The sequence below is a fragment of the Janthinobacterium sp. SUN118 genome, assembly GCF_030397695.1.
Taxonomy (GTDB): domain Bacteria; phylum Pseudomonadota; class Gammaproteobacteria; order Burkholderiales; family Burkholderiaceae_D; genus Janthinobacterium.
The window spans coordinates 1-55,847 of sequence record NZ_JAPUBV010000006.1; the positions used below are offsets into that span (position 1 = coordinate 1).

At 63.4% G+C, this 55,847-nt stretch carries 56 protein-coding genes and 1 rRNA gene (1 of these 57 running past the window's edge); 35 read left to right on the forward strand and 22 right to left on the reverse strand.

Translation table 11 applies throughout. The annotated features are described in order from the left end of the window. Positions 1-2 precede the first annotated feature (2 nt). A 5S ribosomal RNA gene (rrf, locus tag O0880_RS25630) occupies positions 3-115 on the forward strand. Positions 116-175: 60 nt separating this feature from the next. Here the strand turns inward: rrf and O0880_RS25635 are convergent. The 4 genes from O0880_RS25635 to O0880_RS25650 form a co-directional block, all read right to left on the reverse strand. Continuing rightward, positions 176-520 (reverse strand): DUF1840 domain-containing protein, encoded by a 345-nt coding sequence (locus tag O0880_RS25635; protein WP_071325465.1) that lies wholly within the window; start codon positions 518-520, stop codon positions 176-178. Positions 521-700: 180 nt separating this feature from the next. Further along, positions 701-1,246, reverse strand: coding sequence for a hypothetical protein (locus O0880_RS25640; RefSeq protein ID WP_289889365.1), 546 nt, complete (start codon positions 1,244-1,246; stop codon positions 701-703). A gap of 77 nt (positions 1,247-1,323) precedes the next feature. Next, entirely contained in the window at positions 1,324-2,844 is a 1,521-nt protein-coding gene (locus O0880_RS25645) for a YifB family Mg chelatase-like AAA ATPase (protein WP_289889366.1), read from the reverse strand. A gap of 111 nt (positions 2,845-2,955) precedes the next feature. Next, complete coding sequence (locus tag O0880_RS25650) at positions 2,956-3,204, reverse strand: accessory factor UbiK family protein (protein ID WP_035824443.1); 249 nt, start codon at positions 3,202-3,204, stop codon at positions 2,956-2,958. Positions 3,205-3,474: 270 nt separating this feature from the next. Between O0880_RS25650 and O0880_RS25655 the strand changes: the two genes are divergently transcribed. The 14 genes from O0880_RS25655 (at position 3,475) to O0880_RS25720 (ending at position 17,173) form a co-directional block, all read left to right on the forward strand. After that, entirely contained in the window at positions 3,475-4,239 is a 765-nt protein-coding gene (locus O0880_RS25655) for a TorF family putative porin (RefSeq protein ID WP_289889367.1), read from the forward strand. A gap of 11 nt (positions 4,240-4,250) precedes the next feature. Further along, positions 4,251-4,589, forward strand: a complete 339-nt coding sequence (locus tag O0880_RS25660; RefSeq protein ID WP_010393464.1) for a P-II family nitrogen regulator — start codon at positions 4,251-4,253, stop codon at positions 4,587-4,589. 11 nt (positions 4,590-4,600) lie between these two features. Next, a complete protein-coding gene (amt, locus tag O0880_RS25665) occupies positions 4,601-6,142 on the forward strand; it encodes an ammonium transporter (RefSeq protein WP_289889368.1) in 1,542 nt (513 codons plus the stop codon). A 334-nt stretch (positions 6,143-6,476) separates the two neighbouring features. After that, positions 6,477-7,775, forward strand: a complete 1,299-nt coding sequence (gene gshA, locus O0880_RS25670) for a glutamate--cysteine ligase (protein ID WP_070222828.1) — start codon at positions 6,477-6,479, stop codon at positions 7,773-7,775. Positions 7,776-7,884: 109 nt separating this feature from the next. Beyond that, positions 7,885-8,841 carry a glutathione synthase gene (gshB, locus tag O0880_RS25675; protein WP_289889369.1) on the forward strand — a complete coding sequence of 319 codons (957 nt, stop codon included), beginning with the start codon at positions 7,885-7,887 and terminating at the stop codon, positions 8,839-8,841. Positions 8,842-8,856: 15 nt separating this feature from the next. Beyond that, positions 8,857-9,261 carry a PTS fructose transporter subunit IIA gene (locus O0880_RS25680; RefSeq protein WP_029496035.1) on the forward strand — a complete coding sequence of 135 codons (405 nt, stop codon included), beginning with the start codon at positions 8,857-8,859 and terminating at the stop codon, positions 9,259-9,261. Positions 9,262-9,353: 92 nt separating this feature from the next. Next, the gene (locus O0880_RS25685; RefSeq protein ID WP_010393142.1) at positions 9,354-9,623 is read left to right on the forward strand and encodes an HPr family phosphocarrier protein; all 270 of its coding nucleotides are present in this window, start codon (positions 9,354-9,356) and stop codon (positions 9,621-9,623) included. Positions 9,624-9,667: 44 nt separating this feature from the next. Further along, the gene (gene ptsP / locus O0880_RS25690; RefSeq protein ID WP_071326719.1) at positions 9,668-11,410 is read left to right on the forward strand and encodes a phosphoenolpyruvate--protein phosphotransferase; all 1,743 of its coding nucleotides are present in this window, start codon (positions 9,668-9,670) and stop codon (positions 11,408-11,410) included. A gap of 134 nt (positions 11,411-11,544) precedes the next feature. After that, entirely contained in the window at positions 11,545-12,747 is a 1,203-nt protein-coding gene (locus tag O0880_RS25695) for a homoserine O-acetyltransferase (RefSeq protein ID WP_289889370.1), read from the forward strand. Continuing rightward, positions 12,744-13,355, forward strand: coding sequence for a methionine biosynthesis protein MetW (metW, locus tag O0880_RS25700; RefSeq protein ID WP_071325458.1), 612 nt, complete (start codon positions 12,744-12,746; stop codon positions 13,353-13,355). The genes O0880_RS25695 and metW overlap by 4 nt, the downstream gene beginning before the upstream one ends. Further along, complete coding sequence (locus O0880_RS25705; protein WP_289889371.1) at positions 13,355-14,614, forward strand: AmpG family muropeptide MFS transporter; 1,260 nt, start codon at positions 13,355-13,357, stop codon at positions 14,612-14,614. Before metW ends, O0880_RS25705 begins: the two co-directional genes overlap by 1 nt. Continuing rightward, a complete protein-coding gene (locus O0880_RS25710) occupies positions 14,595-15,497 on the forward strand; it encodes a M48 family metallopeptidase (protein WP_289889372.1) in 903 nt (300 codons plus the stop codon). The genes O0880_RS25705 and O0880_RS25710 overlap by 20 nt, the downstream gene beginning before the upstream one ends. Before the next feature lies 1 nt (position 15,498). Continuing rightward, positions 15,499-16,443: a pseudouridine synthase gene (locus O0880_RS25715; protein WP_289889373.1), complete on the forward strand. Its 945-nt coding sequence runs from the start codon at positions 15,499-15,501 to the stop codon at positions 16,441-16,443. Beyond that, a complete protein-coding gene (locus O0880_RS25720; protein WP_289889374.1) occupies positions 16,430-17,173 on the forward strand; it encodes a hypothetical protein in 744 nt (247 codons plus the stop codon). Before O0880_RS25715 ends, O0880_RS25720 begins: the two co-directional genes overlap by 14 nt. Here O0880_RS25720 and O0880_RS25725 read toward each other — a convergent pair. After that, positions 17,163-17,939 carry an exodeoxyribonuclease III gene (locus O0880_RS25725; RefSeq protein WP_034784687.1) on the reverse strand — a complete coding sequence of 259 codons (777 nt, stop codon included), beginning with the start codon at positions 17,937-17,939 and terminating at the stop codon, positions 17,163-17,165. The two genes, O0880_RS25720 and O0880_RS25725, sit on opposite strands and share 11 nt — an antisense overlap. Before the next feature lie 132 nt (positions 17,940-18,071). Between O0880_RS25725 and pyrE the strand changes: the two genes are divergently transcribed. Continuing rightward, positions 18,072-18,734: an orotate phosphoribosyltransferase gene (gene pyrE / locus O0880_RS25730; RefSeq protein WP_071325453.1), complete on the forward strand. Its 663-nt coding sequence runs from the start codon at positions 18,072-18,074 to the stop codon at positions 18,732-18,734. On the opposite strand, the gene O0880_RS25735 is transcribed toward pyrE, so the two are convergent. Next, positions 18,731-18,973 carry a GNAT family N-acetyltransferase gene (locus O0880_RS25735; protein WP_289889375.1) on the reverse strand — a complete coding sequence of 81 codons (243 nt, stop codon included), beginning with the start codon at positions 18,971-18,973 and terminating at the stop codon, positions 18,731-18,733. The genes pyrE and O0880_RS25735 overlap by 4 nt on opposite strands. Further along, complete coding sequence (locus O0880_RS25740) at positions 18,973-19,716, reverse strand: sulfite exporter TauE/SafE family protein (RefSeq protein WP_289889376.1); 744 nt, start codon at positions 19,714-19,716, stop codon at positions 18,973-18,975. The genes O0880_RS25735 and O0880_RS25740 overlap by 1 nt, the downstream gene beginning before the upstream one ends. A gap of 127 nt (positions 19,717-19,843) precedes the next feature. On the opposite strand from O0880_RS25740, the gene O0880_RS25745 reads away from it, so the two are divergent. The 5 genes from O0880_RS25745 (at position 19,844) to O0880_RS25765 (ending at position 22,784) form a co-directional block, all read left to right on the forward strand. Next, positions 19,844-20,737, forward strand: a complete 894-nt coding sequence (locus tag O0880_RS25745; RefSeq protein WP_289889377.1) for a LysR substrate-binding domain-containing protein — start codon at positions 19,844-19,846, stop codon at positions 20,735-20,737. A gap of 21 nt (positions 20,738-20,758) precedes the next feature. After that, entirely contained in the window at positions 20,759-21,634 is an 876-nt protein-coding gene (locus tag O0880_RS25750; protein ID WP_289889378.1) for an alpha/beta fold hydrolase, read from the forward strand. Between the two features lie 94 nt (positions 21,635-21,728). Further along, positions 21,729-21,920, forward strand: a complete 192-nt coding sequence (locus O0880_RS25755) for a YqaE/Pmp3 family membrane protein (RefSeq protein WP_010393172.1) — start codon at positions 21,729-21,731, stop codon at positions 21,918-21,920. 70 nt (positions 21,921-21,990) lie between these two features. Then, positions 21,991-22,455: a carboxypeptidase-like regulatory domain-containing protein gene (locus tag O0880_RS25760; RefSeq protein ID WP_071325448.1), complete on the forward strand. Its 465-nt coding sequence runs from the start codon at positions 21,991-21,993 to the stop codon at positions 22,453-22,455. Then, a complete protein-coding gene (locus tag O0880_RS25765; protein ID WP_289889511.1) occupies positions 22,455-22,784 on the forward strand; it encodes a hypothetical protein in 330 nt (109 codons plus the stop codon). The genes O0880_RS25760 and O0880_RS25765 overlap by 1 nt, the downstream gene beginning before the upstream one ends. Positions 22,785-22,790: 6 nt before the next feature. On the opposite strand, the gene O0880_RS25770 is transcribed toward O0880_RS25765, so the two are convergent. The 6 genes from O0880_RS25770 to gatC all read right to left on the reverse strand — a co-directional run bounded on the left by O0880_RS25770 (position 22,791) and on the right by gatC (position 29,221). Beyond that, a complete protein-coding gene (locus O0880_RS25770; RefSeq protein ID WP_289889379.1) occupies positions 22,791-23,828 on the reverse strand; it encodes an oxidoreductase in 1,038 nt (345 codons plus the stop codon). An 85-nt stretch (positions 23,829-23,913) separates the two neighbouring features. After that, a complete protein-coding gene (locus tag O0880_RS25775) occupies positions 23,914-25,161 on the reverse strand; it encodes a M56 family metallopeptidase (RefSeq protein WP_289889380.1) in 1,248 nt (415 codons plus the stop codon). Continuing rightward, positions 25,158-25,541, reverse strand: a complete 384-nt coding sequence (locus tag O0880_RS25780; protein ID WP_289889381.1) for a BlaI/MecI/CopY family transcriptional regulator — start codon at positions 25,539-25,541, stop codon at positions 25,158-25,160. Before O0880_RS25780 ends, O0880_RS25775 begins: the two co-directional genes overlap by 4 nt. 191 nt (positions 25,542-25,732) lie before the next feature. Then, entirely contained in the window at positions 25,733-27,208 is a 1,476-nt protein-coding gene (gene gatB, locus O0880_RS25785) for an Asp-tRNA(Asn)/Glu-tRNA(Gln) amidotransferase subunit GatB (RefSeq protein ID WP_354669910.1), read from the reverse strand. Between the two features lie 47 nt (positions 27,209-27,255). After that, positions 27,256-28,740, reverse strand: a complete 1,485-nt coding sequence (gene gatA, locus O0880_RS25790) for an Asp-tRNA(Asn)/Glu-tRNA(Gln) amidotransferase subunit GatA (RefSeq protein ID WP_071325443.1) — start codon at positions 28,738-28,740, stop codon at positions 27,256-27,258. A 178-nt stretch (positions 28,741-28,918) separates the two neighbouring features. Beyond that, entirely contained in the window at positions 28,919-29,221 is a 303-nt protein-coding gene (gatC, locus tag O0880_RS25795) for an Asp-tRNA(Asn)/Glu-tRNA(Gln) amidotransferase subunit GatC (protein WP_071325442.1), read from the reverse strand. Positions 29,222-29,571: 350 nt separating this feature from the next. Between gatC and O0880_RS25800 the strand changes: the two genes are divergently transcribed. The 6 genes from O0880_RS25800 (at position 29,572) to O0880_RS25825 (ending at position 36,488) form a co-directional block, all read left to right on the forward strand. Then, entirely contained in the window at positions 29,572-30,615 is a 1,044-nt protein-coding gene (locus O0880_RS25800) for a rod shape-determining protein (RefSeq protein ID WP_010393186.1), read from the forward strand. A gap of 105 nt (positions 30,616-30,720) precedes the next feature. Continuing rightward, on the forward strand, positions 30,721-31,776 hold the full coding sequence (gene mreC, locus O0880_RS25805; protein WP_289889383.1) for a rod shape-determining protein MreC: 1,056 nt from the start codon (positions 30,721-30,723) through the stop codon (positions 31,774-31,776). Next, positions 31,773-32,285 (forward strand): rod shape-determining protein MreD, encoded by a 513-nt coding sequence (gene mreD / locus O0880_RS25810; protein ID WP_289889384.1) that lies wholly within the window; start codon positions 31,773-31,775, stop codon positions 32,283-32,285. The genes mreC and mreD overlap by 4 nt, the downstream gene beginning before the upstream one ends. Positions 32,286-32,297: 12 nt before the next feature. Beyond that, on the forward strand, positions 32,298-34,268 hold the full coding sequence (mrdA, locus tag O0880_RS25815) for a penicillin-binding protein 2 (protein WP_289889385.1): 1,971 nt from the start codon (positions 32,298-32,300) through the stop codon (positions 34,266-34,268). 67 nt (positions 34,269-34,335) lie between these two features. After that, complete coding sequence (gene rodA / locus O0880_RS25820) at positions 34,336-35,451, forward strand: rod shape-determining protein RodA (protein ID WP_071325438.1); 1,116 nt, start codon at positions 34,336-34,338, stop codon at positions 35,449-35,451. Then, positions 35,451-36,488 carry a septal ring lytic transglycosylase RlpA family protein gene (locus O0880_RS25825; RefSeq protein ID WP_289889386.1) on the forward strand — a complete coding sequence of 346 codons (1,038 nt, stop codon included), beginning with the start codon at positions 35,451-35,453 and terminating at the stop codon, positions 36,486-36,488. The genes rodA and O0880_RS25825 overlap by 1 nt, the downstream gene beginning before the upstream one ends. A gap of 115 nt (positions 36,489-36,603) precedes the next feature. Here O0880_RS25825 and O0880_RS25830 read toward each other — a convergent pair whose 3' ends face one another. From O0880_RS25830 to argS, 7 genes are read right to left on the reverse strand one after another with little or no spacing between them, the layout of a single operon-like run. Further along, positions 36,604-37,302, reverse strand: a complete 699-nt coding sequence (locus O0880_RS25830; protein WP_071325436.1) for an SPOR domain-containing protein — start codon at positions 37,300-37,302, stop codon at positions 36,604-36,606. Then, a complete protein-coding gene (locus tag O0880_RS25835; protein WP_289889387.1) occupies positions 37,296-38,069 on the reverse strand; it encodes a type III pantothenate kinase in 774 nt (257 codons plus the stop codon). The genes O0880_RS25830 and O0880_RS25835 overlap by 7 nt, the downstream gene beginning before the upstream one ends. Before the next feature lie 4 nt (positions 38,070-38,073). Further along, positions 38,074-38,874, reverse strand: coding sequence for a biotin--[acetyl-CoA-carboxylase] ligase (locus O0880_RS25840; RefSeq protein WP_071325434.1), 801 nt, complete (start codon positions 38,872-38,874; stop codon positions 38,074-38,076). A gap of 15 nt (positions 38,875-38,889) precedes the next feature. Next, on the reverse strand, positions 38,890-39,684 hold the full coding sequence (locus tag O0880_RS25845) for an SDR family oxidoreductase (RefSeq protein WP_289889512.1): 795 nt from the start codon (positions 39,682-39,684) through the stop codon (positions 38,890-38,892). 49 nt (positions 39,685-39,733) lie between these two features. Beyond that, entirely contained in the window at positions 39,734-40,405 is a 672-nt protein-coding gene (locus tag O0880_RS25850; protein ID WP_289889388.1) for a thiol:disulfide interchange protein DsbA/DsbL, read from the reverse strand. Between the two features lie 9 nt (positions 40,406-40,414). Then, entirely contained in the window at positions 40,415-41,125 is a 711-nt protein-coding gene (locus tag O0880_RS25855) for an SPOR domain-containing protein (RefSeq protein ID WP_289889389.1), read from the reverse strand. Between the two features lie 20 nt (positions 41,126-41,145). Then, the gene (argS, locus tag O0880_RS25860; RefSeq protein ID WP_289889390.1) at positions 41,146-42,855 is read right to left on the reverse strand and encodes an arginine--tRNA ligase; all 1,710 of its coding nucleotides are present in this window, start codon (positions 42,853-42,855) and stop codon (positions 41,146-41,148) included. A gap of 377 nt (positions 42,856-43,232) precedes the next feature. Here argS and rsmB point away from each other — a divergent pair, with 377 nt between their 5' ends. The 8 genes from rsmB (at position 43,233) to O0880_RS25900 (ending at position 51,462) form a co-directional block, all read left to right on the forward strand. Next, positions 43,233-44,660: a 16S rRNA (cytosine(967)-C(5))-methyltransferase RsmB gene (gene rsmB, locus O0880_RS25865; protein ID WP_289889391.1), complete on the forward strand. Its 1,428-nt coding sequence runs from the start codon at positions 43,233-43,235 to the stop codon at positions 44,658-44,660. 43 nt (positions 44,661-44,703) lie between these two features. Further along, positions 44,704-45,264, forward strand: a complete 561-nt coding sequence (locus O0880_RS25870; RefSeq protein ID WP_232250981.1) for a DUF4390 domain-containing protein — start codon at positions 44,704-44,706, stop codon at positions 45,262-45,264. Continuing rightward, a complete protein-coding gene (locus O0880_RS25875) occupies positions 45,264-47,561 on the forward strand; it encodes an ATP-binding protein (RefSeq protein ID WP_071325427.1) in 2,298 nt (765 codons plus the stop codon). The genes O0880_RS25870 and O0880_RS25875 overlap by 1 nt, the downstream gene beginning before the upstream one ends. Positions 47,562-47,658: 97 nt before the next feature. Beyond that, positions 47,659-48,378: a response regulator gene (locus tag O0880_RS25880; protein ID WP_071325426.1), complete on the forward strand. Its 720-nt coding sequence runs from the start codon at positions 47,659-47,661 to the stop codon at positions 48,376-48,378. Further along, entirely contained in the window at positions 48,375-48,776 is a 402-nt protein-coding gene (locus tag O0880_RS25885; RefSeq protein ID WP_289889392.1) for a GTPase, read from the forward strand. Before O0880_RS25880 ends, O0880_RS25885 begins: the two co-directional genes overlap by 4 nt. A gap of 142 nt (positions 48,777-48,918) precedes the next feature. Then, on the forward strand, positions 48,919-49,176 hold the full coding sequence (locus tag O0880_RS25890) for a DUF3567 domain-containing protein (RefSeq protein WP_071325424.1): 258 nt from the start codon (positions 48,919-48,921) through the stop codon (positions 49,174-49,176). An 88-nt stretch (positions 49,177-49,264) separates the two neighbouring features. Beyond that, on the forward strand, positions 49,265-50,044 hold the full coding sequence (locus O0880_RS25895; protein WP_289889393.1) for a class II glutamine amidotransferase: 780 nt from the start codon (positions 49,265-49,267) through the stop codon (positions 50,042-50,044). 137 nt (positions 50,045-50,181) lie between these two features. Continuing rightward, entirely contained in the window at positions 50,182-51,462 is a 1,281-nt protein-coding gene (locus tag O0880_RS25900; protein ID WP_071325422.1) for an EAL domain-containing protein, read from the forward strand. Positions 51,463-51,646: 184 nt separating this feature from the next. Here O0880_RS25900 and O0880_RS25905 read toward each other — a convergent pair whose 3' ends face one another. Together O0880_RS25905 and metH are read right to left on the reverse strand one after the other, a co-directional pair. Further along, positions 51,647-52,018 (reverse strand): SPW repeat protein, encoded by a 372-nt coding sequence (locus tag O0880_RS25905; protein ID WP_071325421.1) that lies wholly within the window; start codon positions 52,016-52,018, stop codon positions 51,647-51,649. Between the two features lie 112 nt (positions 52,019-52,130). Beyond that, positions 52,131-55,847, reverse strand: the 3' portion of a protein-coding gene (gene metH, locus O0880_RS25910) for a methionine synthase (RefSeq protein WP_289889394.1). The gene runs 54 nt beyond the window's last position; 3,717 of the gene's 3,771 nt are visible here — the last part of the coding sequence; the start codon falls outside the window, past its right edge; it ends in the stop codon at positions 52,131-52,133.

Below are 55,847 nucleotides of genomic sequence, written 5' to 3' on the forward strand. Positions count from 1 at the left end.
TGCCTGATGACCATAGCAAGTTGGTCCCACCCCTTCCCATCCCGAACAGGACCGTGAAACAACTTTGCGCCGATGATAGTGCTGCAACCAGTGTGAAAGTAGGTTATCGTCAGGCTTGTTATATAAAAAAACCCCGCAGATGCGGGGTTTTTTTTCGTCTGCAGCGGTCATCGGACTAGATGCCCCAGGTGATGCTTTCACCTTCCGCCTTGGCCGAGCGCAGCATTTCCATCAACGGATAGGCGCGCTGCGAAAAATGGACTTTTTGCGCACGCGCATGGGCGCCCGTTTCGCCATCTTCCAGCGTCTCTGGCGTATGCGCATCGTGCTCGATGTCGTTTTCCGGATGCAGTTTGCTTTCCGCGACTTCTTTTTCCAGCAGGGCCAGGGCATCTCCCGCTTCGGCAGGCGTGATCACGCCGCGCGTGGGGTTCTTGTGCAGGATGTCGAGGATACGCTGCGCATGTTCCTGGTACATCAGCACTTCAGGGGAGGATTTGGATTTGAATGAGATCAACATAAGCGCTTTCTGGAACTTGTTGTTAGTGTCGAAACAATATCACGACTTGAAACTTTACACAGGCCGTCCGTTTGCCCGGTTGGCACGATTGCAAACCGGATACTCCCATCTGTTGGACAGCGCACCTATTTACAAGAGCCCAGTTCTCGTGCGGACCGCCATTTAAGCAAGCGTTAAGTCTCAATCGAGCTTCACGGCGTCCATGAAGGTATCGATGGTGTCACGCGATAGCTTGCTTTCTTCGCCGAGGATGATGACCTGGAAGATGCGTTTGTCCTGCGCCACGAAACGCCCGACCAGCAAGACCGGCTTGCCTTGCTGCGTACCGGCCGCCTCGATGCTCAGCGAACTGCGCTGGCGTGTGCCGGCCGGCGAGCTGCTGGCCGCCGATGCCGATTTTTCGCTGCGCACGGTGCCATTGATATTTTTCAATAATGCGGTCCGCATGGCGGGCAAGGCCGCCTGCGCCTGCTCCGCAGTGTCGAGTATGGCGCTGCCGATGGCGAAGGTGCTGCCATCGACTTCGCTGGCGGTCATGGTCAGGCTGAATTTCTTGCCGTCGAGATCCACTTCGCGCGTCAGTACGGCCGGCTTGCCAGGAAACAAGGCCGTGAACTGGGCGTCGGGGCTGCGATAATCGCGCCAGTCGAATTTCGGACTGCAGGCGGCCAGGACGCTGGCAGCGGCAAGCGTCGCCAGAAATAGGGCAAGTGATGTTTTTTTCATCAGCAGATGGTAGCAGCGCCGCCCATCATGTGCAATCGCGCACGTACGGGCGGATTGGGCCACCTTATCTGCCCACCTTATATTTCACGCAGCACGCGCCGGTACTGGATCGCTTCGGCCACATGTGCTTGTCCGATGGCTGGACTGCCTGCCAGGTCGGCGATGCTGCGGGCCACGCGCAGCACCCGGTGATAAGTGCGTGCCGACCAGTGCAGGTGCAACATGGCGCTGTGCAGCAGCCGCTCGCCATGTTGTTCCAGTTGGCAATGCTGTTCGATTTCCACGTTGTTCAGCCGCTGGTTCGATTTGCCCTGGCGCGCCAATTGCAGGGCAGACGCCGCCGCCACGCGCGTGGCGATTTGTTGCGTGCCTTCGCCAGCACCGGCTAGCCTGCCCAGCGACGCCGGCGGCATGGCCGCCACTTCAATCTGCAAGTCGATACGGTCGAGCAGCGGTCCGGACAAGCGGCTGTGGTAGCGCAGCACGGCGTCCGGCGTGCACCGGCAGCGGCCGGATGCGTGGCCCAGATAGCCGCAGGGACACGGGTTCATGGCGGCGATCAGCTGGAAGCGGGCGGGAAAATCGGCTTGGCGGGCCGCGCGCGAAATGGTGATGACGCCCGATTCCATGGGCTGGCGCAGCACGTCGAGCACTTTGCGGTCGAATTCGGCAATTTCATCGAGGAAGAGCACGCCGCAGTGCGCCAGCGAAATTTCGCCGGGCCGCGGAACATTGCCTCCGCCCACCAAGGCCACGCCGGAAGCCGTCTGATGGGGCGCGCGGTAGGGGCGCCGTTTCCAGTGTTCCACTTTAAAATTGCCGCCCAGCGAATGCACGGCGGCCGATTCCAGCGCCTCTTCGTCGCTCATCGGTGGCAGCACGCCGGGAAAACGGCTGGCCAGCATGGTCTTGCCTGCACCAGGCGGACCCACCATCAGGACGTTGTGGCCGCCAGCGGCAGCCACTTCCAGCGCGCGCCGCGCTTGCTGTTGTCCCTGCACATCGGCAAAGTCAGGATACAGGAAAGCGGGTGCAGCCGGCATGGGCTGGTGGCGCTGCAGGGGCGTATGGCTGGCGTGCGCGGCAAAATGCGCGCATACCTCGAGCAGGGTGTGGGCTGGGTAGATGCCGGCATCGCGGACGAGCGCCGCCTCGTCCGCGTTCGCGTGCGGCAAGATGAAGGCGCGCGGCACGCCGGTCTTGTCGCGTTGCATGGCAAACGTCATGGCCAGCGCGCCCCGGATGGGACGTAGCTGTCCTGACAGCGACAGTTCGCCAGCGAATTCATAGTGGTGTAATTGGTCGCCCGGCAATTGGCCGGAGGCGGCCAGAATGCCCAATGCGATGGGCAGGTCGAAACGGCCCGATTCCTTGGGCAGATCCGCCGGGGCCAGGTTGGCCGTGATGCGCCGCGCCGGCATGTCAAAACCACAGTTTTGCAGCGCGGCACGTACGCGGTCGCGCGATTCCTTCACTTCCGTATCCGGCAAGCCGACGATCGTAAAGGACGGCAAGCCATTGGCAAGATGGACTTCGACGCTTACCTCGGGCGCTTCCATGCCGGCCAGGGCACGGCTTTTCAGGACTGCCAGACTCATCAGATCCCCCTGTAGCGCGGGCGCGGGCAGGATCAGTCTAGTCCTTGAAACGGCGTGCGGCTTGCGCTATGCCAGCAAGAACGCCGATTACGGCGCCCTGCGTGCGGCGATTTACGCTTTTGGATCGTTCAGGCGCGTTTCCAGTTCGATCAGGCGCAATTCCAGTGCATCGAGCTTGGCGCGGGTCTTGGCCAGGACCTGGGCCTGGATATCGAATTCCTCGCGCGTGACGAGATCCAGGCGGGCGAAGCCCTGGGTCATCATCGATTTCACGTTCTTCTCGATATCCTTGGCCGGCGAGTTTTCGATGGCTTGATGGATCTTGCCTTGCAAGTCGTTAAAGAAGGTATTCATGTCCATGGTCAGTCCTTTTATGGTGCGGCCTGTGCATCGCACCATTGCGGTGCACAGCGGCGTTAATCTGGTGCGAAACTGGGCAAATTCACAATGCTTTAGCCGCCCCTTCCCGCATGCCCAGGGGCTTGCAGGGTATGTATGGACGGAAACGCACCTGTCAAGGTGGCAATGGAGCTGGCACGTATTCTGCTAAAGCATAGATGAACGCTTTGTGATCTCCAGCCAAGATTTTAAACCTCAACCGCTTTAAAAGTTCAATAAAAGGGAATCGCCATGAAGAATCTGTCCAAGAACATGACTTTAGCAGCAGCGTTGACACTGGCCATGACCGCCTTGTGCGGCAGCGCGATGGCGCAGGAAGCGGCAGCGGCGCCCGCCGCCGAAGCCGTGCCCGACAACGTGGTCAGCTACAACGTGGCGCTGACCAGCGATTACCGTTACCGTGGTCTGTCGCAAAGCCGCCTGAAGCCGGCCGTCAGCGGCGGCGCCGACTATACGCACAATCCGACCGGCCTGTACGTGGGCACCTGGTTGTCGAGCATCAAATGGATCAAGGATGGCGGCGGCGATACGGATCTGGAATGGGATATCTACGGCGGCAAGCGCGGCGAACTCAGCAAGGATTTCACGTATGACGTGGGCGGCCTGTATTACTTCTATCCGTCGAACGGCCTGAGCACGAATGCGAATACCTTCGAACTGTACGGCCAGCTCGGTTATGGTCCGCTATATATCAAGTACTCGCATTCGACGACGAATCTGTTCGGCGTGGCCGACAGCAAGAACAGCGGTTACCTGGACCTGGGCGCCAACGTGGAAGTGCATGATGGCTACATGCTGAACCTGCATGTGGGCCGGCAAAAGGTCGAGCACAACAATTCCCTCAGCTATAGCGATTACAAGATCGGCGTGACCAAGGACTTCGGCATGGCGACCGTGTCGCTGGCTGCCGTGAAAGCCAACATCGCTTCGCTGGCGCCCAATGGCAAGAATCTGGCGAAAACGGGCCTCGTATTGACTGTTTCCAAAACCTTTTAAGCGAGACTGCCATGAAAATGATTACTGCAATCATTAAACCGTTCAAACTGGACGAAGTGCGCGAAGCCTTGTCGGCTATCAATGTGCAAGGGATTACCGTCACCGAAGTGAAGGGGTTTGGCCGTCAGAAAGGCCATACGGAACTGTACCGTGGCGCCGAGTATGTGGTTGATTTCCTGCCAAAAACCAAAATCGAAGCGGCGGTCGACGACGCCATTGTCGACCAGGCCATCGAAGCCATCGAGGGCGCCGCGCGCACCGGTAAAATCGGCGATGGCAAGATTTTTGTGTACAACCTGGAACAGGTTATCCGCATCCGTACCGGTGAAACCGGCAACGAAGCGCTCTAAGGGGAATATTGATGCGTAAAAATATAACAACATTGTTAGCTGGGTTAGCCTGTCTGTGTGCGTTTGGGGTTGCCGCGCCCAGCTTTGCCGATGCCCCGGCCAAGCCGGAAGCCGTGACGGCCGCTGTCGCCACGCCTGCCGTGACGCCGGCGCCCGATGCCGCCGTGCCGGCTGCCGCGCCAGCCGCCGCCGCTCCTGCCCCAGCGGCTGCCGCGCCGGCGCCCGTCGCCAACAAGGGCGACACCAGTTTCATGATGATCTGCACCGTGCTGGTGATCCTGATGACGATCCCAGGTCTGGCCCTGTTCTACGGCGGCCTGGTGCGCTCGAAGAATATGCTGTCGGTGCTGATGCAAGTGTTCATGGTGTTTTCCCTGGTGGTGGTGCTGTGGTGCATTTATGGCTACTCTGTCGCCTTCACGGAGAAAACCGCCTTCTTCGGCGGCTTCGACCGTCTCTTCCTGAATGGCATCTGGGATCCGGCCAAGGGCACGTTTGCCGCCGCCGCCACCTTCAGCAAGGGCGTCGTCATTCCCGAGTTCGTGTTTGTCGCCTTCCAGGGCACGTTTGCCGCGATTACCTGCTCGCTGATCGTCGGTGCCTTTGCCGAACGCGCCAAGTTTTCCGCCGTGCTGGCATTCGTCGTACTGTGGTTCACGTTTGCCTACCTGCCAGCCGCGCACATGGTCTGGTTCTGGACCGGCCCTGACCTGATCACCGATGCGGCGACGGCAGCCACCGAAGCGGCCAAGGCTGGCTGGATCTGGCAAAAAGGCGCGCTGGACTTCGCCGGCGGCACCGTGGTGCACATCAATGCCGCTATCGCCGGCCTGGTGGGCGCCATCATGATCGGCAAGCGCGTCGGCTACGGCCGTGAATCGATGGCGCCGCATTCGCTGACGATGACCATGATCGGCGCGTCCCTGCTGTGGGTGGGCTGGTTCGGTTTCAATGCCGGTTCCTCGATGGAAGCGGGCGACGTGGCGGCTCTGGCCTTCGTCAATACCATGCTGGCCACGGCTGCCGCCACCCTGTCGTGGGTGTTTGGCGAGTGGATTACCAAGGGCAAGCCTTCCATGCTCGGCGGCGCGTCCGGCGCCGTTGCCGGCCTGGTGGCCATCACCCCGGCGGCCGGCTTCGTCGGCCCGATGGGCGGCCTGGTCATCGGCTTGCTCGCCGGTATCGTCTGCCTGTGGGGCGTGAATGGCTTGAAACGCCTGATCGGCGCCGACGATTCGCTCGACGTGTTCGGCGTCCATGGCGTGGGCGGCATCCTCGGTGCCTTGCTGACGGGCGTGTTTGCGGCGCCGCAACTGGGCGGCCAGGGCATTTTCGACTATGTCACCAACAAGATGTCGGCCGACCCGTATTCGATCGGCCACCAGGTGTGGGTACAGGCGCAGGCTGTCGGCACGACCATCATCTGGTCGGCCGTCGTGTCCGTCATCGCCTATAAACTGGTCGACATCGTCATCGGCCTGCGCGTACCGGAAGAGGAAGAGCGCGAAGGCCTCGATATCACCAGCCACGGCGAACAGGCCTACCACGGGTAACGCCAGACCAAACCTGCTGCGCGTCGCGATTTGCGGCCTGCGATGCTCACTGTGCATGCGCACAGCTCCGCTTCTCAGCCGCAACTCGCCTCCGCTCGCTACGGTTTTGTCGGACGGTGTGATTGTTGATTTTCTGGCACTGCGGCGCCCCGGCGCAGCATGCCAGCGTTGTTTTGCTTGAAAAGGCGCCTCATCGAGGCGCCTTTTTTTCGTTATGGGAATGGAAAAGGTCTTTAAAACAAGGCTTTTGCCCCGATTTGGGGTACTTACACGGTAATATAGTCGGCAGTTCTGTGTGCTTTTCGATTACTGCACATAATTTAAGGATGTAACTATGGTTCCCCACCTCGTCACGGCCCTGACCGGACCGCTGCTCGACCTCGAAAAAAAGATTCTGGCCGCGACGCCGGCCATTGAGCGCTGGTTCCGCATGGAGTGGCAAGAGCACACGCCGCCTTTCTATTGCTCGGTTGACTTGCGCAACGCCGGCTACAAGCTGGCCCCCGTCGATACCAATCTCTTCCCTGGCGGTTTCCATAACCTGGCCACGGAAATGCTGCCCCTGTCCGTGCAAGCGGCCATGGCCGCCATCGACAAGTATTGCCCGGATGCCCGCAACCTGCTGATCGTGCCGGAGTTGCACAACACCACGCCGCAGTATCTGCAGAACGTGGCGCGCCTGATGCAGATCTTCCGCCAGACGGGGCTGCACGTGCGCTTCGGCTCCTGGTCGCCCGAAATCACGCAGCCGACACCATTGGCGTTGCCCGATGGAAATATGCTGGTCATCGAGCCCCTCGTGCGCCTGAACAATGGCCGTCGCCTGGGCTTGAAGGATTTCGATCCATGCACGATTTTGCTGAATAACGACTTGTCGGATGGCATTCCCGATATCTTGCAAAATATTCATGAGCAAAGCCTGCTGCCGCCTTTGCACGCGGGCTGGGCCTTGCGCCGCAAGAGCAACCACTACACGGCCTACGATGAAGTGGTGAAAAAATTCGGCAAGATGATCGATGTCGACCCGTGGATGCTCAACCCGTTCCACGCCAAGTGCAGCGACGTCAACTTCCAGGAAGGCGAGGGCGAAGACGCCCTGGCCGCCAGCGTCGACGTGCTGCTGGCGAAGATCCGCAAGAAATACAAGGAATACGGCATCAAGGAAAAGCCCTTCGTCATCGTCAAGCCCGATGCGGGCACGTATGGCACGGGCATCATGACGGTGCGCGACGCCAGCGAAGTGCGCGACCTGTCGCGCAAGCAGCGCGACAAGATGTCCATCGTCAAGGATGGCAAAGTCGTCACCGACGTCATCATCCAGGAAGGCGTGCCGACCTTTGAAAGCATCAAGGATGCCGTGGCCGAGCCCGTCGTCTACATGATCGACCGCTACGTGGTCGGTGGTTTCTACCGCGTGCACGCGGAAAAGGGCGTGGACCAGAACCTGAACGCGCCCGGCTCGCAGTACGTGCCGCTGGCATTTGCCCAGCAGCATGCCGTGCCGGACTTGAAGGCCAAGCCGGGCACGGCCGCGCCGAACCGTTTCTATGTGTATGGCGTGGTGGCGCGCCTGGCCTTGCTGGCCGCGTCGCTGGAAATGGAGCGCACGGATCCGAATCCCGAGGTGTATTGAGCTGGCGCGGGCGCTTGCCGGGCGCGGCGGCTCCCCTCGGGGAACCCCGCCTGGCGATCTCGGCTAGAATCAAGCATTCCTTACCCAAGCACCCCGATTGGACCGTACCATGAAAATCGCATTCCTCGCCGACCCGCTGGCTGGCTTCAAGACTTACAAAGACTCCACCTTCGCCATGATGCGCGAGGCGGCCAGGCGCGGCCATGCCGTCTACGCGTTCGAGCAGAAGGACATGGCGCTGGAAGAGGGCATCGTCACGGCGCGGGTCACGCAGATCGAGCTGACGGGCGACGAACACGACTGGTACAAGGCCGTCTCCACCGAAGAAGTGCGCCTGTCGACCCTGGACGCCATCATCGAGCGCAAGGATCCGCCGTTCGACATGGAATACGTGTATGGCACGTATCTGCTGGAGCTGGCGGAAAAGCAGGGTGCCTTCGTCTTCAACAAGCCATCGGCCATCCGCGACAACAATGAAAAGCTGGCCATCGCGCAGTTTTCCGAATTCACCTCGCCGACGCTGGTCACGTCCAGCGAAGCGCGCCTGCGCGCCTTCCACGCCAAGCACCAGGACGTCATCTTCAAGCCGCTCGACGGCATGGGCGGCACGGGCATCTTCCGCGTCAAGGCCGATGGCCTGAACCTGGGCGCCATCATCGAGACGCTGACGGACAACGGCGCGCAAACCATCATGGCGCAGCGCTTCATCGCCGACATCGTCAAGGGCGACAAGCGCATCCTCGTCATCGGCGGCAAGCCGGTGCCGTTTTCGCTGGCGCGCATTCCGCAGGCCGGCGAAGTGCGCGGCAACCTGGCGGCCGGCGGCACGGGCGTGGCGCAGCCATTGACGGCGCGCGACCTGGAAATCGCTGAAAAGCTTGGCCCCATCCTGGCCGCGCGTGGCCTGATGCTGGTAGGATTGGACGTGATCGGCGACTATCTGACGGAAGTCAATGTCACCAGTCCGACCTGCTTCCAGGAAATCATGCAGCAGACTGGTTTTGACGTGGCCGCCATGTTTGTCGATGCGGTCGAGCAAGGCGTTGCGCAAACGCAGCAACGTTAATAAGGCGAAATGACTATGGTAGGGATCTTGCTCATGACACATGCACCGCTGGGACAGGCGTTCATCGCCGCCTGCGCGCATGTGTTTCGGGGGCCAACGGAACGTTTTGAAGCCATCGACGTGGTCGCTGACCAGGACTTGGCCGAAGTACAGAAGCTGGCGTCGGAAGCCATCTGCCGTCTCGACGACGGCTCCGGCGTGCTGGTGATTACCGACGTGAAGGGCGGCACGCCGTCGAACTGCTGCAACAAGCTGGCCGATGCGGGCAGGGTGGAAGTGATCGCCGGCATCAGCCTGCCGATGTTGCTGCGCGCCATCACGTATCGCCGCGATACGCTCGACGTGGTGGTGGAGATGGCGCTGGCCGGCGCGCAAAGCGGCGCCGTGCGCGTGGATAACCGCATTCGCGTCGGCGAGTAGGGAATGACATGGCCGCCGCCCTGAAGGCGGCGGGTTTTATAGGCAAGGGCTGTCATCAATGCAGTGCATTCAGGGATAGAGACTATACAAAAATGATTCAAAAAGAACTCGAAATCATCAACAAGCTGGGACTGCATGCACGCGCTTCCGCCAAATTTACCCAACTGGCCGCCAAGTTCAAGAGCGACGTCTGGCTGACCCGCAACGCGCGCCGCATCAACGCCAAGTCCATCATGGGCGTGATGATGCTGGCCGCCGGCAAGGGCGCGAAAGTGACCCTGGAAGCAGAGGGCGATGATGAGCAGGCATGCGTCGATGCCCTCACCGCCCTGATCAACGACAGGTTTGGCGAAGGCGAGTAATGCCCGCCGAACGCAGCCGCAGCCGCATTCCGACAGGTCACCCCATGGCATCCTTCACGCTCCACGGCATCCCGGTTTCCCGCGGTATCGCCATTGGCCGCGCGCATTTGCTGGCGCCGGCCGCCCTTGACGTCAAACACTACCTGGTCGCCCAGGAACAGATCGAAGCCGAAGTACAGCGTTTGCAGAACGCCATCGCCACCGTCCACAAGGAGCTGCAAACCCTGTGGAACGATTTGCCCAAGGATGCGCCGACCGAACTGGGCGCCTTCATCGACGTGCACGCGCTGATCCTGTCGGACCCGATGATCGCCGAAGCGCCGCTCGACATCATCCGCTCGCGCCACTACAACGCCGAATGGGCGCTGCTGACGCAAATTGATGAATTATCGGCCCAGTTCGACGAAATCGAAGATCCGTATCTGCGCGAACGCAAGGCCGACATCCAGCAAGTGGCCGAGCGCGTGCTGAAGGTCTTGCTGGGCACCGAACAGCTGCTGCCGAAAGCGGCCGCCGAAGACGAATTGATGGCGCAGATGGTCGTCGTCGCGCACGATATCTCTCCGGCGGACATGCTGCAGTTCCGCGACCGCTCCTTCATCGGCTTCATCACCGATGTCGGCGGGCAGAACTCGCACACGGCCATCGTCGCGCGCAGCCTGGATATCCCGGCCGCCGTCGGTATGTCGCAGGCATCGACCCTGATCGAGCAGGACGACTGGCTGATCATCGACGGCGACGCCGGCGTGGTCATTGCCAACCCCAGCGCGCTGGTGCTGGAACAGTACCGCGAGCGCCAGGTGGCGATGCAGCGCGCGCGCAAAAAGCTGGGCAAGCTGAAAAAGACGCCGGCCGTCACCAGGTGCGGCACGCCCATCACCCTGCTGGCGAATATCGAGCTGCCCGAGGATTGCCCGTTTGCGCTGGAGTCGGGCGCCAGCGGCGTGGGCCTGTTCCGCTCCGAATTCCTGTTCATGGGCCGGGCCCACAAGATCCCCACCGAGGACGAACAGTTCGAGGCCTACCGCAACACGGTGCAATCGATGAAGGGGCGCGTGGTGACCATCCGCACGCTCGACATCGGCGCCGACAAGCCGCTCGACCAGGCCGACCATACGGCCTTGAATCCGGCCCTGGGCTTGCGCGCCATCCGCTATTGCCTGGCCGAGCCGCAGCTGTTCCTGACGCAGCTGCGGGCGATTCTGCGCGCCTCGGCCTTCGGCAAGGTGCGCATCCTGATACCCATGCTCGCGCATGCGTTCGAGATCGACCAGTCGCTGGCCATGATCGCGCAAGCCAAGGCCAGCCTGCGCGAGGAAGGCGTCAAGTTCGACGACGAGGTCGAAGTGGGCGCCATGATCGAAATTCCCGCCGCCGCGCTGGCGCTGCCCATGTTCGTCAAGCGCATGGATTTCCTGTCGATCGGCACGAACGATTTGATCCAGTACACTTTGGCCATCGACCGCGTCGATTACGAGGTGGCGCATTTGTACAATCCGCTGCATCCGGCCGTGCTGCAACTGATCTCGATGACGATCGCCGCCGGCCACAAGGCGGGCATAGACGTGGCCGTCTGCGGCGAGATGGCGGGCGACGTCAAGCTCACGCGCCTGCTGCTGGGCATGGGGCTGCGCGAGTTTTCCATGCATCCAGCGCAACTGTTGGCGGTCAAGCAAGAGATCCTCAACAGCGACCTGGGGCTGATCGCACCACAAATGCGCAAAATTATGCGCTCGATGGAGCCAAATGTGATCGCGGAAGCTGTCCAGCAACTTCAGCTCATGTAAACTGTCACTTCATCAGCATCAGGACACATCGCGCGCGGCATGATGTGTCCTGATGTTAAAGTTGCAAAACCTACCATCGCGGTTTTGCATCGACCATGGCCCGTGGGGCCGCCCCCCTTTATAAACCGACACACATGTCATCCATTGGAATCGTTTCGCCGCAAACCATGTATTTTGCGGAACCCCTGCAGCTGCAAAGCGGAGCATCGCTGCTGGACTATATGTTGATGTATGAAACCTACGGCACCCTGAACGCCGACAAATCGAACGCGGTGCTGGTTTGCCACGCCCTGAACGCCTCGCACCACGTGGCCGGCGTCTACGCGGATGAACCGAAAAGCACGGGCTGGTGGGACAATATGGTGGGCCCCGGCAAGCCGCTCGACACCAACAAATTCTTCGTCATCGGCGTCAACAACCTGGGCTCCTGCTTCGGCTCGACGGGCCCCATGCACACCAATCCCGCCACCGGCAAGCCGTATGGCGCCGCCTTCCCCGTCGTCACGGTGGAAGACTGGGTCAGCGCGCAGGCGCGCCTGGCCGATGAGCTGGGCATCAGCCAGTTCGCCGCCGTGATGGGCGGTTCCCTGGGCGGCATGCAGGCGCTGGCGTGGAGCATCATGTTCCCCGAGCGGCTGCGCCACTGCGTGGTGATCGCTTCGACGGCCAAGCTGTCGGCACAGAACATCGCCTTCAACGACGTGGCGCGCCAGGCCATCCTGTCGGACCCCGATTACCATGGCGGCGACTTCTATGCGCACGGCGTGGTGCCGAAGAACGGCCTGCGCGTGGCACGCATGGTGGGCCACATCACCTACCTGTCGAACGACGACATGGCGGAAAAGTTCGGCCGCAAGCTGCGCGATGCGGCGCAGACGGGCGACTACAAATTCGGCTTCGGCATCGATTTCGAGATCGAATCGTACCTGCGCTACCAGGGCGACAAGTTCTCCGAATACTTCGACGCCAACACGTATTTACTGATCACCAAGGCGCTCGATTATTTCGATCCGGCGCGCGCGCATGGCGGCGACCTGGCCAAGGCCCTGTCGGGCACCAAGGCCAAGTTCTTCCTTGCCTCGTTTTCCACCGACTGGCGCTTCTCGCCCGAGCGCAGCCGCGAGATCGTCGAAGCGCTGGTCTGCAACCGGCGCCAGGTCACGTATGCCGAGATCGATGCGCCGCACGGCCACGACGCCTTCCTGCTGGAAGACCCGCGCTACATGAACATGGTGCGCGCCTACTACGGCCAGGTATGGAACGACATCGCGGCGGGCGTGCCCGCTGCGGCAGCACAGCACACAGACGTCCGCCAGGGCGCGAAGGAGATCGCATGACTTTTGACGAATTGAGCGCGCTGCGCCCCGACCTGGCCTTCATCGCCCACTGGGTGCCGAACAACGCGCACGTGCTGGACGTGGGGTGCGGCGAGGGCGTGATGCTCGAGTACCTGCAAAGCGACAAGGAGTGCAGCGGCTACGGCATCGAGATCGCCGACGACAAGGTACTGGCCAGTACCTTGCGCGGCGTGAATGTGATCCAGCAGGACATGGAAAAGGGCTTGTCCATCTTTGGCGACAACAGCTTCGACACGGTGCTGTGCCTGTCGTCGCTGCAGATGATGAAACAGGTCGAGCCGCTGTTGCGCGACATCGTGCGCGTGGGCGCCGAGGCCATCGTCTCGTTTCCCAACTTCGCCTACTGGCCGCACCGCGTGGCGCTGCTCAAAGGCCGCATGCCCGTGTCGAAATCGCTGCCTTACCAGTGGTACGACACGCCCAACGTGCGCTGCGCTACGATCAACGACTTCCGCGAACTGGCCGAGGAGTGCGGCCTGGAAGTGATCGAGTGCGTGGCCCTGGCCGAAGGCAAGATGGTGTCCGTGCTGCCGAACCTGCGCGGCGACCTGGCCGTCTTCCGCCTGCGTAAAAAAGCGGTGCATTGATGAGCAAAAGCCCGGCGCCAGGCTGGCGTTCCTATGCCAACGGCCGCATGCTGGCCGTGCTGGTGCTGGGCTTCAGTTCCGGCCTGCCCCTGTTCATCCTGCTGTACCTGCTGCAGGCGTGGCTGGCCAAGTCGGGGCTGAACGTGAAGGCGCTGGGGCTGTTCGCCCTGGTGCAGTTCCCGTATATCTGGAAATTCCTGTGGGCCCCCCTGATGGACCGTTACAGCATCCTCGGCCTGGGGCGCCGGCGCGGCTGGATGGCGCTCACGCAGGTGGCGCTGTTCTTTTCCATCGGCGCCATGGGCATGCTCGATCCGCTCACGCAGATCGGCCTGATCGCGGCCGCCGCCGGCGGCGTGGCCTTTTTGTCCGCCAGCCAGGACATCGTCATCGATGCCTACCGCCGTGAAATCCTCAGCGACAACGAGCAGGGCCTGGGCGCGGCCGTCATCGTCAACGCGTATAAGGTGGCGGGCATGGTGCCGGGTGCGCTGTCGCTGATCCTGGCCGACCGCATGCCGTGGCAGCCCGTGTTCTGGATCACGGCCGCCTTCATGCTGCCCGGTTTTGTCTGCACCTTGCTGGTGAAGGAACCGAGCGTGTACGGTTCGCCGCCGAAGACCATGCGCGAAGCGATCATCCTGCCATTCCAGGAATTCATCGCGCGCGATGGCTGGCGCAACGCAATGTGGATCCTCGCCTTCGTATTACTGTATAAAATCGGCGACAGCATGGCGACGGCGCTGGCGACGAAGTTTTACCTGGACCTTGGCTTTAGCATGACGCAGATCGGCCTGGCCGCCAATACCACGGGTTTCTGGGCCAGCCTGGCCGGTGGCGTGGTGGGGGGCGTGTGGATGCTCAAGCTGGGCATCAACCGCGGCCTGTGGGTGTTTGGCGCGCTGCAGGCGATCGCCATCCTCGGTTTTGCCTGGCTGGCGCAAGTGGGGCCGAATACCGTGCTGCTCAGCGCCGTGATCGGCTTCGAGGCGTTTGCCAGCCTGGGGCTGGGCGCCGCCGCCTTTGTTGCGTTCCTGTCGCGCACCACGGATCCGCGCTACACGGCCACGCAATATGCGCTATTTTCCAGCCTGAGCGCCGTGCCGCGCACCCTGATCAACGCCTCTGTCGGTTTCCTCGTCGCCGAGCTGGGCTGGTTCTCGTTTTTCATCGTATGCTTCTTCCTGGCCTTCCCGGCCATGATGATGTTGCCTAAAATTGCTCCATGGAGGTCTGCCAATGGCACCAATATCCCTTAAACGCTGCGCCGTCCTGGCCAGCCTGTGCGCGGTTACCGCGCTGGCGCCCCTGTCCGCCTTCGCCCAGCAGGCAACGGTCCAGGATGGCATCAAGGTGCGTCCCTTGTCGACTTCGCGCATCTTTGCCGGCGGCGCCGATTTCAATGCACAATCGAAGCAGCAATATGCGCAGCTGGTCAACGAAGCGAAGGAAAAAAATGCGCTGGTGCCCGACAGCGATCCGCAGGTCAGGCGCCTGCGCGCCATCGCGCAGCGCATCATCCCGTTCGCCACGCGCTGGAACGAAGCGGCGGCCAACTGGAACTGGCAGATCAACCTGCTCAATTCCGACCAGGTCAACGCCTTTTGCATGCCGGGCGGGCAGATCGCCTTTTACAGCGGGATTATCACCAAGCTGAACCTGACCGACGATGAAGTCGCCGTCGTCATGGGCCATGAAATTTCGCATGCGCTGCGCGAACACTCGCAGGCGCAGGCGGGCAAGGGCAATCTGGCGGCCGTCGGCGCCAAGCTGGCCGGCGCGGGCCTGTCGGCCTGGCTCGGCGTCGATCCGAACCTGACCAGCACCGCCACGAATATGGCGGCCCAAGGCGTGATGCTGAAGTTCTCGCGCGACGATGAACGCGAAGCGGACCTGATCGGCATGGACCTGGCCGCGCGCGCCGGTTTCGACCCGCGCGCCGGCGTCGTGCTGTGGCAGAAAATGGCCGCCGTGAGCAAGGGCGCGCCGCCGGAATTCCTCTCGACGCACCCGTCGGGCAAGGACCGCATCTCGCAGATGAACAGCCACATGGCGCAGGTGCTGCCGCTGTACGCGCGCAGCAAGGGCGTCAGCGTCGACGCCTTGCCGCCATACCGCAGCAACGCGATTGCCGCGCGCTAGGATGTCCGTTCGCGGCAACAAGCCGGCGGCCGCCGTGCCGCTGCCCATGCGCGACGGCGTCGCGCCCAGCTACCTGTGGCTGCCGGAAGGACAGTGGCCCGACATGCTGTCCTTTCTGGTCGAGCGCTATCCGCAGATCAGCGCCGCGCAATGGCTGGACCGCATGGCGCGCGGCGACGTGGTCGATGGCGACGGCGCCGCGCTGGCGCCGGGCAGCGCGTACCGGCGCGGCATGCGCATCTTTTACTACCGCGAGCTGGAACGCGAAACGCCGATCCCGTTCCAGGAAGCGATCCTGTACCAGGACGAGCAGCTGGTGGTGGTCGACAAGCCGCATTTCCTGCCCATGACGCCGGGCGGGCGCTTCGTGCAGGAGACCTTGCTGACGCGCCTGAAGAAAAGCCTCGATTGCGCCGAGCTGACGCCGATCCACCGCCTCGACCGCGAGACGGCCGGCGTGGTGATCTTTTCGCGCCAGCCGTCCAGCCGTGGCGCCTACCAGTCGCTGTTCCAGCGCCGCGAAGTGCGCAAGACCTATGAAGCGCTGGCGCCGCGCCTCGATGGCCGCGATTTTCCATTCACCTACCGCAGTCGGATGGTCGATGGCGACAAGTTTTTCCTCATGCGCGAGGAAGCGGGCGAGCCGAATTCGGAAACCATTATCGACATTATCGAACAGCGCGGCGAGCTGAACCTGTATCGGCTGCAGCCGCACACGGGCCGCAAGCACCAGCTGCGCGTGCACCTGGCGTCGCTGGGCATCCCCATCGTCAACGATGCGTTTTATCCACTGGCCCTGCCGTGCAAGGAGGACGACATGTCGCAGCCGCTGCAGCTGCTGGCGCGCGCCATCGCGTTCACCGATCCGTTGACGGGGCAGGAGCGCCAGTATGCCAGCCGCAGGGTGCTGGCGCTGGAGGGAGAGGAGTGCCATGGCGCAGGATAGGCCAGTCCGCTTGCTGGAAGATGTGCGCTACTTTGAGAGCGCCGAGCCGCCCCAGCGGGGCCAGCGTTTTCCCGCGTATGCGGGCAGCCTGTTCGACGTTCCCGCAGGCGCCACGGCGCTGGGCGAACGCATCGCGCGCCGCTGCGGCCAGCTGGACGTGTCGATCGGCCACGCCAGCCAGCTGTACCTGTGCCTGACGGCGTCGCTGCCTGAAGGCGCCATCGCCCTGTCCGACCGCGCGGCCGAGGCATGGCACCAGGTGGTGCTGCATGGGCTGGACCCCGCCACCTTCAATGCGCTGCCCCAGCCCGAGAAAATGGCGGTGCTGGGCCGCGCCACGTTTGCCGTGCTGCGCGCGCTGGCACCGGCCATGGCGAATGTGCTGGACGAGGTGCAGGCGGAGATCGCGGCGGCGGGCGAGGCCTTCCGCCTCACGCTCAAGAGCAAGACCACGAAGCACTATGCGCTCGCCATCGAGCAAACCATTCCCGCGCATCCGCAGCCAACCGAGGTATTCGTGCGTGCCGTGCATCTGGCGACGGGCGCGGAGCGCGTGCAGAAGCTGGGCGAGGCGCAGTTTCCATCGATGGCGCCCAGCCTGGTCGACCGGCTGGCCGTCACGGGCAAGATCCTGACGGTTCACCCGCGCAAATCGTTCCGCGCGCAATTGGACAATGCGCGCAGCCAGCCGCTGGCGACGGCCGACCTGGAAGCGCTGTTCAGCTCTTGAGCGTGTAGTCGATGATCAGCGGCGCATGGTCGGAAAAGCGTTCGTCCTTGTAGACGCTGACCGTGTGCGCCTGGGCCGCGATGCCGGGCGTGGCGACGTGGTAGTCGATGCGCCAGCCCACGTTCTTCGCGTAGGCTTGCCCGCGGTTGCTCCACCACGTGTACTGGTCTTCGCGCTTGTCCAGGCCGCGGTGCACGTCGACAAAGCCCACTTCGTCGAAGACGCGCGTGAGCCACGCGCGCTCCTCGGGCAGGAAGCCGGAGTTCTTCTTGTTGCCCTTCCAGTTTTTCAGGTCGATTTCATGGTGGGCGATATTCCAGTCGCCGCAGATGACCACTTCGCGGCCCAGCGCCTTCAATGCCAGCAGGTGCGGCAGGAACAGTTCCATGAAGCGGAACTTGGCTTCCTGGCGCTCCGGGCCGGACGAGCCGGACGGGCAGTACACGGAAATGACGGACAGGTTGCCAAAATCACAGCGTACGTAGCGGCCTTCGGCATCGAATTCCGGGCTGCCGAAGCCGATATGCACGGCGTCCGGTTCGACCTTGCTGTACACGCCCGTGCCGGAATAGCCCTTTTTCTCGGCGTAGTGGAAATGGCCATGGTAGCCATGCGGGTTGAGGAATTCCGGCGTCATGTCGGGCAGCTGCGCCTTCAATTCCTGTACGCAGATGAAATCGGCGGTTTGCGTGCCCATCCAGTTGAAAAAGCCTTTTTTGGCGGCGGAACGGATACCGTTCAGGTTGGCGGAGATAATTTTTGGCATGGTCGAAAGGCAGTCTTCAGAGCGAATGTTGAGCAAAACCGGCGCTGGACGGGGCCGGCGGGCATGGCATGGCGATTGTCTCGCCGGTGCGCGCGGATTAAAATACAGGCACTTTTAAAAAATGAGGCTAATGTGAATAATTTACGCCAGCAGTTTATCGCGTTTTCAGTATCCAAGGGAGTCTTGCGGTTCGGCGAGTTCACCACCAAGGCCGGGCGCTCATCGCCGTACTTCTTCAATGCGGGCCTGTTCCATGACGGCGCCACCCTGGCCGAGCTGGCGCAGTTCTACGCGCAGACCCTGCTCGACTCGGGCGTCGAATTCGACATGCTGTTCGGCCCCGCCTACAAGGGCATCACCCTGGCATCGGCCACCGCCGTGGCGCTGGCCGGCAAGGGCCGCAACACGTCGTTCGCCTTCAACCGCAAAGAAGCCAAGGACCATGGCGAAGGCGGCACCATCGTCGGCGCCAAACTGCATGGCAAGGTTGTCATCATTGACGATGTGATCTCGGCCGGCACCTCGGTGCGCGAATCGGTGGACATGATCCGCGCCGCCGGCGCCGAGCCATGCGCCGTGCTGATCGCCCTGGACCGCATGGAGCGCTCGGGCCCGGACGGCCAGCTGTCGCCAAGTTCGGCGGTGCAGGAAGTGTCGAAACAATACGGCATTCCCGTCATCTCGATCGGCAACCTGGACGACCTGTTCGGCTACCTGAACGGCGCCGGCGCCGATCCGGAACTGCTGAAGCACAAAGAGGCCGTTTCCGCCTACCGCACCCGCTATGGCATTTAAGTAGTCTTCTCCAGCAGCACCCGCAGCCGCGGGTCGCTGCAGGCGGCGCCGGCTTGCGGATGGCATTGCAACAGCCGCCGCAGCAGCGCGCCGCCGATGCCGCGCCGCCGGAACGGCGGTTTCACGAACAGCATGTTCACCGTCACGGCGTTCGCGTGCTTGCTGATGTCGAGCATGGCCACCTGCTGGCCGTCGATCCACGCGCACAGGGCGTGTTCGCCCTGCCAGTCGATGGTCATCACGCCAGCCATGGCTTCAGCGCCGAATGCAGGCCCAGAAAAAACAGCCCGACAAAAAAGCAGCGCTTGAACACGTCTTGCGCGATGCGCCCGCGCAGCCACTGGCCGGCCAGCATGCCCGCCAGCGCCGGCAGCAGCGCATAGGCCGATGCGCCGGCCGCACCCAGGCTGAAGTCGCCGTGCAGGGCCAGGCTGGCGGCCAGCGCCACGGTCGAGGCGGTAAACGCCAATCCCAGCGCCTGCACCAGCGCATCGCGCGCCAGCCCCAGGCCTTGCAGATACGGCACGGCCGGGATCACGAACACGCCAGTCGCCGCCGTCACCAGCCCCGTCGCGGCGCCGGCCAGAGGCCCCAGCCACGCTTCGTGGCGCACCGGCACCCGCACGTGCAGCGAGAGCAATCCCGCCAGCGCATACAGCATCAGCGCCACGCCCAGTGCAACGACGGCCCATACGCCGCTGTCGCGCGGCAGCCAGGCGCCGCCCGCCAGGGTGCCTGCCATGACGGCGGCCAGCATCGGCCACAAACGGCGCAGCAGGACGCGCAACCCCGGGCCGGCCGCCAGCTGCCATACGTTCGTCACCATCGACGGTACGATCAGCAGCGCGGCCGCCTGCACGGGCGCCATGACGAGGCTGAGCGTGCCCATCGCCACCGTCGGCAGTCCCAGTCCGACTACGCCCTTGACGAAGCCAGCGACGAGGAAGCTGGCGCCGACGGCCAGCAGGAATGACGTCTCCATCTTTTTTATTCCATAGTGAATTTGCGTGGATTCTGCGCGCGTTCGCGGATTTCGCCAAGGCGGATTATTTTGAGTCAGCCTCTGTAAAATACGAAGACTGATAAGATGTTGGCAAGGGAGGGCTGTCATGCGCTTTGATCTGGTCGATTTGCAGCTGTTTGTCAACGTGGTGGAAGCGGGCAGCCTGACGGCGGGCGCCGCGCGCAGCCATCTGGCGCTGGCATCGAGCAGCGCGCGCGTGCGCGGCATGGAAGAGATGCTGGGCATGCCGTTGCTGCTGCGCGGCCGGCGCGGCGTGGAGCCGACGCCGGTGGGCCAGACCCTGCTGCATCACGCGCGCCTGGTGTTGCTGCAAATGGAGAAAATGCGCGGCGAGCTCGGCGAATTTGCGCGCGGCTTGAAAGGCCAGCTGCGCCTGTTGTGCAACACGGCCGCGCTCAGCGAGTTCCTGCCCGAGGCGCTTGGCGCTTTTCTCGACCGCCACCCGAATCTCTCCGTCGACCTGGAGGAGCGCCTCAGTTACGATATCGTCAAGGCCGTCTCGGAAGGGCTGGCCGACATGGGCATCGTTTCCGACTCGGTGGACATGCGCGGCTTGCAGACGTTCTTGTTTCGCCCCGACCGCCTGGTGGTGATCGCGGCGGCGGACGGCGTGCATTACCGCGCCCTGGGCCAGGATGGCGTCGTCGATTTCTCCACGGTGCTCGATCACGATTTCATCGGCCTGGCCGACGACAGCGCGATGCAGCAGTACCTGGGCCTGCACGCGGCGCGCCTGGGCCGCCCGTTGAAAGTGCGCGTGCGCCTGCGCAGCTTCGATGCCGTGTGCCGCATGGTGGCCAGCGGCGTGGGCGTCAGCGTGGTGCCGCTGGCGGCGGCGCGCCGCTGCCAGCAGACGATGGCGCTGCGCTGCATGGAATTATCCGATCCCTGGTCGGTACGCAATCTGATGATCTGCGTGCGCCAGTTCAGTGAATTACCCCTGTACGCACGCCAGCTGGTCGAACATCTGCAAGCGTGACGGGGCATGACAGGAGTAGCGATGCGTTTTTCAGAAGACAAGATGGCCAGCCTGCTGTGCAGCGACCAGGTCGAGCGGCCTATCCATATCTGGCAGCCGCCAGAGCCGCAACCGCCGCGCGCCGTGATCCTGGCGATCCACGGCGGCATGGCGCATGCGGGCGACTATGTCACGCCGGCGCTGTACTTCCGCCAGCACGGCATCGCCACGGTGAGTTTCGACATGGTGGGGCACGATGGCAAGCGCAAGGTCGATATCCCGTCGTTCGAAGCCTTCCTCGATGATGCGGAGCTGTTCCTCGCCTGGGTCAAGCAGGCGTATCCGGGCTTGCCCGTATTCGTCATGGGCCATTCCATGGGCGGCCTGATCGCCACGCACCTGGGGCTGCGGCGTTGCGCGGACGACCCGGCCATCAAGGGCTTCATCATTTCGTCGCCGTACTACGTGAATGCGATTCCCGTGCCGAAGGTGCTGCAGATGCTGTCGGGCTGGCTGGCGCAGCGCTTCCCCACGATGAAAGTGCCATTGGGCAACTTGACCATGCTGCTCACGCATGACCAGGCCATCACCGAGCGCCATTTCCAGGACGAGCGCGACGGCATCCGCGCCAGCGAAGCATCGGTGCGCTTCGCGCATGCGTTGACGACGGCGCAAAAGTCGCTGTCGGCGGGCCTGGCCGGCTGGCGTTTTCCCCTGTTTGCCGTGGTGGCGGGCGACGACAAGCTGGCCAACAGCCGCGCCACGGAAACCATGCTGCGCAGCGTGCCGGACGGCTTGCTCGATTACCATTTCTATCCGGCCAACTACCACGAGAATTTCAATGAGCTGAACCGCGACGAAATCTTTGCCGCCATCCTGGCCTGGATGGAAAAATTGCTCGCGCCGGCTGCGGCTTGATCCCGCCCGTATCGCTATAATGGGTTTCACTATTTTCAACGCTGGCGCAAGCCGGCCCGGTCCCCGCGGCACAGGGGATGCACAAGGAAACAATATGCGCTTGCTGATTGCTTTGATACTCCCATGGCTGACCTTTTTCACGATCGGTCGCCCGATCGCCGGCATCATCTGCCTGATACTGCAAATTACCGTGATCGGCTGGCTGCCCGCCACGATCTGGGCCGTGTACGCGCTGAGCCAGTACAAGACGGACCAGAAGATCGCCGAGGCCATGCGGCGCCGCTGACCGCGTTCTAAGGCTGGCCTAAGCTGCGCTTCCTATCTTGATTCAAACGACATGACGCGAGGAGAGTGAGATGGCACCAAACAGACGCGGTATCCGGGGCCTGGCGGGGGCGATGCTGGCCGCCGGCCTGTTGCTGGGAAGTGCGGCGCAGGCGCAGAGCGAGAGCGCATTGCCGACCGTGCAAAAGAGCGGGGCCGTCGAGTACCTGAGCGGCGGCATCGGCCTCGATGAATCGACGGCCATCAAGAGCGCCAGCCGGCATTGGCCTTTGAGCCTCGTGTTTTCCGTGCAGGCGGCGGGCAAGGCGGAATTTGCTTCCGACGTGAAGCTGGAAATACGCGACGCCAAGGGCGCCGTGGTGCTCGAGACGACGGCCAGCGGCCCCTTCCTGCTGGCGAAGCTGGCGCCGGGCAGCTACAGCCTGCGCGCCAGCCTGGCCGGCAAGACGCTGGATCGCAAGGTGCAGGTCAAGGCCGGATCGTCCGCGCGCGTGGAGCTGGTCTGGCCGGCGGGAACGAACCAGGGTCAGTCGTGATGCCAGACGACGGCAACGCGCCCGAACGGGGCGTGCCGGCGCGCGGTTTGTCTGCCCATATCCTGCCCACCTCGGCAACGATGATCGGCGTGTGCATGACGGTGCTGTCGATCGGCCACCTGGCGCCGCGCGGCGACGTGCGCGTGGTCATCGACAAGCTGCTGGCCGTCGACGCCATCGTGTTTCTCGTCAGCGCCGTCATGTCTTTCATGTCGCTGCGCCCCGGCCATGCGCGCCTGCGCTACGAATGGTGGGGCGAGCTGGTGTTCATCTGCGGCCTGGCACTGCTGGCGCTGGGCGCCGTGGTGCTGGCCTTCGTCATCAACTGAGGTTGATCAAGCGACCGTGAGCACGCGGCCTTCGGCGGCGCTTTGCAGGGCCAGTTCGATCAGACGTATCGTCGCCGCCGCATCGTCTGCCGCCACCGGGGCCGGCGTGCCGTGGCGGATGGCGTCGGCCATGCCCTGGTAAAAATCCTGGTAGCGGCCAGGCTGCATCTCCAGGTGCTGGCAGTGGCCGTCCGGCTGCGCGCCCAGGTGCAGCGCGCCGCGCACGGCATCCACGCCCCAGCCGGGCTGGCCCGGCCTGCCGCCCGCCTTCAAGGCGTCTTCCTGCGGGTCGAGGCCGAACTTCACGAAACTGCCCTGATCGCCGTGCACGGCGAAGCGCGCCGTCGGCGCCTTCACCAGGCAGCCGGCTTGCAGCACCACGCGCAGCCTGTCGTAGTACAGCACGATATGCATGTAGTCGACCGCCTGCGCGCCGTCGCGCTGCAGGGCGATGTCCGCGTACAGTTTCTCCGGCTGGCCGAACAATTGCATGGCCTGGTCCAGCATGTGCGGGCCCAGGTCGTACAGCAGCCCGCCGCCCGGCGCATCGGACTCGCGCCAGCGCTGGCGGATCTCGGGACGGAAACGGTCGAAGTGCGATTCGACGCTGGCGATACGGCCCAGCGTCCCTTGCGCCAGCAGCGTTTTCAGGGTCAGGAAATCGCCATCCCAGCGCCGGTTGTGGTACACGCTGAGCACCAGCTTGCGCTCGCTGGCTACGGCAATCAGGGTCTGCGCCTCGGCGCTGGAAATCGTGAATGGCTTGTCCACCACCACGTGCTTGCCCGCTTGCAGGGCCGCCAGCGCCAGGCTGAAATGGGCTTCGTTGGGGGCGGCAATGACCACCAGTTCGATCGCGGGGTCGGCAAACAGCTGCGCCGCTTCCGCATACACGGTCGCTTGCGGCCAATCCTTGTGCACGAGGTCGGGTTTGCTGGAGGCGACGGCGGCCAGTTCCAGGGCATCGATGGTGGACAGTACGGGAGCGTGGAAGGTGGAGCCGGCAAAGCCGTAGCCGACGAGGCCGGTTTTGATCTTGTTCATGGCGTGTTCAAGGGAACGTGAAAGAAGCCATGATCATACCTGCAAGCGGGCGGCGCCACCGCATGCGCGGTGCGCCGCCCTGGCATTACTTCAGACTCCAGACGTACTGGAAGGGCACGGTCGAACTGACTGGCTTGCCGCCGGCCAGCGCCGGTTTGAAGATGCACTTGGCGATGCCGCTGCGCGCCGCCTCATCGAGGGCCGGGTGGCCGCTGCTGCGCACCAGTTTCGATGCCAGTACCTTGCCGTTGGCATCGATATCGAGTGACAGGTTGACGGTGCCGGCCTCTTTCGCCTGCCGTGAGGCGGCTGGGTAGACCGGTTTGCTGCAGGTGGCAAAATCGGCGACGGCCTGGCGATCCGCTGCCGGGGCGCTATCGGCGGCGACGGCCTGGCCATAGATGCCGAGGCAGGCGCCAGCCAGCGCCAGCAGGGGCACGGCCGCTTTCCAGTTCAGGGTTTGTGGTGCGGGGCGCAGCAATCGTTTGATACGTGACATAAGATCTCCTCCGTTGGCCGCCTGGGCCAGGTGGTGGGTTGAGAACTGGAGACGTTCCAGTTCCGAGAGTGCAAGAGCCAGACGCCGCGGTTCGCCCAGTTGTCTTGCTGCGAAATCATCTGCAATGTGTTCGCGTTCGAGGCGCACGCCGCGTGAAATCCACCAGACGGCAGGGTGGAAGAACAGCAGCGCCTCGATGGCGTTTTGCAGCAGGTTGAGCAGATAATCGTGGCGCCGGATATGCGCCAGTTCGTGCGCCAGCAGCGCCTCGAGCAGGTGCGGCGGCATGCCGGTGATCAGCGCGGCGGGCACCAGCACCATGGGGCGCCAGATGCCGGCCGTCAGCGGGCTGGCAATGCCGTCGAGCACGCGCAGGCGCACGGGCCGCGTCACGCCGGCGTCTTGCGCCATGCTGGCCAGGCGCGTTTGCCAGAGGGCGTGCGTGGCCCCGTTCTTGCTGGCGCTGCGCCCTATCCACAGCATGCCCAGCGCCATGCGCAGGGCCAGCATGGCGGCGCACAGCGCCCAGATGCCGACGATGGCGCGCAAGGCCAGGTCCAGGTCGGGCAAGCTGTCGGGCACCAGCAGGGCGGCCGGCAGCAAGGTGGCGGAGAAAAGGGCTGCCGTGGCCTCGCCGCCGTCCAGGCGCAGATACAAGCCTGCCGCCGGCCATGCCAGGCAGGCCAGCAGGGCGCCGCAGCCGACGGCGTAGCGCGCCTCGGGGCGCGCATTGCGCAGGACGGCCCGCGCCAGCGCCGTGGCGCAGCCGATCAGCAGGCCTTGCCACAGGAAGTGCAGCAGGGTCCAGCCCAGGGCCGGCACGAAGCCGCTCATGATTGTTCATCCTTGAGCATTTTTTCAATCTCCTCGCGTTCGGCGCGCGACACGCCCGTGCGCAGGGCCGCCAGCACCAGCGCCTTGGCCGAGCCGGCAAAGGCTTTCTGCATCAATTCCTTCAGCAGGTTCGTCTGCAGGCTGTCCTGCGCCTGGGCCGGCGCATACACGTGCGACCGCTGGCTTGCATCGCGGATCAGCAAGCCCTTGGCGTGCATGATCTGCATCAGGCGCAGCACGGTGCCGTACGTGATGGCCGGCTTGGCCAGCGCCATCGCCTCGTGCACCTGCTTGGCCGTGGCGGCGCCCAGCGGCCACAGCGCCTGCAGCAGATCGAGTTCGGCTGCCGTCGGTTTCGGGATGTCGGGGGTCTTGGCCATGCTGTTTTCCTCTTGCCTGAAATTCAATAAGGTTAGAATAATCGTTGTAGACAAAAATGTATACTTTAATTTTCAGATTGCCGTCAGCGCCTTTAAAATAAGGCAAAGAATCTAGACAAGGATGTTTGAACAGCGGTTTGCGGGCGAAAAAAAAGACGCCGCAGCGTCTTTTTCTGTTCCAGGCGGGATGCTTATCCCGCCAGCTTGGCCTTCAGCAGTTCCGTCAGCTGGGCCGGGTTGGCCTTGCCTTTCGATGCCTTCATGGCCTGGCCGATCAGCGCGTTGATGGCCGCTTCCTTGCCGGCGCGGTACTGCTCCACCGACTTGGCGTTGGCCGCCAGCACTTCATCGACGATGGCTTCCAGCGCGCCCGAATCCGAAATCTGCTTCAGGCCCTTGGCGTCGATGATGGTGTCGACCAGGTGCTCGTCGCCGGACTTCGCTTCCCACATGCCGGCGAAGACTTCTTTCGCCGCCTTGTTCGAGATCGTGCCGTCGGCGATGCGTTTCAGCATGGCGGCCAGCTGCGCGGCGGAGACGGGCGCCTCATCGAGGTCCACGCCTTCGCGGTTCAGGGTCGACGATACGTCGCCCATCAGCCAGTTGGCGGCGGCCTTGGCGTTTTCCTTGCCGGCCTTGTCGACCACGGCGACGAAATAGGTCGCCATGGCCTTCGATTGCGTCAGCACCAGCGCATCATATTCCGGCAGCGCGTATTCGCTGATGAAGCGGGCGCGCATGGCGGCCGGCAGTTCCGGCATCGCGGCCTTGACCTCGTCGATCCACGCCTGCGAGATGGCCAGCGGCGGCAGGTCCGGGTCCGGGAAGTAGCGGTAATCCTGGGCGTCTTCCTTGCTGCGCATTTCGCGCGTTTCCTTGCGGTCCGGATCGTACAGGCGGGTCGCCTGCACGACCTTGCCGCCGTCTTCGATCAGCTCGATCTGGCGGCGCACTTCGACGTGCACGGCTTCCTCGATGAAGCGGAAGGAGTTCAGGTTCTTGATCTCGCAGCGGGTGCCGAACTCCTTCTGGCCGACGGGGCGCACGGAGACGTTGACGTCGCAGCGGAACGAGCCTTCCTGCATGTTGCCGTCGCAAACGCCCAGCCACATGACCAGCGAGTGCAGGGCCTTGGCGTAGGCCACGGCTTCGGCGGCGCTGCGGATTTCCGGCTCCGAGACGATTTCCAGCAGCGGCGTGCCGGCGCGGTTCAAGTCGATGCCGCTCATGCCCGCATAATCTTCGTGCAGGGACTTGCCGGCGTCTTCTTCCAGGTGGGCGCGCGTCAGGTTCACCGTCTTGGTGACGAATTCGCCATCCTTTTCATAGCCGAAGGTCAGGGCGCCGCCGATGACGACGGGGTCCTCGAACTGGCTGATCTGGTAGCCTTTCGGCGAATCCGGATAAAAGTAGTTCTTGCGCGCGAAGACCGAGTGCGGCGCGACGGTGGCGCCCACGGCCAGGCCGAAGCGGATCGCGCGGTCGACGGCCTGCTTGTTCATCACCGGTAGCACGCCTGGCAGGGCCAGGTCGACGGGGCTCGCTTGCGTGTTGGCTTCGGCGCCGTACTTGATCGGCGAACCGCTGAAAATTTTGGATTCGGTCGTGAGCTGCACGTGGTTCTCAAGACCGATGACGACTTCCCATTGCATAGTGTTCTCGCTTATTTTTGGTGGCGCCGCCTGGGCGGCGCAAATCTGTTCTTGGTCTGCTCTTAAACGCCGGCAGGGCTGCGCGTGTGCCAGTCCGTCACTTGCTGGAACTGGTGCGCCACGTTCAGCAGTTTCGCTTCGCCGAAGTAATTGCCGATGATTTGCAGGCCGACGGGGCGCTTGCCGTTCTTCTCGCCTGCGCCGAAGCCGCAAGGGATCGACATGCCGGGCAGGCCGGCCAGGCTGGTCGACAGGGTGTAGATGTCGGCCAGGTAGTTCGCCACCGGGTCGTCGGTCTTGTCGCCCAGGTCCCAGGCCACGGTCGGCGCGACCGGTCCCATGATGACGTCGCAGACGGCGTTCGGGCCATTCAGCACGGCGTCGAAATCCTGCGCGATCAGGCGGCGGATCTTTTGCGCCTTCAGGTAGTAGGCGTCGTAGTAGCCATGGCACAGCACGTAGGTGCCGACCATGATGCGGCGCTGTACTTCGGGGCCGAAGCCTTCCGCGCGCGATTTCTTGTACATGTCCTGCAGGTCCTTGTACTCGGCAGCGCGGTGGCCGTAGCGCACGCCGTCGTAGCGCGACAGGTTCGACGACGCTTCGGCCGGGGCGATCATGTAATAGGCGGGAATCGACAGGGCCGTGTTCGGCAGCGAGATGTCGACCAGGGTGGCGCCCAGCTTTTCATACTGCGCCAGCGCGCCGCGCACGGCCGCTTCCACGTCCTTGGCCAGGCCTTCGCCAAAATACTCGCGCGGCACGCCGATGCGCAGGCCCGTCAAGGGCTGGCCCAGTTCGCGCGAAAAATCTTCCGCCACGCCGCCCTGTTCCGGCGACAGGCTGGTCGAATCGCGCTCGTCGAAGCCGGCCATGGCGGTCAGCAGCAGGGCGCAGTCTTCGGCCGAGCGGGCCATCGGGCCGCCCTGGTCCAGCGAGGAGGCAAACGCGATCATGCCGAAGCGCGAGACGCGGCCATAGGTCGGCTTGATGCCGGTGATGCCGCAGAAGGCGGCTGGCTGGCGGATCGAGCCGCCCGTGTCGGTGCCGGTGGCCGCCGGCGTCAGGCCCGCGGCCACGGCGGCGGCCGAGCCGCCCGAGGAGCCGCCCGGCACGGCCGTCTTGTCCCACGGGTTCTGCACGGCGCCGAAGGCCGAGTTTTCGTTGCCGGAACCCATGGCGAATTCGTCGCAATTGACCTTGCCCAGGGTGACCATGCCGGCCGCCTGGAATTTTTCCACCACGGTGGCGTCAAACGGGCTGGCGTAGTTGGCCAGCATGTTCGAGCCGGCCGTCGTGCGCCAGCCTTTTGTCACGAACAGGTCCTTGTGCGCGATCGGCACGCCCGTCAATGGCGTGGCCGTGCCGGCCGCGATGCGGGCATCGGCTTCGGCAGCTTGCGCCAGGGTCAGGGCACGGTCGACGTGCAGGAAGGCGTTCGAGGTGTCCGCCGCGATGCGGTCGAGGAAATGCGTCGCCAGTGCAACGGCGGAAATTTCCTTGTTCTGCAAAAGCGTGGACAGCTGTTTGATGGATTTTGTATGCATGGCGTTTCTATATTTATCTATTCGGCAAGGTTATTTTTCGTGCACTGCGCCGTTCTAGCGCCTGACAGAAGCATAGCGAGCGGCCGTGAGTTGTGGCCGGGAAGCGCAGCTGTGCTTGAGCACAGTGAGCATCGGAGGCCGCAAATCGCGACGCGCAGCAGTTTATGTCAGGTGCCAGTTATTCGATCACTTTTGGCACGAGATAGAGTCCATCTTGTACCTTCGGCGCCACGGCCTGGTAGTCGTCGCGGCGGTTCTGCTCGGTGGCGATATCGTCGCGCAGGCGCAGGGCGATATTGTCCATGTGGGCGGCCAGCGGGTGGCTCAGGGGGGCCACGCCATCGGTATTGACGGCTTGCATTTGTTCGGCCAGCGCGAAAATCTTGTTCAATTGCTCAAGCGACGTGACGGCCTGCTCGTCGGCCATTTCAAGTTGCGCCAGGTGGGCGATGCGTTTTACGTCGGATAGTGTCAGGGACATGGCGAATGGCGCGGAGTGCCGCGCATTAGTATTAAGTTGGCGTTTTGATAAAACGCGGGTATTTACTGCTCTTTTGCTCACAAAAACTCTGGAATGCCGCGTAACTCGCGGCTGCAAGAGTCGCACTTTTCCATGGTTTTTGAGCAAATCGCATTCAAATTATAAGGTAGAATGGCGGGTTAATGCGTTGCCGGCGCTGATGGACTGCTGCCGCAGCATAGAAAAGATTGCGCAAGCGCCAAGCGAAACCCGGAAAAATCGCCTTTTGGATTTTCAGGGTGCCTGAAAGCGCCCGCTTTGAAACTCCCCATAAACAGCTTTTGCGCAGCTCGATGCGCTACAGGACACTCATGTTTGGTTTTTTACGCAGGTATATCTCCACCGATCTGGCCATTGACTTGGGCACGGCCAACACCCTTATTTATGTGCGCGGCCTCGGTATCGTCCTGGACGAGCCATCCGTCGTCGCCATCCGCCAGGAAGGCGGTCCGAATGGCAAGAAGACCATTCAGGCAGTCGGCAAGGAAGCCAAGCAGATGCTGGGCAAAGTGCCGGGCAATATCGAAGCGATTCGTCCGATGAAAGATGGCGTGATCGCCGACTTCACCGTGACCGAGCAAATGCTCAAGCAATTCATCCGCATGGTGCACGATTCGAAATTCTTCCGTCCATCGCCGCGCATCATCATTTGCGTGCCGTGCGGCTCGACCCAGGTCGAACGCCGCGCCATCCGCGAATCGGCACTGGGCGCCGGCGCTTCGCAGGTGTACCTGATCGAAGAACCGATGGCGGCGGCCATCGGCGCGGGCCTGCCCGTGTCCGAAGCGACCGGTTCGATGGTGGTCGACATCGGCGGCGGCACCACGGAAGTGGGCATCATCTCGCTGGGCGGCATGGTCTACAAGGGCTCCGTGCGCGTCGGCGGCGACAAGTTCGATGAAGCCATCGTCAACTACATCCGCCGCAACTACGGCATGCTGATCGGCGAACAGACGGCCGAAGCCATCAAGAAGGCCATCGGTTCGGCTTTCCCTGGTTCGGAAGTGAAGGAAATGGAAGTCAAGGGCCGCAACCTGTCCGAAGGCATCCCGCGTTCGTTCACCATCTCCAGCAACGAGATCCTCGAAGCGCTGACCGACCCGCTGAACAACATCGTCTCGGCCGTGAAAAACGCGCTGGAGCAAACGCCGCCGGAACTGGGCGCCGACATCGCCGAAAAAGGCATGATGCTGACGGGCGGCGGCGCACTGCTGCGCGACCTGGACCGCCTGCTGATGGAGGAAACCGGCCTGCCGGTGCTGGTGGCCGAGGACCCGCTCACCTGCGTGGTGCGCGGTTCCGGGATGGCACTGGAACGTATGGACAAGCTCGGCTCGATCTTCTCCTACGAATAATCTGACAGAAGGGCCGGAAACCATTTTCCGGCCTTTTTTTGGTTTTGGCACCGGCGTTTGCCCGGGGCTTGCACGTTGGCGCACTGCGCCTGATTATTGGATGTCATGGAATACAGTCCTCCGCCACTTTTCAAACAAGGCGCCTCTGCCCGCGTCAAGATGATGGTGTTCGCCGGCATTTCTATCGCCCTGTTGCTGGTCGATTCGCGCATGCACGCGCTGACGGCCGTGCGCCAGGCAGTCGGCACCGTGCTGTATCCGGTGCAGATGGCGGCGCTGGTGCCGCGCGACGTGGCGCTCGGCGTCGGCAATTACTTTTCTTCGCTGTCGGCCCTGGAAAAACAGGTGCGCGACCTGAAACACGAACAGATCGCCTCGGCGCAGATCCTGCAGCAGGCGCAGCTCAACATCGTTGAAAACAACCATTTGCGCAAATTGATGGAGGCGCGCGAACGCGTGCCCGTCAAGACCATGATGGCCGAAGTCCTGTATGACACGCGCGATTCGGCCACGCGCAAGATCGTGCTGGACCGGGGCATCCAGAACGGCGTGGAACTGGGCCGCCCCGTGATCGACAACCTGGGCGTGGTCGGGCAAGTCACGCGCGTGTTTCCGTTTACGTCCGAAGTGACCCTCCTGACCGATGAAGAGCAAGCCATTCCCGTGCAGCTGCTGCGCAATGGCGTGCGCAGCGTGGCCATCGGGCGCGGCAAGTCCGGCACCATGGAATTGCGCTTCACGGCGCCCAGCGCCGACATCCAGATCGGCGATGTCGTCATCACCTCGGGCCTCGACGGCCTGTATCCGGCCGGCCTGGCCGTGGCGCGCGTCACCCTGGTCGAGCGCAATGCGCATGGCCCGTTCGGCCGTGTCGTGTGCCAGCCGCTGGCCGGCATCGAGCGCAACACGCAGCTGCTCATCCTGATGACGTCGCCGGAGATCGCGCCGCGGCCACCGGCCGAAGACGTCAAGACGGGCCGCAAGATCGCCGGCAAGATGGCGCCGATCAAGGACCCTGCCGCCGCGACAGCGCCGGCTACCGCGAATGCCGCGGCCACGCCGGCGGCGAAAGCGCCAGCGGCGCAGACGCCCGCGCCCGCACCGAAACCGGCAGCGGTACCCGCACCCGCCGCCGTGCCACCGAAGGAAGCGACACGATGAACCGCCCGCATTACATCCTGCTGCCGGTCAGCCCCCTGTTCATCGGCTTTTCGCTGCTGTGCGCTTTCTTGCTGAACCTGCTGCCATGGGGGCATTTCGTCGGCGTGCCCGATTTCGTCGCGCTGGTGCTGGTCTTCTGGGGCATCCACCAGCCGCGCAAGGTCGGCATCGGCGTGGCCTTTTTCATGGGCCTGATGATGGACGTGCACGACTCGACCCTGCTGGGCGAGAATGCGCTGGCCTACACTCTGCTGTCCTACTTCGCCATCATGATGCACCGCCGCGTGCTGTGGTTCCCCGTCATGACGCAGGCGCTGCACGTGCTGCCGCTGCTGCTGCTGACGCAGGCGCTGCAACTGCTGACGCGCCTGATCGTCTCCGGGCGCTTCCCCGGCTGGCTCAATTTCATCGAGAGCTTCGTCGCCGTCGCCCTGTGGCCCATGGTCACGTGGATCCTGCTGGCGCCGCAGCGCCGCGCCGTGGACCGCGACCACAACCGGCCGATCTGACGGGCGCCTGCAATGACTGAACTTAAGAATACCGAGCGCGAACTGCATTTTTTCCGCATGCGCCTGACCGTCCTGGGCGCGCTCGTCTTCGTCTGCTTTTCGCTGCTGCTGGCGCGCTTCATCTGGCTGCAGGTGATCAAGCACGAGGACTATGCGACCAAGGCCGAGGACAACCGCATCGCCGTGGTACCCATCGTGCCCACGCGCGGCCTGATCCTCGACCGCAATGGCGTGGTCCTGGCGCGCAATTACTCGGCCTACACGCTGGAGATCACGCCGTCGAAACTGAGCGCCAGCCTGGACTCGGTGATCGACGAGCTGTCGACCCTGGTGCAGATCGACATCAAGGACCGCCGCCGCTTCAAGAAGCTGCTGGAAGAGTCTAAGAATTTTGTCAGCGTGCCGCTGCGCACGCGCCTGACGGACGAGGAAGTGGCGCGTTTCACGGCGCAGCGTTTCCGCTTCCCCGGCGTGGAAGTGCAGGCGCGATTGTTCCGTCAGTATCCGATGGGCGAGGTGGCGTCGCACGTGGTGGGCTTCATCGGCCGCATCAACCGCAATGAAGCTAAGGCCCTGGAAGAGGGCGAGGATGCCGCCAACTACAACGGCACCGACCATATCGGCAAGGAAGGCCTGGAAAAAAGCTACGAGAAGCAGTTGCATGGCACCACCGGCTACGAAGAAGTGGAAGTGTCGGCCGGCGGGCGCGCCATGCGCACCTTGTCGCGCACGGCGGCCACGCCGGGCAACAATCTGATCCTGTCGATCGACATCGAGCTGCAGAAAGTGGTCGAGGAAGCGTTCGGCGAATGGCGCGGCGCGGCCGTGGCGATCGACCCGGCCACGGGCGACATCCTGGCCTACGTCTCCAAGCCCGGCTACGACCCGAACCTGTTCGTCGACGGCATCGACCAGCAAAGCTGGAACGAACTCAATACCTCGCTGGACCGGCCGATGGTTAACCGTCCCCTGTCCGGCACCTACGCGCCCGGTTCGACCTTCAAGCCGTTCATGGCGCTGGCCGCGCTGGAGCTGGGCAAGCGCACGCCGAGCCAGTCGATTTCCGATCCCGGCTTCTTCATCCTGGGCGGCCACACCTTCCGCGACGACAAGGTGGGCGGCCACGGCACGGTCGACATGCACAAGTCCATCGTCGTCTCGTGCAACACCTATTATTACCAGCTGGGGCGCGACATGGGCATCGACGCCATCCACGATTTCATGAAGCCGTTCGGCTTCGGCCAGCTGACGGGCATCGACCTGAATAACGAAAAGACGGGCGTGCTGCCGTCGACGGAATGGAAGCGCAACCGTTTCAAGACGCCGCAGCAAAAGAAGTGGGTGGGCGGCGACACGATTTCGGTGAGTAACGGCTCCGGCTACAATTCCTATACGCCGCTGCAGATCGCCCACGCGACGGCCAACCTGGCCAATAACGGCGTGGTGATGAAGCCGCACCTGGTGAAAATCATCGAGGACGCGAATACGCGGGTGCGCACCTTGACGGTGCCGAAGGAAAGCTACCGCATCGCGCTCAAGCAGGAAAACATCGACGTCATCAAGCGCGCCATGGTGGGCGTGACCAGCGAGCAGGGCGGCACTGCCGCGCGCATCTTCACCGGCGTGCAGTACACGGTGGGCGGCAAGACGGGTACGGCGCAGGTGGTGGGCATCAAGAAAAACGAGAAGTACAATGCCAAGCTGCTGGCCGAGCGCCTGCGCGACAACGCCCTGTTTACCGCCTTCGCGCCGGCCGACAAGCCGCGCATCGCGATTGCCATCGTGGTGGAAAATGCCGGCTTTGGTGCCGGCGTGGCCGCGCCGATCGCGCGCAAGGCGCTCGACTATTACCTGTTGGGCAAGCGCCCGAGCGACAAGGAAAAAGACCGGACCAAGGTGCCGAAGGAAGACGTCGACGAAGTGCGCACCCTGGAAGAAATCACTGACGAGCAGGCCGCCCCGGCGCCTGCCAGACAACAATGAAACGTTTCTCATTACGAGAGGCGCTCGCCATGGCGGCGCGCCAGACCTCAAGGCAATAAGGAAGCACATGCCCATTAACGAGAGGCGCTCGCTGTGGCGGCGCGCCAAACCCTATCTGGCGGTGTTCGATCCGCCGCTGATGATCATCATCCTGATGCTGCTTAGCACCAGCCTGCTGACCCTGTATTCGGCCAGCATCGGCATCCCCGGCAAGATCGAAGACCACCTGCGCAACATCCTGCTGTGCTTTTTCGTCATGTGGATGGCGGCCAATGTGACGCCGCAGATGATGATGCGCATCGCCGTGCCCGCCTACACGATTTCGGTACTGCTGCTGGTGGCCGTGGCGCTGTTCGGCACCATCAAGCTCGGTGCGCGGCGCTGGCTGCATATCGGCGTGATCGATATCCAGCCGTCCGAATTCCTGAAGATCGCCACGCCGCTGATGCTGGCCTGGTTTTTCCAGCACAATGCCGGCGCCCTGCGCTGGAAATCGTTCCTGGTGGCGGCCGTGCTGCTGCTGGTGCCCGTCTACCTGATTGCGCGCCAGCCCGACCTGGGCACGGCGCTGCTGGTGGTGGCCGCCGGCTTCACCGTGATTTTCCTGGCCGGCCTGTCGTGGAAGGTGCTGGCCGGCCTGCTGATCACCTTTGTCTCCTGCCTGCCGATCGCCTGGTCGCACCTGCATGATTACCAGCGCGACCGCGTGATGATGCTGATCGACCCGACCAAGGACCCGCTGGGCAAGGGTTTCCACATCATCCAGTCCATCATCGCCATCGGCTCCGGCGGCGTGACGGGCAAGGGCTGGACGCATGGCACGCAGGCGCACCTGGAGTTTGTCCCGGAGCGCACGACCGACTTCATTTTTGCCGTCTATTCCGAGGAATTCGGCCTGGTCGGCAATCTGATCCTGATGCTGATGTATTTGCTGCTGGTGGGACGGGGGATGATGATCGCCGCCAACGCCCCCAGTTTTTTCACTCGCCTGCTGGCAGGAGCGATAACGATGATTTTCTTTACTTACGCCTTTGTAAACATGGGCATGGTCAGCGGCATCCTGCCGGTGGTCGGCGTGCCCTTGCCATTCCTTAGCTATGGCGGCACCGCGCTGCTGACCCTGGGCGTGGCGACCGGTATCCTGATGAGCATACAGCGCCATCGCAAGCTGGTGCAGACCTGATGCGCGCGCCTTACGATACCTGCGCCGCGCGTGGTCTGGGCCTCGCAGTCCTGCTGACCCTGGCCGCCTGCGGCACGACGCCGCAAAAGCCGCCGGCCAACGTCCCGATGCCGTCCGGCGGCAAGGTCAAGTCCCCCGTGCGCCAGGATCCCACCTTGCCGGCTTTGCCGGCGGCCGGTTCCGGGCGCGGCGGCTATTACAAGGATGATGGTCCGGGCGACAGCCCACCGCCGAACCTGCGCGACGTGCCCGATGCGGAAGTGCGCAACGAGCCGTATTCCACGCGCTCGAACCGTCCTTACGTCGTCTTCGGCAAGACCTACACGCCGATCACGAATAACGAACCGTTTACGCAGCGCGGCACGGGCACCTGGTATGGCAAGAAATTCCATGGCCAGCGCACCTCGTCGGGCGAGATCTACGATATGTACAAGATGACGGCGGCCCACCCGACCTTGCCGATTCCATCGTATGCGCGCGTGACGAGCATCGAGAGCGGCGAGCAGGTGATCGTGCGCATCAACGACCGCGGCCCGTTCCACGCCACGCGCGTGATCGACGTGTCGTACACTGCGGCGCTGAAACTGGGCTTCCTGGGCAAGGGCAGCCACCAGGTGGTGGTCGAGCGCCTGCTGCCGGCCGATATCGACGCCATCCTGGCGGCACGCGCGGCGCCGAAACCCGTGCCCTCCGTGGTCGCCATTTCCATCGACACGCCGGTGGAGACGGAGGCCGTGGTGCAGCCGGAAGTGTCGACGCAGATGCTGCCCGTCGACGCGACGGTCGCCGCGCCTGCACCGGCGGCGCTGGCCAGCGGCTTCTATCTGCAGCTGGGCGCGTATTCGCGCGCCGACAATGCGGAAACGGGCCGCGCGCGCCTGGAGCCCTACACGGCCCTGGGCACCCTGGGCGTGGTGCAGGCGGGGAATCTGTTCCGCCTGTACGGCGGTCCATTCTCGAGCCGCGCCGATGCGGCGCGGGCGGCGGCCAGCTTGCCCGAGTCGACCGGCATCAAGCCGATCGTGATTCAACGCTAGACGTAAAGCGTGTGAAAAAAGTTCGTGTGTTGTTGCCGCGCCTGGCTATCCATGCGTACTGCCTGCGGCGCAGCGCCTGGGCCTGGGCATTGTGTCAGGCGCGCCAGGTTGAAGCTTACTTGCAGCTGCGCAGATCCTGGTCGGGGAACTGCGCCTTGATTTTTTCCAGGCGCGCGCGCGTGGCGGCGTCGAGGTCGCGGAACTGATAGGCCAGCTGCTTGCTGGCGCTGTAGCGGGGCGCGACGCGGGCGCTGTGCACGCCCTGTTTGTTGAGCGATGCCAGCTGGTTCTGCGCGCTGCCTTCCGACTTGAACACGCCCAGCGAAATGCCCCAGCGCATCGGGCTGCCGTCACCCATGATGAAATAATTCGTCACGCCCAGCTGCTTCAATTCGCCGGCCTTGCGCTCGGCGCCTTCCTTGCTGCCCTGCGGCGGGATGTACACCATATAACTCGAGATATCCTGGCCGGCCACGTTGCGGCGCGACTGGCGGTCGCCCAGGTCCAGCGCAGCCACTTGCGCTTCGAAACGGCGGCCATCGGCCAGCAGGAAATTGCCCACTTCCGTGCATGCGTACGATAGCGGTGGCGCCGGCACGGCAGGCGTCGCCGCGGCGGCCTGTTCGGCGGCCGGCGGCGCGGCGGGAGCGGTTGCCTGTTCCGGCGTCAGCAAGGTGAGCTTGCCGGCCTGCAGCTGGTTCTTCAGGCGCGCCGGTTCGCGCGTCTCGCTGCGAAAGCTGCCCAGGTAACCCTGGCCGATGGCAAACACCAGCAGGTTGACGCCGGCCAGCAGCCAGAAGACGAATTTCAGCATGCGTGTGTTCCTTGTTGTCCTGCTTCTTCGCCGCTGCGCGCGGCCGCCTGCAGGCCGATCATGACGATATTGTCCACCAGCTGCAGCGGCACCGGTAGCGTCAGGGCGGGCGCGATGCGGGATGCGGCGCCGCCCGACAGCAGGCAGGCGCTGGCGCCATGCATGCGCACGGCCCGTTCGATGGCGCCCGCCTGCGCCGCCAGGCAGCCGGAGAGGATGGCGTCATCCGTATTGTCGGCGAAACCGGCCGGCAGGGGGCTGTCGCCGGCGATCTGCGGCAGTTGCGCCGTGTTGCGCGCCAGCGAACTGGCCATCAGTCCCAGCCCGGGCAGGATCATCCCGCCCAGGAAGACACCGTCGGCCGTGATGGCGTCGATGGTGGTGGCGGTGCCGCAATTGGCGACGATGACGGCCTGGCCCGGCGCCAGCGCATGCGCGCCGATGGCGGCGGCAAAGCGGTCGCAGCCCAGCTGCGCCGGGTCGCGGTAGTCGTTCCTCAGTCCGGCCAGTCGCGGCAGCGAGGCAAAGGTGGCGATCGCCGGCGGCGGCAAGGCCGGCAGCTGCGCCCGCAGGCGCGCGCCGATGGCCGTCCCCGCCACGTTCGACAGCAGCACGCCAGAAATGTCCAGGCTGGCCCAGGCGGCGGCCAGGGTATCGAGCTGCGCATGCGCCACGGTGCCGCTGGCCAGCCAGGCTCCCGCCGTGCTGGCGGGGGCGGACAGCGCCCATTTGATGCGCGTATTGCCGGCGTCGATGAGCAGTAGCATGTGCTTACTCCTGGGTCAGGCGCAGCGAGACGTCGCCGGACATGACTTCCTGCAGGCCGCCATCGGTGCGCAGCAGCAGGCGGCCCAGGTGGTCCACGCCGGCCGCCACGCCTTGCTGCAGCAGCTGGCCATTGTCGAGGATTTTCACGTGCTGGCCTTGCCAGGCGTGCAGCGCGTTCCAGCGTTCCGTAAACGGCGCAAAACCCGTGTCGTCGAATTCGGCCAGCACGCCGGCCAGGCGGCTGAGCAGGGCCGCCACCAGGGTGTTGCGTTCCATTTGCGCCAGCCAGGGCACGGCCGAGACGCTGCGGCCGATCTGCTGTTCCAGCGCATCGGGCATCAGCAGGTTGATGCCGCAGCCGATCACGGCCCACACGCCGCCATCGTTGCCTTGCGCCTGCTGCGTCTCGACGAGGATGCCGGCCAGTTTATGGCCATCCTTGAGCAGGTCGTTCGGCCACTTCAATTGCACCGGCACGCCCAGCGACGACATGGTCTCGGCCAGCGCCACGCCGACGGCCAGCGGCAAGCCCACCAGCTGATGCAGCGGGCCCTTGAAGCGCCAGGCCAGCGAGAACATCAGGCTGGCGTCCGGCTGCGACACCCACGGCCGTCCGGCGCGGCCGCGGCCCGCCGTCTGCTGGCCGGCGATGCGCAGCGTGGGGCCGGCCAGGGTGGCGCAGCGCGCCAGCAGGTCGGCGTTGGTGGAGCCGGTTTCATCGACCACTTCGATGGCCACGTGGGCGGCGCCGGTGGCGCAATGGGCGGCAATGGCCGCGCTGTTCAGGTCTGTATGCTTCGTCATGGGGGTATCTGGGTGTTACAGGCTGTCGCCGGATGGCTTGCTGCGCGCCTTGTGCGGCGCATTCGCGAAGGCCAGGTCATACACCGCGTTGGGCAGCACGCGCAGCAGCTTGGCCACCACGCCCATCTGCCACGGGATCACGCGGTAGCTGTCGCCGTCGGCGATGGCGCGCGCGGCGCGTGCGGCGAATCGCTCGGCCGGCATCAGGAAGGGCATGCGGTAGGCGTTGTGGCGCGTCATCGGCGTGTCGATGTAGCCGGGGGTGATGGTGACGACCTTGATGCCCGCAGGTTTCAATTCCAGGCGCAGCGATTCGCAGTAGCTGATGACGGCCGCCTTCGAGGCGCTGTACGCTTCCGCGCCAGGCAGGCCGCGGATGCCGGCCACGCTGCCGATGCCGACCAGGCGCCCGCTGCCCTGGCTTTTCATGGCGGCGATGAAGGGTGCGAAGGTGGCGACGGTGGCCGTGACGTTGATGGCGATGAGGCGCGCGAACGCGTCGAGGTCTTCCGCGTGTTCGGTCAGGGTGCCAAACGACACGCCGGCACTGGCGATGACGGCGTCGATGCGCCCGGCGTAGCCGATGAAGTCGGCGGCCGCGCTTTTCAGGGCGGCGTGGTCGCACACGTCGACGGCATATGCGCGGTGGCGTTCAGGGTGGGGCAGGGAGGCGATCAGTTGCTGCAGGGTGTCGCCGCGGCGGGCCAGCAGGCCCAGCGTGGCGCCCTGGCGCGCGTACTGCAGCGCCAGGGCGGCGCCCAGTCCGCTCGACGCGCCCGTGATGAACACGCTGTAAGGCGCGCCGTGCATCAGGCGATGCACGCGGCGGTGTCCGGGCGCGCCAGGCAGGTGTCCATGCTTATTTCTTTTCCGCTTTGGCTTTCGCGACCAGCACGTCCATCACGGTCAACGCCTGGGCGTTCAGCTGCTCTTCGGTCCTGGCCGACTTGCTGCCTTGATCCGCTTGCGACGGTGAGGTGATGTAGCGGCCATCGATGGCGATCATGGGCCAGAACGTCACGTTATACGCCTGCATCATGGCGTCCGCATGGCGCACGCGGGCCGAGATACCCATCGAACGGTAGGTGTCGATGAACTTCTGGCGATCCACGCCCTGTTTGGCGACGAAGTCGAACACGGCGTCGTCGGTGTTGAGGCGGTTGCGCTCCACGTGCATGGCCTGGAACACCTTGACATGCAGCTTGTCGAGCAGGCCCATGGCTTGCAGGGTGAAGAACAGGCGCTGTTGCGGCGCCACGCTGTCATCGCGCGAGACGTGCACGCGCTTGAAGACGATGTTGTCGCCCTGTTTCTTGACCCAGGCGGCCAGTTGCGGTTCGAGCACATTGCAATGCGGGCAGTAATACGCGAAAAACTCCGTCACTTCGATCTTCTTGCCCGCGTCCGTCGTCTGCGGCGTCGGCAGGGTTTCATACTCGACGCCATTCTTCGGATCGGCCGGCGAGGCAGATGCGCCCACGGCGGCGGTGCACAGGGCGGCGGCGAACAGGAATTTCTTCAGAAAACGCATGCTGGTTCCTTATTTTTGGTTGCGGACGACGGCGACATCGATGCCGTTTTCGGACAGTTTGGTGCGTGCGCGGTTCATGGCCTCAAGCTGGTTGAATGGCCCGATGCGCACGCGGTGCAGCACGCCGGCGTCGGTGCTGCGGTCGCTGATGGCCGCTTCGAAACCGAGCAGCGCCAGTTTGCCGCGCGTGCTTTCGGCGTCCGCCATGTCATGGAAGGCGCCGGCCTGCAGATAATAAATCCATTTGTCGCCGGCCGCATCGGCCTTGGCCTCGGCTTTCACGTCGGCCTTGGCTTGCGGCGCAGGAGCGGCAGCTGGCGCTTTCGGCGCCGGCTTGTCCTTCAGGGTGCCGATCAGTTCTTGCAGCGCGTCAGGCGGCGGCGCCTTTGGCTGCTGCGCTGGCGCCGGTGCGGGAGCCGGCGCGGCCGGCTGCGTTGGCGTGTTGATTTCGCGCGGTTCCTTGGAAAAATCGCGCGCCGCTTCCTTGGCCGCTTCCTTGTTGCCGTACATCGGCTTGTTCGGGTCGGCGATCTGGCCGGCCGTCGGCTCGGCCGATTTGCCGGCCTTGCCCGACTTGTCGGTGAATGGCGAGGTCCCCTTGGTGATCACCAGGGCGACCACCACGGCGATGCCCAGGCCGATGACCAGGCCGATGATGATGCCGACCAGGGTATTGCCCTGCTGGCGCCGGGCGGAAGAAAAGCGGGAAGCGTGACTCATTTGCGGTTTGACCTTCGCGATTACATTTTATTTGGCGCGGATACGCCAATCAGTGCCAGGCCATTGCGCAGCACCTGGCGCGCGGCGATGACCAGCGCCAGACGGGCCAGCTTGACGGTGTCGTCCTCGACCAGCACTTTTTCGGCAAAGTAGAAGCTGTGCAGGTTGGCCGCCAGGTCGCGCAGGTAGAACGCCACCTGGTGCGGCCCCAGTTCGGCTTGCGCGCGCGCCAGCGTTTCCGGATAGGCGGCCAGGGTCGCCAGCAGGGTCGCCTCGGTCGGCGCCGTCAGTGGCGACAAGTCAACACCGGCGATCGTGCTTTCATCGCCGCCCCAGTTTTCCAGGATGCGGCAGATGCGCGCGTGCGCGTACTGCACGTAATAGACCGGGTTTTCATCGGTCGTTTTCAGCGCCACGTCGACGTCGAAGACGAATTCCGTGTCGGCCTTGCGCGAGATCAGGAAGAAGCGCACGGCGTCGCGGCCCTTGGCGATGTCGCCGCCGCCCGACCATTCGATCAGGTCGCGCACGGTGACGTAGGAGCCAGCGCGCTTCGAGATCTTCACTTCCTCGCCGTCCTTCATGACGGTGACCATCTTGTGCAGCACGTAGTCGGGGTAGCCTTGCGGGATGCCCATGTCGACCGCCTGCAGGCCGGCGCGCACGCGCGCGATGGTGCCGTGGTGGTCGCTGCCCTGGATGTTGATCGCCTGTACGAAGCCGCGCTGCCATTTCACCAGGTGATACGCCACGTCCGGCACGAAATACGTGTAGGTGCCGTCCGTCTTGCGCATGACGCGGTCCTTGTCGTCGCCGAAGTCGGTGGTGCGCAGCCACAGCGCGCCATCCTGCTCATACGTGTGGCCCGCCTTGATCAGCGTTTCCACGGCGCTGTTGACCTTGCCGTCGGCGTACAGCGACGACTCGAGGTAGTAATTGTCGAACTTCACGCCGAACGCCTGCAAGTCGATGTCCTGCTCGTTGCGCAGGTAGGTGACGGCAAACGGGCGGATCGAATCGATGTCGTCCACGTTGCCGTTGGCCGTGGCAGGCTGGCCATCGCTGGCCGAGACGGTCTTGCCGGCCTTGAAATCGTTGGCGATGTCGGCGATGTAGTCGCCGTTGTAGCTTGACTCCGGCCATTCGGCATCGCCGGGCTTGAAGCCGCGCGCGCGCGCCTGCACGGAATTGGCCAGGGTCTGGATCTGCACGCCCGCGTCGTTATAGTAGAACTCGCGCGTGACCTTGAAACCTTGCGCGTCGAACAGCGACGACAGGGCGTCGCCCAGGGCCGCCTGGCGGCCGTGGCCCACGTGCAGCGGACCGGTCGGATTGGCCGAGACGAATTCGAGGATGACCTGCTTGCCGGCGCCTGCCGTGCTGCGGCCGTAATCGGCGCCTTCGCCGAGGATGGTTTTCACCACGGCCTGTTTCGCGGCGGCGGACACACGCACGTTGATGAAGCCGGGGCCGGCGATTTCCACCGCTTCGACCAGGCCTTTGCCGGCCGGATTGGCCAGCACGGCGGTGACGATGGTTTGCGCCAGTTCGCGCGGATTCTGTTTCAGCTGCTTGGCCAGTTGCATGGCGATATTGCAGGCGACGTCGCCATGCGATGCATCGCGTGGTCGCTCGAGCACCACGGATGGCGTCAGCGAAGTGCCGGCCAGGACGGGAGCGAGGGCGGCCTGGAACAGGGCGATGATTTCTTGTTTCTGTTGGGCGAGCATGAGCAGGATGGCGGTGGAACCGCGTTAAGAATGAATAGAATGAATCAAAAAGCAAAACGGACGGCAAGTGGTGACAGCCGCCCAGACTGCGTTAATTATACTGGTTTGCCGCCGGGAACAATACGCTTGCCAGCGGCGCACCCATGCGGGGGCATTTCACGATATTATCAGGAAGGCACGCCCGTGCTGGTGCACGAAAACATCAGCATGGCGCATTCTGCTTGTATATATGCAGTTTTTTGCCGCAATTTACCCGTATCACTGCAATCGCTTGGTCCAGAGGCCGCCACAAACGCTACAATCGACCCTTTATTGATGACGCGCGGCCGCGAATCTGCCCCATGCCGCCAGCCGCGCGCAGCCACACCGGATAATTTATGAACAAGCGCCCCACGCTGAAATTGAAAACCAAGCCGGCGCCAGGCCAGTTTGCCGCACCTGCCGCGCCGAAATTGCGTCCCAGCTACCATCCCGACTTGAAACCGGTCTTGCAGCCTGGCTTCCAACCCGATTTGCGTGCCGACTCGCTGGCGTTTTGCCTGCTGGGCGCTGCCAATGCTGTGGCGCAAGTGCGCACGGGCACGGCCCTGCCGCAGGCGCTGGCCAAGGTGTTTGCGCAATCGAACGCCAGCCCGCAAGCGCGCGGCGCCATCCAGGATATTTCCTACCGCACCATGCGCCAGCTGGGCCGCAGCGAAACCCTGGTCGGCCTGATGACGTCGAAGGCGCCCGAGCCGCCGATGCTGGCCGCGCTGCTGTGCTGCGCGCTGTCTCTGATGTCCGCCGAGCCGGGCGAGCAGCCGTACGAAGAGTTTACCGTTGTGGACCAGGCTGTCACGGTGGCCACGTCGCACCCTGACCTGGCGCATGCCAAGGGCATGGTGAACGCCGTCTTGCGCCGTTTCTTGCGCGAGCGCAAGTCCTTGCTGGAAGCGGCCCTGCAGCAACCCTTGGCGCAATGGAATTATCCGCAGTGGTGGATCGATTCGCTGCGCCTGGCCTATCCCCGCGACTGGCAAGCCATTTTGACGGCGGGCAATGCCGTACCGCCACTGACCTTGCGCGTGAATCGCCGCAAGAGCACGGTGGAAGCGTACCTGGCCGTGCTGGCGGACGCTGGCATCGCCGCGCGCCAGGTGGGGCCGTTTGCCGTGCGCCTGGACAAGCCGATCGGCGTGGCCCTGATTCCCGGCTTCGAACAGGGTGTCGTTTCCGTACAGGATGCCGGCGCGCAATTGGCCGCGCCGCTGCTGGACTTGCAGGACGGCATGCGCGTGCTGGACGCCTGTGCCGCGCCTGGCGGCAAGACTTGCCACATCCTCGAGTTGGCCGATGTGCACGTCACGGCCATCGATGCCGATGCCAAACGCCTGCCGCGCATCGCGGAAAACCTCGAGCGCCTGGGCCTGGACGCGACCTTGAAGGCGCAGGATGCGCAATCGAGCGCGTGGTGGGATGGCCAGCAGTACGACCGCATCCTGGCCGACGTGCCGTGCACGGCCTCGGGCATCGTGCGGCGCCATCCGGACATCCGCTGGTTGCGCCGCAAGGGCGATGCGTTCCAACTTGCAACACTTTCATCCAAAATTCTGGACAACCTGTGGCAGATGCTGCGCCCCGATGGTAAATTGCTGTTCGTGACTTGTTCACTGTGGCCGCAAGAGTCCGAGGCACAGGCGGCGGCATTTGCGGTGCGCAATAATGCGACCCGGTTGACAGCTCCTGGTCAGCTGTTGCCGACTGGCAGCGCGGAGCAGGACCATGACGGTTTGTTCTATGCGCTGTTCCAAAAAAATGCGACTTGAGCGATACGTCGAATCTTTTCCTACGGACTACACCGGCACACTTGTGACAACACGACTCTTCCGACTCCTGGCCCTGCTGCTGATGCTGGCGTGTACCATGCCGCGCGCGCAGGCCGCCGATATGGTCGAGATCACGCGTGCCTACATCGAGTCGAGCGAAGAAGGCTACAAGCTGGCCGCCACCTATTCCTTTGAACTCAATCACGACCTCGATGATGCCGTGCAGCACGGTGTGCCGCTGTTTTTCACGACGGAAATCGAACTGACGCGGCCCCGCTGGTACTGGTTCGATGAAAAGGCCATCGTTGCGCGCCAGACCAGCCGGCTGTCGTACAACGTGCTGACGCGCCAGTACCATGTGTCGGGCGGCGGCTTGCAGCAAAGCTTTGCCACCCTGGACGATGCGCTGTTCCTGATCCGCCGGCCCAGCCGCTGGCTGGTGGCGCCGCGCGGCGCGCTGAAAGTGGGACAGACGTATAACGTGACCCTGCGCATGGGCATGGACCGCGACTACCTGCCCAAGCCGATACAGGTCAATGCCTTCAATAACAGCGACTGGCGCCTGGCTTCGAATAAAAAAACCTTCTTGTATACGGCGGAGTAGTGAGTCAAGCATTGCGCTATCTGCTGGTGGTGGGCGGCGGCATTGTCAGTATCCTGCTGTTCCTGCTGGCCTCGGCTTCCGATAATTCCGGTTTCTTCGACCGCTACTACACCTGGCTGCTGGGCCTGAACGCCGCTGTGGCCGTGTCCCTGCTGGCGCTGGTCGGCATTTCGCTGGGCCGCCTGTATGCCCGCTACAAGAGCGGCAAGTTCGGCTCCAAGCTGATGATGCGCCTGGTGATGCTGTTCGCCGCCGTCGGCATCCTGCCCGGCCTCGTGATTTTCCTCGTCTCCGTGCAATTCGTTTCCCATTCGATCGAATCGTGGTTCAACGTCAAGATTGAAGCGGCGCTCGAGTCGGGCCTGGAACTGGGCCGCGCCGGCCTCGATGCGGCCCTGGTCGAGCTCGACCACCGTGGCCACAAGGCCGTCGAGGAGCTGGGCAGCGACCCGGTGGCCGGTCCGGCGGTACTGACGAGCCTGCTGCGCGAAGAGGGCATGCAAAATGTCATGATCGTCAGCGGCGATGGCGTCCTGCTGGCCAGTGCCGGCCCGCACAGCGCGGCCGACTTGCCGACGCCGGCCATGCTGGCGCAGGCGGCCTTGCCGGCCGGCTATGCCTCCGCCGAAGGCGGGCTGGAATTGCATGACGACAGCATGGAATCGGGCGGCGGCGGCATCCGCGCCGGGCCGCCCGCGGGCGTCGACGCGGCCGCCGGCCTGCGCTTGCGCGTGCTGGTGGTCGTGCCGGGACCGTCCGTGTCGCCCCGCTACCTGCAATTGCTGCAATCGGTGCCACCCAAGCTGGCCACCAACGGCGAGATGCTGCGCGCCGCCTACAGCGAATACAAGGAGCGTTTCGTCGCGCGCGTGGGCCTGCGCAAGATGTACATGGAAATCCTCACCTTGACCTTGCTGCTGGCCATCTTTGGCGCCATCGGCAGCGCCTTCCTGATCGCCGGCAACCTGGCGCAGCCCTTGCTGCTGCTGGCCGAAGGCACGCGGGCCGTGGCCGAGGGCGACCTGTCGCCGCGCCCCATCGTCGCTTCCAAGGACGAGCTGGGCACGTTGACGCAGTCGTTCAACATCATGACGCGCCAGTTGCTCGATGCGCGCACGGCCGTCGAAAGCAACCGCGCCGCGCTGCAGAACGCCAAGGCCCACCTGGAATCCGTGCTGGCGAACATGTCGGCCGGCGTGATGGTGCTCGACGGCGATTTCAAACTGGTGACTTGCAATGAATCGGTCGAGCGCATCCTCCAGCATTCGGGCGCCAGCATGGTGGGCCAGCCGCTGGCAAATGTTGCTGGAATGGAAGAATTCGGCGCGGCCATCATCAGCGCCTTCACGGCGCAGAGCGCGCAATCGGCATCGGGCCGCAACCAGCAGCGCCTGCACTGGCAGCGGCAGATCGAGATTCCGCGCCGCGTCGGCAGCAGTGCCGATGAGCATGACATCGCCCTGCTGGCGCGCGGTTCGCGCCTGCCGCTGGAATCGGGCAGCGGCTATATCGTCGTCTTCGATGATATTTCCGACGTCATTTCCGCGCAGCGTTCGATCGCCTGGGGCGAGGTGGCGCGCCGCCTGGCACATGAAATCAAGAATCCGCTGACGCCCATCCAGCTGTCGGCCGAACGCCTGCAGATGAAGCTCGAAGGCAAGCTGGAGCAGCCGGACGCCGACCTGCTCAGCCGCGCCACCACCACCATCGTCAAGCAGGTCGATGCGATGAAGCGCATGGTCGACGACTTCCGCGACTATGCGCGCACGCCGCCTGCCGTGCTGGTGCCGCTGCGCTTGAACGAGCTGATCGAAGAGATCCTGAACCTGTACCTGCGCGGCGATGATGGCGATATCATCCACCCGCTGCTGGCGCCGAATCTGCCGATGGTGATGGGCGATCCGACCCAGCTGCGCCAGGTTATCCATAACTTGCTGCAGAACGCGCAGGACGCCATGGCGGACTTGCCGCCGGACTCGCCGCATCCGCGGATTGACGTAAGGACGGAAGCAATTCATTATCGCAGTGCGGACGGTGGCGTGAATATCGCCGTGCGGCTGGCAATCACCGACAATGGTCCTGGTTTCGCGCCGAAGATCCTGGCGCGGGCCTTCGAGCCTTACGTCACGTCGAAGGCGCGCGGCACGGGCCTGGGCCTGGCGATGGTGAAGAAAATTATCGATGAACATGGCGGACGCATCGATATCGAGAACCGGGTCGACGGCAATGGCGCTTCGGTGGTCATTTTGCTGTTAAAGTTAGCTCCCGACACTCCTGCCCAGGAATTCCTGGCGTGAGCGTCTGGTTTAGTATTTAAAACACTAATAAAATCATAGTTGTCCGCGCGTGCATCTTGTGCGCGACGGTCGGCGAAATGAGGAAGGCAAGACACGAATGGCAAACATACTCGTAGTGGATGATGAAATGGGTATCCGTGAGTTGCTCTCGGAAATATTGGGCGACGAAGGACATGCTATCCAGCTGGCCGAGAATGCGCAGCAGGCACGCGAGGCAAGGGCGGCAGGTGCGCCGGATCTGGTATTGCTCGATATCTGGATGCCCGATACCGATGGCGTGACCTTGCTCAAGGAATGGCAGCGCGATGGCTTGCTGACCATGCCGGTGATCATGATGTCGGGCCACGCCACCATCGATACGGCCGTCGAGGCGACACGCATCGGCGCACTGAACTTCCTGGAAAAGCCGATTGCCCTGCAAAAGCTGCTCAAGGCCGTCCAGCAAGGCTTGACGCGGGCACAGGAAACCGTGCGCGCGCCGAGCGTGGCGCCGCGTCCGGTGGCGCCCGTCGTGGCGGAGGAAAGCAGCCATCCCGTGCCCAGCTTTGGCGGCAGCGCGCCGCAGCAGTTGATGGTGCGTCCAGGCATCGCCATGCCGGCGGTGGCCGAAGGCCATGGCTACAACCTGTCGTTCGACTTGCCGCTGCGCGAGGCGCGCGATGCGTTCGAGCGCATGTATTTCGAACACCATTTGGGCCGCGAAGGGGGCAGCATGACCCGCGTGGCCGAGAAAACGGGCCTCGAGCGTACCCATTTGTACCGCAAGCTGAAACAGCTGGGTGTCGAACCGGGCAAGCTGGCCAAGAAAAGCCTGTGACGGCAGCCGCGCGGCACGCGACGCCGCTGACCCTGGTCAGTGGCGGGCGTGCCGGTGAGCGCGAAGCTGCCATTGCGCAAGCCCTGCTGCCGGACCAGCCGGCCGCCGTGATCCTGGAAGGGCTGGCCGACGGCAACTCCATCCTGGCCGACCTGGCCGAGCAAGTTTCTCCTTCCCCATCATTTCCTTTGCAATTGTTGCGTATCGCACCCGGTTGCCTGTGCTGCAGCGGCAATCTCGTATTGCGTGTAACATTGAATCGTCTGCTGCGCCATCCGCCCGCGCGCTTGTTCATCAGCCTGGCCGACGCCTCGCACATCGAGCAATTGCGCACCTGGCTGACGGCCAGTCCCTACGATGTCCTGCTGGCCCTCGAGCCGGATCTGCTGGTTTCCTGACTGACGTACCGCAGCCGCAGTTTGCATCTCGTTACAACTCTGTAGCCCGCAGGGTGGCATGGCCGCTTGAAATGGCGCCATGTGAACCCCACCTCTGTTCTGACACCGCAGGAGCTTCTCCTGCTTGAGCGAAGGATGCAAAATGAACCTCATCTATAACAGCGAACAATATAGCGTCGTGGAATTCGGCGCCGACCGCGACCTGGAAGCCCTGCGCTTTGGCGGCTATGAAATCGTCGACAAGGGCGGCAAGCGCGAGACGTTTATCGCCGGCGTCCTGGCCCAGAATTTCCGCCGCGACGTCACGGAATTGATCGCCAGCGAACCGAGCATGGAAGAGATCGATGAATTTTTGGGCAGCTATGATTCCCTCATGAGCCAGCCCGTGCTGCTGCATTAAAGCCGGGGTCGTTTGATGGCGATCGCCACCATACCAATCCGCAAGCCGGCATGGTATGGTGGCTGTGTTATCCAGCTGCAAACAGACCATGTGCCAACTTCTCGGAATGAATTGCAATGTCCCTACGGACATTGTCTTTAGTTTTACCGGCTTCGCCATGCGCGGCGGCCATACCGATACCCACCACGACGGCTGGGGTATCGCCTTTTTCGAGGGTGCCGGCGTGCGCCATTTCGTCGACCACCAGGCGGCCATCGCCTCGCCCGTAGCCGAACTGATCAAGCGTTATCCCATCAAGTCGCGCAATGTCATCGCGCATATTCGTAAAGCAACGCAAGGCCAGGTGGCGCTGGAGAACTGCCACCCGTTCGTGCGCGAGCTGTGGGGCCGCTACTGGGTATTTGCCCACAATGGCGACTTGAAGGAGTTCCATCCCGTGCTGACGGGCAGTTACCGTCCTGTCGGCTGCACGGACAGCGAACTGGCCTTTTGCTACCTGCTGCAGGAACTGCACGCGCGCTTTGGCGACGCCCCGCCGGCGCTGCCGCAGCTGCATGCGGCGCTGGCCGAGCTGTTGCCGAGCATCGCCGCGCATGGTACGTTCAACATGATGCTGTCCAGCGGCGAAGCCCTGTTTGCCCATTGCTCGACCAGTTTGCATTATCTGGTGCGACAACATCCGTTTCCAACTGCTAAACTCTCCGATGAAGACTTGAGCGTGGACTTTTCCCAGGTGACCACGCCGCAGGACCGGGTGGCCGTGATCGTCACCCAGCCGCTGACAACCAACGAGCAATGGACGGCGTTTGCGCCCGGTGAGTTGAAGTTATTTGTCGACGGTATGGTGCAAGAACCTGCAACGGCCTAATTTGTTGACGACAATAATCTTTATTACTGCCAAAATACCCACAGCGCGGGCGAAATTCAGCTAAAGTATTGTCAATAGTGAACCTTGATGCGGGCGCGGCGCGGCCAGTGTCACTCGACGTGATTGATGAAGATTTAATGATCGATATTTCCAGCAACGACATCACCCCGAAACCCTTGCGCGTGCGCGAGTTTTATCTGGGGCGACAACCTATTCTTGACCGCAATCAAGCCTTGTTTGGCTATGAGTTGCTATTCCGCAACGCTCCGGTCGGGCCCGCCAACATTACCAGCGACCTGTCCGCCACGGCTACCGTCATCGCCCATGCTTCGCAGCTGGGCATGGAAAAGGTCATCGGCGATGCGCTCGGTTTCGTCAACGTCGATGCCGATGTGATCATGAGCGACATCTTCGTTTTCTTGCCGCGCGAAAAAGTCGTGCTGGAAATCGTCGAATCGATGCAAGTGACGCCGGCGCTGCGCGCGCGCATCAGCGAGCTGGTGGGCCACGGCTTTACCTTCGCGCTGGAAAACGTCGTGGCCGACACGGCGCAAGTGCAGGAATTGTTGCCGCTGGTGCAATATGTGAAGATGGACATGAGCACCGTCGACCCGGCAGTGCTGGCGACGCTGGCGCCCCGCTTCAAGCAGGAACAGAAGAAACTGGTGGCGGAAAAGGTCGAGACGCGCGAAGAATTCAAGTCGGGCCTGGACCTGGGCTTCGATTACTTCCAGGGTTATTACTTTGCCAAGCCGGCCATCATGACGGGCAAGAAGCTGTCGCCGTCGCAACTGGCCGTCATGGAACTGATGACCCTGGTGACGTCGGACGCCGACAACATGGATATCGAACGCGCCATCAAGCGTGACGTGTCGCTGGCCCTGAACTTGCTGCGTTTAGTCAATACGCCGGCCGTGGGCGCGCGCCAGCGCATCGATTCGCTGAGCCAGGCCGTCACCGTGCTGGGCCGCCGTCAGCTGCAGCGCTGGCTGCAAATCATGCTGTATGCGGAACCAAGCAAGCGGGGCCATAGCATGACGCCGCTGCTGATGCTGGCCACAACGCGCGGCCGTCTGCTGGAATTGCTCGCGCATAAACTGCGTCCGAACCACGCCCATTCCGCCGATATCGCCTTTACGGTCGGCATCATGTCCCTGATGGATACCCTGTTCGGCGTGCCGATGTCGGAAATCCTGAGTCAGATCGAAGTGATCGACGAAGTGGCCGAAGCGCTGCTGTCGCGCGAAGGTTTCTATGGCGACTTGCTGCGCCTGGCCGAATGCATCGAACGCATCGAAGACATGGAAGGCGAGATCGTGCCGACCCTGCGCGACCTGGCCATGTCGCCGGACGACCTGGTGGAGCTGGAAATGGCCGCTTACGAATGGAGCGATAACGTCGTCCGCTACGCGCTGTAGGTCGGATTAGCGCGGCCGTCAGGCCACGCGTAATCCGACGACATTGTTGATGCTGATCGTAGTGATGTCGGATTACGGCCGGCGGCCTAATCCGGCCTGCCCGAATTTTCCGTCCCGGATTGCCATTTTTTGAGAGCCCTGCACGGCGTTGCCGTGGCAGGGCTTTTTTGCGCCTGTAGCGGCGCTAGGCGGCGGCGCCGGGCCAGTGCTTGTGCAGCTCCGGATCGGTGCGTAGTTCCCACAGGGCGAGGATGACGACGGCGATGCCGACGATCAGCTCGTTCCACAGGACGACGCGCTGTTCGGCCAGCCGTAGTATCCACGGCGAGGCGGCGACCCAGACGCCCACCAGCAGGTTGACGACGACGGCCCAGAAATAGGTCTTGTACAGGTCGAAGGCGGCCAGCACGGCGATGACGAGGCCCGAGACAAAGGCGTTGATCATCTGCGGCGAGCCTTCGGGATAGGAAAATGCCCATGGCGAGACGACCAGCCACAGGCCCAGCAACAGGATCACCTGATCCTGCCAGCGTTTGAGTTTGAAATTGGTTGCCATATATCCTCCTTGCCAGTTGGGAACGGGCCGGAGCGGGCATGCAGCATGCCGGCCGGCATACTGCGTTAGTGCGCTTCGGCGCGCGATAAGTTCCGCGCGCCTTGTCCATATATTATGACAGATTGGGTGCCAGCCAGCGTTCCACATCCTCGATGCTGGCGCCACGGCGCTTGGCCATGTCTTCCACCTGGTCCATGCCGATCTTGCCGACAACGAAGTATTTCGACTCCGGGTGGGCAAAATAGAAGCCGGAAACGGCCGCGCCGGGGAACATGGCATACGATTCCGTCAGCTGCATGCCGATTTCCTCGGCCTGCATGACCTCGAACATCTCTTTCTTGACCGTATGTTCGGGGCAGGCCGGGTAGCCTGGCGCGGGACGGATGCCCACGTATTTCTCCGCGATCATGTCGTCGTTGCTCAGTTGCTCGTCCGGCACGTAGCCCCACAAATCCTTGCGCACGCGCTCGTGCAGGTATTCGGCAAACGCCTCGGCCAGGCGGTCGGCCAGCGATTTCAACATGATGGACGAGTAATCGTCGTGCGCATCCTCGAAGCGCTTCTCGTATTTCTCGATGCCGAGGCCGGACGTCACGGCGAACATGCCGATGTAATCCTTCACGCCCGATTCCTTGGGCGCAATAAAATCGGCCAGGCACTGGTTGGGACGCTGCACGCCGTCGACGACGGGCTTGACACCCTGCTGGCGCATGCCGTAATACGTGAACGCCACGTTACTGCGCGTATCGTCCGTGTACACCTCGATATCGTCGTCATTGACGCTGTTGGCTGGCAGCAAGGATACGACGCCATTGGCCGTCAGCCAGCGCCCGTCGATGAGTTTTTTCAGCAAGGCCTGGCCTTCCGCATACACCTTGGTGGCCGCGTCGCCCACCACTTCATCGGTGAGGATGGCGGGGAAGGGACCTGCCAGGTCCCAGGTCTGGAAGAACGGGCCCCAGTCGATATAGTTGGCCAGGGCGGCCAGGTCGACGTTCTTGAAGACGCGGCGGCCGATGAACTTCGGTTTCACTGGCGTGCAGGGACCGTCGAAGGGCACGCGCATCTTGTTGGCGCGCGCCTGCGCCAGCGGCAGGATGGGCAGGGCCTTCTTGTTGGCGTGCTGCTCGCGGATGCGCGCGTAATCGAGCTCGATGTCTTCGACGTACTTGTCGCGCTGTTCCGGCGTCAGCAACGATTGCGCCACGGACACGGAACGCGAGGCGTCCGGCACATAGATGACGGGGCCTTCGTAGTTGTGCGCGATTTTCACGGCCGTATGGGCGCGGCTGGTCGTGGCGCCGCCGATCAGCAGGGGAATCTTGAGCATGCGGAAATGTTCGTCGCGCTGCATTTCCTTGGCGACATACGCCATTTCTTCCAGCGACGGCGTGATCAGGCCGGACAAGCCAATGATGTCCGCGTTTTCCACCTTGGCGCGGGCGAGGATTTCCGAGCACGGCACCATCACGCCCATGTTTACCACTTCGAAGTTGTTGCACTGCAGAACCACCGTGACGATGTTCTTGCCGATGTCATGCACGTCGCCTTTCACGGTCGCCATGATGATCTTGCCCTTCGGCTTGGCGACGATGCCCGTGCGCTGCTCTTCCAGCAGCTTTTCTTCCTCGATAAATGGAATCAGGTGGGCCACGGCCTGTTTCATCACGCGCGCCGATTTCACCACTTGCGGCAGGAACATTTTACCTTGCCCAAACAGGTCGCCGACCACGTCCATGCCGGCCATCAGGGGCCCTTCGATCACGTGGATGGGGCGCCCGCCATTGTGCAGCAGTTCCTGGCGCGCCTCTTCCGTGTCTTCCACGATGAATTGCGTGATGCCATGCACCAGCGCGTGCGACAGGCGCTGCTGTACCGTGCCTTCGCGCCAGGCCAGGGTCTGCGCCTCGGCCTTGCCGCCCGCCTTCAGGGTGCCGGCAAATTCGATCATGCGCTCGGTCGAGTCTTCGCGGCGGTTCAGCACCACGTCTTCCACGCGCTCGCGCAATTCCGGGTCCAGGTTGTCGTACACGCCCACCATGCCGGCGTTGACGATGCCCATGGTCATGCCGGCCTTGATGGCGTGGTACAGGAAGACAGTATGGATGGCTTCGCGGGCAGGATCGTTGCCGCGGAAACTGAATGACACGTTCGACACGCCGCCCGAGATCTTCGCGTACGGCAAGTTTTCCTTGATCCAGCGCGTGGCGTTGATGAAGTCGACGGCGTAGTTGTTGTGCTCTTCGATGCCGGTGGCGACGGCAAAGATGTTCGGATCGAAGATGATGTCTTCCGGCGGGAAGTCCAGCGCATCGATCAGTAAATGATAGGCGCGTGCGCAAATTTCGATCTTGCGCTCGAAGGTGTCGGCCTGGCCCTTCTCGTCGAAGGCCATGACGATGACGGCGGCGCCGTAGCGGCGGCACAGCCTGGCCTGGCGCAGGAATTCTTCCTCGCCTTCCTTCATCGAGATGGAATTGACGATGGCCTTGCCCTGCACGCATTTCAGGCCCGCTTCGATGACCGACCATTTCGACGAATCGACCATGATGGGTACGCGCGAAATATCGGGTTCGGACGCGATCAGGTTCAAAAAGCGCGTCATGGCCGCCAGCGAATCGAGCATCGCCTCGTCCATGTTGATGTCGATTACTTGCGCGCCGTTTTCAACTTGCTGGCGGGCCACGGACAAGGCTTCGTCGTATTGCTCGTTGAGAATCATGCGCGCGAACGCCTTCGAGCCCGTGACGTTGGTGCGCTCGCCCACGTTGACGAACAGCGACTCGTCGTTGACGACAAACGGTTCCAGGCCCGCCAGGCGCAAGTCGTGTGACGGCGCCGGCACGGTGCGCGGGGTGTTTTTCGACAGCAGCTCGCCGATGGCGGCGATGTGCTCGGGCGTGGTGCCGCAGCAGCCGCCCGCCATGTTCAGGAAGCCCGCGTCGGCGAATTCGCGCAGCAGCGCGGAGGTGTCGGCCGGCAACTCGTCGAAGCCCGTGTCGCTCATGGGATTGGGCAAGCCCGCATTCGGGTAGATGCAGACAAAGGTGTCGGCGATCTTGGCCAGCTCTTCCGCGTACGGACGCATCAGGGCGGCGCCCAGCGCGCAGTTCAGGCCGATGGTCAGCGGTTTCGCGTGGCGCACGGAATTCCAGAAGGCGGGCACGGTCTGGCCCGACAAAATGCGTCCCGACGCATCCGTGACGGTGCCCGAAATCATCAGGGGCAGGCGCACGACGGTGGGGTTTTGCTCGTAGAACAGGTCGATGGCGAACAGGGCCGCCTTGCAGTTCAGGGTATCGAAGATGGTTTCCACCAGCAGCACGTCGGCGCCGCCTTCCACCAGGCCCTGCGTCTGCTGCAGGTAGGCGGCCACCAGCTGGTCGAAGGTGACGTTGCGCGCGGCCGGGTCGTTGACGTCCGGCGAGATCGACGCCGTCTTCGGCGTGGGGCCCAGGGCGCCGGCGACGAAGCGCGGCTTGTCCGGGGTGGAGTACTTGTCGCAGGCGGCGCGCGCCAGTTTGGCGGCCTGCACGTTCATTTCATAGGCCAGGTGGGCCATGTGGTAATCGTCCTGGGCGATCGTCGTGGCGCCGAAGGTATTCGTTTCGATCAGGTCGGCGCCGGCCGCCAGGTAGCGCTCATGGATTTCCTGGATGATCTGCGGCTGCGTCAGGGTCAGCAGCTCGTTATTGCCCTTGACGAACAGTTCGCGCGCACCGCTGTCGGCGGGCGCGGCGAAATCGATGAAACGGCCTGCGGGACCGCCACGGTAGGCGGTTTCATCGAGCTTGTACTGCTGGATGATCGTGCCCATCGCGCCGTCGAG

What these genes read in the sequence shown, in the direction of transcription:
- O0880_RS25745 (WP_289889377.1), top strand. Translation starts at nt 19,844, where the DNA reads ATGCGCTTTGATCTGGTCGATTTGCAGCTGTTTGTCAACGTGGTGGAA.
- O0880_RS25900 (WP_071325422.1), top strand. Translation starts at nt 50,182, where the DNA reads ATGATCGATATTTCCAGCAACGACATCACCCCGAAACCCTTGCGCGTG.
- O0880_RS25710 (WP_289889372.1), top strand. Translation starts at nt 14,595, where the DNA reads ATGGCACCAATATCCCTTAAACGCTGCGCCGTCCTGGCCAGCCTGTGC.
- O0880_RS25750 (WP_289889378.1), top strand. Translation starts at nt 20,759, where the DNA reads ATGCGTTTTTCAGAAGACAAGATGGCCAGCCTGCTGTGCAGCGACCAG.
- rodA (WP_071325438.1), top strand. Translation starts at nt 34,336, where the DNA reads ATGCCCATTAACGAGAGGCGCTCGCTGTGGCGGCGCGCCAAACCCTAT.
- O0880_RS25780 (WP_289889381.1), bottom strand. Translation starts at nt 25,541, where the DNA reads ATGGCCAAGACCCCCGACATCCCGAAACCGACGGCAGCCGAACTCGAT.
- O0880_RS25740 (WP_289889376.1), bottom strand. Translation starts at nt 19,716, where the DNA reads ATGGAGACGTCATTCCTGCTGGCCGTCGGCGCCAGCTTCCTCGTCGCT.
- rsmB (WP_289889391.1), top strand. Translation starts at nt 43,233, where the DNA reads ATGAACAAGCGCCCCACGCTGAAATTGAAAACCAAGCCGGCGCCAGGC.
- O0880_RS25855 (WP_289889389.1), bottom strand. Translation starts at nt 41,125, where the DNA reads ATGAGTCACGCTTCCCGCTTTTCTTCCGCCCGGCGCCAGCAGGGCAAT.
- O0880_RS25695 (WP_289889370.1), top strand. Translation starts at nt 11,545, where the DNA reads ATGTCATCCATTGGAATCGTTTCGCCGCAAACCATGTATTTTGCGGAA.
- O0880_RS25735 (WP_289889375.1), bottom strand. Translation starts at nt 18,973, where the DNA reads ATGACCATCGACTGGCAGGGCGAACACGCCCTGTGCGCGTGGATCGAC.
- O0880_RS25895 (WP_289889393.1), top strand. Translation starts at nt 49,265, where the DNA reads ATGTGCCAACTTCTCGGAATGAATTGCAATGTCCCTACGGACATTGTC.
- gshA (WP_070222828.1), top strand. Translation starts at nt 6,477, where the DNA reads ATGGTTCCCCACCTCGTCACGGCCCTGACCGGACCGCTGCTCGACCTC.
- O0880_RS25765 (WP_289889511.1), top strand. Translation starts at nt 22,455, where the DNA reads ATGCCAGACGACGGCAACGCGCCCGAACGGGGCGTGCCGGCGCGCGGT.
- O0880_RS25840 (WP_071325434.1), bottom strand. Translation starts at nt 38,874, where the DNA reads ATGACGAAGCATACAGACCTGAACAGCGCGGCCATTGCCGCCCATTGC.
- O0880_RS25725 (WP_034784687.1), bottom strand. Translation starts at nt 17,939, where the DNA reads ATGCCAAAAATTATCTCCGCCAACCTGAACGGTATCCGTTCCGCCGCC.
- O0880_RS25825 (WP_289889386.1), top strand. Translation starts at nt 35,451, where the DNA reads ATGCGCGCGCCTTACGATACCTGCGCCGCGCGTGGTCTGGGCCTCGCA.
- O0880_RS25835 (WP_289889387.1), bottom strand. Translation starts at nt 38,069, where the DNA reads ATGCTACTGCTCATCGACGCCGGCAATACGCGCATCAAATGGGCGCTG.
- O0880_RS25800 (WP_010393186.1), top strand. Translation starts at nt 29,572, where the DNA reads ATGTTTGGTTTTTTACGCAGGTATATCTCCACCGATCTGGCCATTGAC.
- ptsP (WP_071326719.1), top strand. Translation starts at nt 9,668, where the DNA reads ATGGCATCCTTCACGCTCCACGGCATCCCGGTTTCCCGCGGTATCGCC.
- O0880_RS25880 (WP_071325426.1), top strand. Translation starts at nt 47,659, where the DNA reads ATGGCAAACATACTCGTAGTGGATGATGAAATGGGTATCCGTGAGTTG.
- gatA (WP_071325443.1), bottom strand. Translation starts at nt 28,740, where the DNA reads ATGCATACAAAATCCATCAAACAGCTGTCCACGCTTTTGCAGAACAAG.
- O0880_RS25720 (WP_289889374.1), top strand. Translation starts at nt 16,430, where the DNA reads ATGGCGCAGGATAGGCCAGTCCGCTTGCTGGAAGATGTGCGCTACTTT.
- O0880_RS25755 (WP_010393172.1), top strand. Translation starts at nt 21,729, where the DNA reads ATGCGCTTGCTGATTGCTTTGATACTCCCATGGCTGACCTTTTTCACG.
- O0880_RS25635 (WP_071325465.1), bottom strand. Translation starts at nt 520, where the DNA reads ATGTTGATCTCATTCAAATCCAAATCCTCCCCTGAAGTGCTGATGTAC.
- mreC (WP_289889383.1), top strand. Translation starts at nt 30,721, where the DNA reads ATGGAATACAGTCCTCCGCCACTTTTCAAACAAGGCGCCTCTGCCCGC.
- O0880_RS25680 (WP_029496035.1), top strand. Translation starts at nt 8,857, where the DNA reads ATGGTAGGGATCTTGCTCATGACACATGCACCGCTGGGACAGGCGTTC.
- O0880_RS25655 (WP_289889367.1), top strand. Translation starts at nt 3,475, where the DNA reads ATGAAGAATCTGTCCAAGAACATGACTTTAGCAGCAGCGTTGACACTG.
- O0880_RS25775 (WP_289889380.1), bottom strand. Translation starts at nt 25,161, where the DNA reads ATGAGCGGCTTCGTGCCGGCCCTGGGCTGGACCCTGCTGCACTTCCTG.
- argS (WP_289889390.1), bottom strand. Translation starts at nt 42,855, where the DNA reads ATGCTCGCCCAACAGAAACAAGAAATCATCGCCCTGTTCCAGGCCGCC.
- O0880_RS25770 (WP_289889379.1), bottom strand. Translation starts at nt 23,828, where the DNA reads ATGAACAAGATCAAAACCGGCCTCGTCGGCTACGGCTTTGCCGGCTCC.
- O0880_RS25650 (WP_035824443.1), bottom strand. Translation starts at nt 3,204, where the DNA reads ATGGACATGAATACCTTCTTTAACGACTTGCAAGGCAAGATCCATCAA.
- O0880_RS25890 (WP_071325424.1), top strand. Translation starts at nt 48,919, where the DNA reads ATGAACCTCATCTATAACAGCGAACAATATAGCGTCGTGGAATTCGGC.
- O0880_RS25760 (WP_071325448.1), top strand. Translation starts at nt 21,991, where the DNA reads ATGGCACCAAACAGACGCGGTATCCGGGGCCTGGCGGGGGCGATGCTG.
- O0880_RS25645 (WP_289889366.1), bottom strand. Translation starts at nt 2,844, where the DNA reads ATGAGTCTGGCAGTCCTGAAAAGCCGTGCCCTGGCCGGCATGGAAGCG.
- amt (WP_289889368.1), top strand. Translation starts at nt 4,601, where the DNA reads ATGCGTAAAAATATAACAACATTGTTAGCTGGGTTAGCCTGTCTGTGT.
- mrdA (WP_289889385.1), top strand. Translation starts at nt 32,298, where the DNA reads ATGACTGAACTTAAGAATACCGAGCGCGAACTGCATTTTTTCCGCATG.
- O0880_RS25850 (WP_289889388.1), bottom strand. Translation starts at nt 40,405, where the DNA reads ATGCGTTTTCTGAAGAAATTCCTGTTCGCCGCCGCCCTGTGCACCGCC.
- gatC (WP_071325442.1), bottom strand. Translation starts at nt 29,221, where the DNA reads ATGTCCCTGACACTATCCGACGTAAAACGCATCGCCCACCTGGCGCAA.
- O0880_RS25905 (WP_071325421.1), bottom strand. Translation starts at nt 52,018, where the DNA reads ATGGCAACCAATTTCAAACTCAAACGCTGGCAGGATCAGGTGATCCTG.
- O0880_RS25705 (WP_289889371.1), top strand. Translation starts at nt 13,355, where the DNA reads ATGAGCAAAAGCCCGGCGCCAGGCTGGCGTTCCTATGCCAACGGCCGC.
- O0880_RS25660 (WP_010393464.1), top strand. Translation starts at nt 4,251, where the DNA reads ATGAAAATGATTACTGCAATCATTAAACCGTTCAAACTGGACGAAGTG.
- metW (WP_071325458.1), top strand. Translation starts at nt 12,744, where the DNA reads ATGACTTTTGACGAATTGAGCGCGCTGCGCCCCGACCTGGCCTTCATC.
- mreD (WP_289889384.1), top strand. Translation starts at nt 31,773, where the DNA reads ATGAACCGCCCGCATTACATCCTGCTGCCGGTCAGCCCCCTGTTCATC.
- O0880_RS25715 (WP_289889373.1), top strand. Translation starts at nt 15,499, where the DNA reads ATGTCCGTTCGCGGCAACAAGCCGGCGGCCGCCGTGCCGCTGCCCATG.
- O0880_RS25640 (WP_289889365.1), bottom strand. Translation starts at nt 1,246, where the DNA reads ATGAAAAAAACATCACTTGCCCTATTTCTGGCGACGCTTGCCGCTGCC.
- gshB (WP_289889369.1), top strand. Translation starts at nt 7,885, where the DNA reads ATGAAAATCGCATTCCTCGCCGACCCGCTGGCTGGCTTCAAGACTTAC.
- O0880_RS25685 (WP_010393142.1), top strand. Translation starts at nt 9,354, where the DNA reads ATGATTCAAAAAGAACTCGAAATCATCAACAAGCTGGGACTGCATGCA.
- O0880_RS25830 (WP_071325436.1), bottom strand. Translation starts at nt 37,302, where the DNA reads ATGCTGAAATTCGTCTTCTGGCTGCTGGCCGGCGTCAACCTGCTGGTG.
- O0880_RS25845 (WP_289889512.1), bottom strand. Translation starts at nt 39,684, where the DNA reads ATGCACGGCGCGCCTTACAGCGTGTTCATCACGGGCGCGTCGAGCGGA.